The sequence below is a fragment of the Caballeronia sp. INML2 genome (genome assembly GCF_023631365.1).
Classification (GTDB): domain Bacteria; phylum Pseudomonadota; class Gammaproteobacteria; order Burkholderiales; family Burkholderiaceae; genus Caballeronia; species Caballeronia turbans.
Map to the genome: position 1 here is coordinate 1 of NZ_JALQDH010000071.1, position 56,131 is coordinate 56,131.

The 56,131-nt window shown below is 64.0% G+C and carries 56 protein-coding genes (1 of these 56 cut by a window edge); 32 read left to right on the forward strand and 24 right to left on the reverse strand.

Annotated features, from left to right (window positions below; translation table 11 throughout):
- Positions 1-243 (forward strand): hypothetical protein (locus NCT32_RS24440; RefSeq protein ID WP_250477758.1); only part of this gene is annotated, 243 nt, incomplete at its 5' end.
- Between the two features lie 768 nt (positions 244-1,011).
- Here NCT32_RS24440 and NCT32_RS24445 read toward each other — a convergent pair.
- The 3 genes from NCT32_RS24445 to NCT32_RS24455 all read right to left on the reverse strand — a co-directional run bounded on the left by NCT32_RS24445 (position 1,012) and on the right by NCT32_RS24455 (position 5,973).
- Positions 1,012-3,342, reverse strand: a complete 2,331-nt coding sequence (locus NCT32_RS24445; RefSeq protein ID WP_061116131.1) for a cytochrome P450/oxidoreductase — start codon at positions 3,340-3,342, stop codon at positions 1,012-1,014.
- Positions 3,343-3,415: 73 nt separating this feature from the next.
- Positions 3,416-4,579 (reverse strand): dienelactone hydrolase family protein, encoded by a 1,164-nt coding sequence (locus NCT32_RS24450; RefSeq protein ID WP_061116132.1) that lies wholly within the window; start codon positions 4,577-4,579, stop codon positions 3,416-3,418.
- A 50-nt stretch (positions 4,580-4,629) separates the two neighbouring features.
- Positions 4,630-5,973 (reverse strand): Nramp family divalent metal transporter, encoded by a 1,344-nt coding sequence (locus NCT32_RS24455; RefSeq protein ID WP_061116133.1) that lies wholly within the window; start codon positions 5,971-5,973, stop codon positions 4,630-4,632.
- A gap of 214 nt (positions 5,974-6,187) precedes the next feature.
- On the opposite strand from NCT32_RS24455, the gene NCT32_RS24460 reads away from it, so the two are divergent.
- From NCT32_RS24460 to rpoD, 5 genes are all read left to right on the forward strand, one after another.
- Positions 6,188-8,182 carry a phage integrase family protein gene (locus tag NCT32_RS24460; RefSeq protein WP_250490604.1) on the forward strand — a complete coding sequence of 665 codons (1,995 nt, stop codon included), beginning with the start codon at positions 6,188-6,190 and terminating at the stop codon, positions 8,180-8,182.
- A 173-nt stretch (positions 8,183-8,355) separates the two neighbouring features.
- Positions 8,356-9,534, forward strand: a complete 1,179-nt coding sequence (locus NCT32_RS24465) for a ParA family protein (RefSeq protein ID WP_061116134.1) — start codon at positions 8,356-8,358, stop codon at positions 9,532-9,534.
- The gene (locus NCT32_RS24470; protein WP_061116135.1) at positions 9,535-10,506 is read left to right on the forward strand and encodes a ParB/RepB/Spo0J family partition protein; all 972 of its coding nucleotides are present in this window, start codon (positions 9,535-9,537) and stop codon (positions 10,504-10,506) included.
- 318 nt (positions 10,507-10,824) lie between these two features.
- Entirely contained in the window at positions 10,825-12,147 is a 1,323-nt protein-coding gene (locus tag NCT32_RS24475; protein WP_250477761.1) for a replication protein O, read from the forward strand.
- Between the two features lie 300 nt (positions 12,148-12,447).
- Positions 12,448-14,451: an RNA polymerase sigma factor RpoD gene (rpoD, locus tag NCT32_RS24480; RefSeq protein WP_061116137.1), complete on the forward strand. Its 2,004-nt coding sequence runs from the start codon at positions 12,448-12,450 to the stop codon at positions 14,449-14,451.
- Between the two features lie 90 nt (positions 14,452-14,541).
- On the opposite strand, the gene NCT32_RS24485 is transcribed toward rpoD, so the two are convergent.
- The 3 genes from NCT32_RS24485 to NCT32_RS24495 all read right to left on the reverse strand — a co-directional run bounded on the left by NCT32_RS24485 (position 14,542) and on the right by NCT32_RS24495 (position 17,627).
- Positions 14,542-14,916, reverse strand: a complete 375-nt coding sequence (locus NCT32_RS24485; RefSeq protein ID WP_061116491.1) for a hypothetical protein — start codon at positions 14,914-14,916, stop codon at positions 14,542-14,544.
- Positions 14,917-15,152: 236 nt separating this feature from the next.
- Positions 15,153-16,700, reverse strand: coding sequence for a methyl-accepting chemotaxis protein (locus NCT32_RS24490; protein ID WP_061116138.1), 1,548 nt, complete (start codon positions 16,698-16,700; stop codon positions 15,153-15,155).
- Positions 16,701-16,922: 222 nt separating this feature from the next.
- Positions 16,923-17,627, reverse strand: a complete 705-nt coding sequence (locus NCT32_RS24495; protein WP_061116139.1) for a glutathione S-transferase N-terminal domain-containing protein — start codon at positions 17,625-17,627, stop codon at positions 16,923-16,925.
- A 378-nt stretch (positions 17,628-18,005) separates the two neighbouring features.
- Here NCT32_RS24495 and NCT32_RS24500 point away from each other — a divergent pair, with 378 nt between their 5' ends.
- Both NCT32_RS24500 and NCT32_RS24505 read left to right on the forward strand, forming a co-directional pair.
- Positions 18,006-18,509, forward strand: a complete 504-nt coding sequence (locus NCT32_RS24500) for a hypothetical protein (RefSeq protein ID WP_061116492.1) — start codon at positions 18,006-18,008, stop codon at positions 18,507-18,509.
- Positions 18,510-18,581: 72 nt separating this feature from the next.
- Entirely contained in the window at positions 18,582-19,349 is a 768-nt protein-coding gene (locus tag NCT32_RS24505; RefSeq protein ID WP_061116140.1) for an SDR family oxidoreductase, read from the forward strand.
- A gap of 5 nt (positions 19,350-19,354) precedes the next feature.
- Here NCT32_RS24505 and NCT32_RS24510 read toward each other — a convergent pair whose 3' ends face one another.
- Positions 19,355-19,585: a hypothetical protein gene (locus tag NCT32_RS24510; protein ID WP_061116141.1), complete on the reverse strand. Its 231-nt coding sequence runs from the start codon at positions 19,583-19,585 to the stop codon at positions 19,355-19,357.
- 249 nt (positions 19,586-19,834) lie between these two features.
- On the opposite strand from NCT32_RS24510, the gene NCT32_RS24515 reads away from it, so the two are divergent.
- The 7 genes from NCT32_RS24515 to NCT32_RS24545 all read left to right on the forward strand — a co-directional run bounded on the left by NCT32_RS24515 (position 19,835) and on the right by NCT32_RS24545 (position 27,960).
- Positions 19,835-21,820, forward strand: a complete 1,986-nt coding sequence (locus tag NCT32_RS24515) for a sigma-54-dependent Fis family transcriptional regulator (RefSeq protein ID WP_061116493.1) — start codon at positions 19,835-19,837, stop codon at positions 21,818-21,820.
- Positions 21,821-22,008: 188 nt separating this feature from the next.
- A complete protein-coding gene (locus NCT32_RS24520) occupies positions 22,009-23,064 on the forward strand; it encodes an ATP-NAD kinase family protein (protein WP_250477763.1) in 1,056 nt (351 codons plus the stop codon).
- A 24-nt stretch (positions 23,065-23,088) separates the two neighbouring features.
- Positions 23,089-24,087, forward strand: coding sequence for a thiamine pyrophosphate-dependent dehydrogenase E1 component subunit alpha (locus tag NCT32_RS24525; protein ID WP_061116143.1), 999 nt, complete (start codon positions 23,089-23,091; stop codon positions 24,085-24,087).
- A gap of 18 nt (positions 24,088-24,105) precedes the next feature.
- A complete protein-coding gene (locus NCT32_RS24530) occupies positions 24,106-25,122 on the forward strand; it encodes an alpha-ketoacid dehydrogenase subunit beta (RefSeq protein ID WP_250490605.1) in 1,017 nt (338 codons plus the stop codon).
- Entirely contained in the window at positions 25,122-26,246 is a 1,125-nt protein-coding gene (locus tag NCT32_RS24535) for an acetoin dehydrogenase dihydrolipoyllysine-residue acetyltransferase subunit (RefSeq protein WP_061116145.1), read from the forward strand. The genes NCT32_RS24530 and NCT32_RS24535 overlap by 1 nt, the downstream gene beginning before the upstream one ends.
- 121 nt (positions 26,247-26,367) lie before the next feature.
- Positions 26,368-27,111: a lipoyl protein ligase domain-containing protein gene (locus NCT32_RS24540; protein ID WP_061116494.1), complete on the forward strand. Its 744-nt coding sequence runs from the start codon at positions 26,368-26,370 to the stop codon at positions 27,109-27,111.
- A gap of 18 nt (positions 27,112-27,129) precedes the next feature.
- Complete coding sequence (locus tag NCT32_RS24545) at positions 27,130-27,960, forward strand: hypothetical protein (RefSeq protein ID WP_086960683.1); 831 nt, start codon at positions 27,130-27,132, stop codon at positions 27,958-27,960.
- Between the two features lie 8 nt (positions 27,961-27,968).
- On the opposite strand, the gene NCT32_RS24550 is transcribed toward NCT32_RS24545, so the two are convergent.
- The 3 genes from NCT32_RS24550 to NCT32_RS24560 form a co-directional block, all read right to left on the reverse strand.
- A complete protein-coding gene (locus tag NCT32_RS24550) occupies positions 27,969-28,487 on the reverse strand; it encodes a YMGG-like glycine zipper-containing protein (protein ID WP_061116147.1) in 519 nt (172 codons plus the stop codon).
- 49 nt (positions 28,488-28,536) lie between these two features.
- Complete coding sequence (locus tag NCT32_RS24555; protein ID WP_061116148.1) at positions 28,537-28,887, reverse strand: hypothetical protein; 351 nt, start codon at positions 28,885-28,887, stop codon at positions 28,537-28,539.
- 173 nt (positions 28,888-29,060) lie between these two features.
- Complete coding sequence (locus tag NCT32_RS24560; RefSeq protein WP_061116149.1) at positions 29,061-29,864, reverse strand: DeoR/GlpR family DNA-binding transcription regulator; 804 nt, start codon at positions 29,862-29,864, stop codon at positions 29,061-29,063.
- A 31-nt stretch (positions 29,865-29,895) separates the two neighbouring features.
- Between NCT32_RS24560 and NCT32_RS24565 the strand changes: the two genes are divergently transcribed.
- Positions 29,896-30,483 carry an NUDIX domain-containing protein gene (locus NCT32_RS24565; RefSeq protein WP_061116150.1) on the forward strand — a complete coding sequence of 196 codons (588 nt, stop codon included), beginning with the start codon at positions 29,896-29,898 and terminating at the stop codon, positions 30,481-30,483.
- Here NCT32_RS24565 and modC read toward each other — a convergent pair.
- The 3 genes from modC to modA are packed head-to-tail and all read right to left on the reverse strand — an operon-like array spanning position 30,472 to position 33,066.
- On the reverse strand, positions 30,472-31,617 hold the full coding sequence (gene modC / locus NCT32_RS24570) for a molybdenum ABC transporter ATP-binding protein (protein WP_061116151.1): 1,146 nt from the start codon (positions 31,615-31,617) through the stop codon (positions 30,472-30,474). The genes NCT32_RS24565 and modC overlap by 12 nt on opposite strands.
- Entirely contained in the window at positions 31,610-32,290 is a 681-nt protein-coding gene (gene modB / locus NCT32_RS24575) for a molybdate ABC transporter permease subunit (protein ID WP_061116152.1), read from the reverse strand. The genes modC and modB overlap by 8 nt, the downstream gene beginning before the upstream one ends.
- An 8-nt stretch (positions 32,291-32,298) precedes the next feature.
- Positions 32,299-33,066, reverse strand: coding sequence for a molybdate ABC transporter substrate-binding protein (gene modA, locus NCT32_RS24580; protein WP_409241440.1), 768 nt, complete (start codon positions 33,064-33,066; stop codon positions 32,299-32,301).
- Positions 33,067-33,382: 316 nt separating this feature from the next.
- Between modA and NCT32_RS24585 the strand changes: the two genes are divergently transcribed.
- The 4 genes from NCT32_RS24585 to NCT32_RS24600 all read left to right on the forward strand — a co-directional run bounded on the left by NCT32_RS24585 (position 33,383) and on the right by NCT32_RS24600 (position 36,635).
- Positions 33,383-34,180 carry an enoyl-CoA hydratase/isomerase family protein gene (locus NCT32_RS24585; protein ID WP_250477764.1) on the forward strand — a complete coding sequence of 266 codons (798 nt, stop codon included), beginning with the start codon at positions 33,383-33,385 and terminating at the stop codon, positions 34,178-34,180.
- 15 nt (positions 34,181-34,195) lie between these two features.
- A complete protein-coding gene (locus NCT32_RS24590; protein ID WP_061116153.1) occupies positions 34,196-34,864 on the forward strand; it encodes a glutathione S-transferase family protein in 669 nt (222 codons plus the stop codon).
- A gap of 126 nt (positions 34,865-34,990) precedes the next feature.
- Positions 34,991-35,173: a hypothetical protein gene (locus tag NCT32_RS24595; protein ID WP_061116154.1), complete on the forward strand. Its 183-nt coding sequence runs from the start codon at positions 34,991-34,993 to the stop codon at positions 35,171-35,173.
- Between the two features lie 307 nt (positions 35,174-35,480).
- Positions 35,481-36,635 (forward strand): YhcG family protein, encoded by a 1,155-nt coding sequence (locus NCT32_RS24600; protein WP_061116155.1) that lies wholly within the window; start codon positions 35,481-35,483, stop codon positions 36,633-36,635.
- Positions 36,636-36,813: 178 nt separating this feature from the next.
- On the opposite strand, the gene NCT32_RS24605 is transcribed toward NCT32_RS24600, so the two are convergent.
- The 4 genes from NCT32_RS24605 to NCT32_RS24620 form a co-directional block, all read right to left on the reverse strand.
- Positions 36,814-37,131: a cytochrome c gene (locus NCT32_RS24605; RefSeq protein ID WP_086960685.1), complete on the reverse strand. Its 318-nt coding sequence runs from the start codon at positions 37,129-37,131 to the stop codon at positions 36,814-36,816.
- Positions 37,128-38,396: a sorbosone dehydrogenase family protein gene (locus NCT32_RS24610; protein WP_061116156.1), complete on the reverse strand. Its 1,269-nt coding sequence runs from the start codon at positions 38,394-38,396 to the stop codon at positions 37,128-37,130. Before NCT32_RS24610 ends, NCT32_RS24605 begins: the two co-directional genes overlap by 4 nt.
- 250 nt (positions 38,397-38,646) lie before the next feature.
- Positions 38,647-39,405: a hypothetical protein gene (locus NCT32_RS24615; RefSeq protein WP_061116157.1), complete on the reverse strand. Its 759-nt coding sequence runs from the start codon at positions 39,403-39,405 to the stop codon at positions 38,647-38,649.
- A gap of 56 nt (positions 39,406-39,461) precedes the next feature.
- On the reverse strand, positions 39,462-39,683 hold the full coding sequence (locus NCT32_RS24620; RefSeq protein ID WP_061116158.1) for a hypothetical protein: 222 nt from the start codon (positions 39,681-39,683) through the stop codon (positions 39,462-39,464).
- Between the two features lie 105 nt (positions 39,684-39,788).
- On the opposite strand from NCT32_RS24620, the gene NCT32_RS24625 reads away from it, so the two are divergent.
- Positions 39,789-41,003, forward strand: coding sequence for a polysaccharide pyruvyl transferase family protein (locus tag NCT32_RS24625; protein WP_250477767.1), 1,215 nt, complete (start codon positions 39,789-39,791; stop codon positions 41,001-41,003).
- Here the strand turns inward: NCT32_RS24625 and NCT32_RS24630 are convergent.
- A complete protein-coding gene (locus tag NCT32_RS24630) occupies positions 40,998-41,867 on the reverse strand; it encodes a LysR family transcriptional regulator (RefSeq protein WP_061116159.1) in 870 nt (289 codons plus the stop codon). The genes NCT32_RS24625 and NCT32_RS24630 overlap by 6 nt on opposite strands.
- A 106-nt stretch (positions 41,868-41,973) precedes the next feature.
- Between NCT32_RS24630 and NCT32_RS24635 the strand changes: the two genes are divergently transcribed.
- Both NCT32_RS24635 and NCT32_RS24640 read left to right on the forward strand, forming a co-directional pair.
- Entirely contained in the window at positions 41,974-43,518 is a 1,545-nt protein-coding gene (locus tag NCT32_RS24635; protein ID WP_061116160.1) for an MFS transporter, read from the forward strand.
- Positions 43,519-43,595: 77 nt separating this feature from the next.
- Positions 43,596-44,297: an SDR family NAD(P)-dependent oxidoreductase gene (locus NCT32_RS24640; RefSeq protein WP_061116161.1), complete on the forward strand. Its 702-nt coding sequence runs from the start codon at positions 43,596-43,598 to the stop codon at positions 44,295-44,297.
- A gap of 3 nt (positions 44,298-44,300) precedes the next feature.
- Here NCT32_RS24640 and NCT32_RS24645 read toward each other — a convergent pair whose 3' ends face one another.
- Together NCT32_RS24645 and NCT32_RS24650 are read right to left on the reverse strand one after the other, a co-directional pair.
- On the reverse strand, positions 44,301-45,344 hold the full coding sequence (locus NCT32_RS24645) for a diguanylate cyclase domain-containing protein (protein WP_061116162.1): 1,044 nt from the start codon (positions 45,342-45,344) through the stop codon (positions 44,301-44,303).
- Between the two features lie 444 nt (positions 45,345-45,788).
- A complete protein-coding gene (locus NCT32_RS24650) occupies positions 45,789-46,232 on the reverse strand; it encodes an SET domain-containing protein (protein WP_061116163.1) in 444 nt (147 codons plus the stop codon).
- A 91-nt stretch (positions 46,233-46,323) separates the two neighbouring features.
- Here NCT32_RS24650 and NCT32_RS24655 point away from each other — a divergent pair, with 91 nt between their 5' ends.
- Positions 46,324-46,527 (forward strand): hypothetical protein, encoded by a 204-nt coding sequence (locus NCT32_RS24655; RefSeq protein WP_014252945.1) that lies wholly within the window; start codon positions 46,324-46,326, stop codon positions 46,525-46,527.
- Between the two features lie 10 nt (positions 46,528-46,537).
- Here NCT32_RS24655 and NCT32_RS24660 read toward each other — a convergent pair whose 3' ends face one another.
- The gene (locus tag NCT32_RS24660) at positions 46,538-46,816 is read right to left on the reverse strand and encodes a hypothetical protein (protein WP_061116164.1); all 279 of its coding nucleotides are present in this window, start codon (positions 46,814-46,816) and stop codon (positions 46,538-46,540) included.
- 97 nt (positions 46,817-46,913) lie between these two features.
- Between NCT32_RS24660 and NCT32_RS24665 the strand changes: the two genes are divergently transcribed.
- Positions 46,914-48,302: an FAD-binding oxidoreductase gene (locus tag NCT32_RS24665; RefSeq protein ID WP_061116165.1), complete on the forward strand. Its 1,389-nt coding sequence runs from the start codon at positions 46,914-46,916 to the stop codon at positions 48,300-48,302.
- Here NCT32_RS24665 and NCT32_RS24670 read toward each other — a convergent pair.
- Entirely contained in the window at positions 48,299-49,354 is a 1,056-nt protein-coding gene (locus NCT32_RS24670) for a DMT family transporter (protein WP_061116166.1), read from the reverse strand. The genes NCT32_RS24665 and NCT32_RS24670 overlap by 4 nt on opposite strands.
- Between NCT32_RS24670 and NCT32_RS24675 the strand changes: the two genes are divergently transcribed.
- Both NCT32_RS24675 and NCT32_RS24680 read left to right on the forward strand, forming a co-directional pair.
- Entirely contained in the window at positions 49,353-49,784 is a 432-nt protein-coding gene (locus NCT32_RS24675) for a hypothetical protein (RefSeq protein ID WP_250477769.1), read from the forward strand. The two genes, NCT32_RS24670 and NCT32_RS24675, sit on opposite strands and share 2 nt — an antisense overlap.
- 206 nt (positions 49,785-49,990) lie before the next feature.
- Entirely contained in the window at positions 49,991-50,329 is a 339-nt protein-coding gene (locus NCT32_RS24680; RefSeq protein WP_061116167.1) for a cupin domain-containing protein, read from the forward strand.
- On the opposite strand, the gene NCT32_RS24685 is transcribed toward NCT32_RS24680, so the two are convergent.
- On the reverse strand, positions 50,326-51,228 hold the full coding sequence (locus NCT32_RS24685; RefSeq protein WP_061116168.1) for a LysR family transcriptional regulator: 903 nt from the start codon (positions 51,226-51,228) through the stop codon (positions 50,326-50,328). The genes NCT32_RS24680 and NCT32_RS24685 overlap by 4 nt on opposite strands.
- 122 nt (positions 51,229-51,350) lie before the next feature.
- On the opposite strand from NCT32_RS24685, the gene NCT32_RS24690 reads away from it, so the two are divergent.
- The 5 genes from NCT32_RS24690 (at position 51,351) to NCT32_RS24710 (ending at position 55,959) form a co-directional block, all read left to right on the forward strand.
- A complete protein-coding gene (locus tag NCT32_RS24690) occupies positions 51,351-52,292 on the forward strand; it encodes a hydroxymethylglutaryl-CoA lyase (protein ID WP_061116169.1) in 942 nt (313 codons plus the stop codon).
- A 7-nt stretch (positions 52,293-52,299) separates the two neighbouring features.
- Positions 52,300-53,448, forward strand: coding sequence for a CaiB/BaiF CoA-transferase family protein (locus tag NCT32_RS24695; RefSeq protein ID WP_250490606.1), 1,149 nt, complete (start codon positions 52,300-52,302; stop codon positions 53,446-53,448).
- A 69-nt stretch (positions 53,449-53,517) separates the two neighbouring features.
- Entirely contained in the window at positions 53,518-54,957 is a 1,440-nt protein-coding gene (locus NCT32_RS24700; RefSeq protein ID WP_061116171.1) for an MFS transporter, read from the forward strand.
- A gap of 258 nt (positions 54,958-55,215) precedes the next feature.
- Positions 55,216-55,560, forward strand: a complete 345-nt coding sequence (locus NCT32_RS24705; protein WP_250490607.1) for a hypothetical protein — start codon at positions 55,216-55,218, stop codon at positions 55,558-55,560.
- 138 nt (positions 55,561-55,698) lie between these two features.
- Positions 55,699-55,959, forward strand: a complete 261-nt coding sequence (locus NCT32_RS24710) for a hypothetical protein (RefSeq protein ID WP_061116172.1) — start codon at positions 55,699-55,701, stop codon at positions 55,957-55,959.
- 55 nt (positions 55,960-56,014) lie between these two features.
- On the opposite strand, the gene NCT32_RS24715 is transcribed toward NCT32_RS24710, so the two are convergent.
- Positions 56,015-56,131, reverse strand: partial view of a hypothetical protein gene (locus NCT32_RS24715; protein ID WP_250477771.1) — the 3' end only. The gene runs 261 nt beyond the window's last position; the window shows 117 of its 378 coding nt (coding positions 262-378); its start codon lies beyond the right edge, outside the window; its stop codon occupies positions 56,015-56,017.

Consider the following 56,131-nt stretch of genomic DNA (forward strand, 5'->3'; position numbering starts at 1 on the left):
CGCGATCTTCGCGAGCGAGCCGCCGAACTTGCCTACCGCCGTACGCGCGGCCGATACGATCACTACGTCAGTCATTTTCTATCCTCGTCAAACAGCGAAAACCTGGGCGAAATTCCCGTGCGCGATGACATTCACGCGACGCGGAAACGCGTCAGTACAAATGGACGGCTGAGTTCGATCGAACCCGGGCAGATTGATGCGCAGCGTCGCGTGCGGAGCCATGTCCGACCGACCGATGCATGAACGAGCGACTTTAGAGGCGTCGCGCCGCCTACGGGATGACCTCGTCCGTAAGACGAGGTTTGCTCCGCAGAAAAAATCCCGAACGGGACGCGGCAAACGTGCAGCCAATTGCTGGTCCCATTTAAATGGGCCTTTAATAAAATCTCTCAGGTTAAGCACCGGCCTTCTCTTTCGCCATGCCGCAGTAAATCGCGCAAACGTGATTCACCGGCGCAAAGTTCTGCGCAGTCGTGCGGCAGGGCATATGGAAGTTATTCGGTCTTGGGCGCTTGTGCGACGCACCAAATTAGTAACAATTCTAAACGCAAAATATGCGTAAAAAATTTCATATTAGTAGGTGAAAACCCTGAATCAGGTAAAAAGACCCGCGCGCGATCTGCGGTGAGTTGTCGCAACGGTCGAACGCACGCTCATTAATCATCATATATGACGACGAAAATTGCGCAGGTCATATGATCATTTCGCGTATGCGCTTAAATGCTTCAAACCTCCGTGCGGCCGGTGTCCCAGCATATCGCCCTTGCAAGTGGCTTTGTCCTGGACCTGAGCGTACTGATGCAACCGTTATTCTTTATATGCGAATTAACCACTGCGTATAACCAATCCATCTTTATCAGGAACAAACACCTTCATCTAACGCTGATATATGACCGCGTGATGAAAATATGGGCAGTTAATTGATTGCGAAATTCCGCGACATAATGCCACTTGGCAGCGAACTCACTGACTTCGAGCAGACAGCCAAATCCGCCCGAAGTCCCGCAACGGTCAAAGCGCTAAAACGAGCTTTCCGCTCTTCGCGCGCGAGCAGCACGCCATCATCCGATCGTTCGATTGCCTTTCGCCTTTCGTCAGCACCACGTCGCGGTGATCTATTTCGCCACCGAGCACGCGCACTTCACACGATCCGCACAAACCTTCTTCGCAATCGCTCTGCACATCGACATTCGCGCGTCTGAGCGTGGTGAGCAGCGTCTGATCGGCCGGCACGGTCAGCACGAGACCCGAATCCTTCAATTCGACCTCGAACGCGCACTCGTTCCGGGGATCGAGCGTGCCCAGCTTCGATTCGAAATGCTCGATTCTGAGCGCGTCTTCGGGCCAGGACGCGCTCGCTTCGCCGAGCGCATCGAGCATGCGCGCCGGGCCGCATGCGTAGACGCGCGTGCCCTCGTCCACCGCGAGCGACGCAAAATCGTTGCGCGTGCCTTCTTCCGAGACGTACTCGTGAAGTCGTTCGCCGTGCAGCGCGCGCATCTCGTCGAGCAACGCCATCGATGTGCGCGAGCGTCCGCTGTAATGCACCTCGTAGTCGAGGCCAAGCATGCGTGCGCGCCGCGCCATCGCGCTGATCGGCGTGATGCCGATGCCGCCCGCGATCAGCACGAGCTTTTTCGCGCGCTCGTCGAGACGGAAATGATTGCGCGGCCCGCGGATGCGCCATTGCGCGCCGCACTTCACGTTGTCGTGAACCCACGCCGAGCCGCCGCGGCTTTCCGTCTCGCGCAACACGGCGATTTCGAATGCGCCGGCATCGTCGGGATCCCCGCACAGCGAATACTGGCGCGACAGTCCGCTCTCGCCGCAAACGACGTCGATATGCGAGCCCGCCGTCCAGCGCGGCAGAGCGCGCCCGTCCGCCGATACGAGCCGCACGCGCACGATTCGATCCGCGCACGCCTGAACTGAATCGACGATCACGGTGCGGCTCAGCGCATGCGACGACGGCTCGCCGATTCGCACGACCGCGCGCGGCTCGCGCACGGCCGGATCCGCGCGCTCGGGATTCATCGCCGGATCCCATTCGACGTAAAGATGCTCCGGCCCGCGAAACGATGTGTTCGGCACATACGTAAAGCGCTGCTCGGCGAGCCGCATGTGCGGCAGGCGGCGCGTGAGCTCGTCGAGGAAAATCTGCATCTCCATGCGCGCGAGGTTCTTGCCCATGCACTGATGCGCGCCGTAGCCGAAGGTCAACTGATCGCTGGCGTTTTCGCGGCGGATGTCGAAGAGATCGGCATCGGCGAACTGATGTTGATCGTGATTCGCCGACGACGTGACGATCAAAAGCTTCGAGCCCGCCGGAATGTCGATGCCGCCGATCTTCACGTCTTTCGTCGCGAGCCGCCGCCACGCCGCGACCGAGCCGTTATGGCGCAGGCACTCTTCGACCGCGTTCGGAATCAGGCTCGGGTCTTCGCAGATGTCGCGCCATGCCCGCGGATGTTGCAGCAGGAGCTTCAACGCATTCGCGGTGGCGTTCGCCGTCGTCTCGTGCGCGGCGACGATGCCCGCCATCATCATCGAATGCAGATACGAGTCGGTCACGACATCGGGCAGTTCCTTTTGCTTGCGAATGCCATATTGCATCCAGCCAGGACCGGACGGGTCTTCGCGCATCTTGTCGAGCACCTTGCCCGCGTATTGCCAGAACTTGCCGACGGCGTGCGCGACCTCGACCTGCTCTTCGGGCTTCGGCCGTCCCCAGGTGTTGACCGTGTGCGCGATCGAGTAGCGGCGCAGCGTGTCCATGTCCTCCTCGGGCACGCCGAGAAAATGCAGCGCGACGGTGAGCGGCACTTCCCACAACATCTGGTCGACGAGATCGGCGCGTCCGTCGTCGATGAAGCGGTCGACGTATTCGCGTGCGAGCGCGCGCACCATCGGTTCATGATGCGCAAGCGCTTCGGGCGTGAACGGGTCCATCAATGCACGACGGCGCGGCATGTGCGCGGGCTCGTCTTCGTTGACGAGCGTCCGGTTGAGCGCGAAGCCGTACGACGCGAGGACCGCGTTCGCTTCGGGGCCGGTCGGCGTGATCTTCTCCAGCGCGATCGACGGACTGAACGTGAGGTTGTCGCGAAAGATCGCCTTGATGTCGTCATAGCGCGTGACGACCCAGTAGCCGAGCTTCGGGCTGAAGAACACCGGCTCCTGTTCGCGTGCCCAGCGCACGTATTCGGGCGGGTCTTGCTGATATCCGTCGCCGAAGGGATCGAACTCGGCCGCGCGCGCGCTCACGGGGCAGCCGTTCGGCGCGCGCGATTCGTCATGAAAGGGACATTGCGGCGCGGCCTGCCCGCTTGCCACATCGGTCATGCTCGTCTCCAGAGGTTCTTTTAGTGTGGCCATGGTAATGCAACGGTCGCCCGCGCTTCCAGCGCGAGCAGCTTCAGATGGGCTTGCCTTCGCTCGATGACCAGTTCGGCATCAACTCGTTGCTCGCCAGGGTTTCGTCGATGAGCTTCTTCGCGGCCTGCCGTCCCACGATGGGCAGTCCGTCCGGATCGAGCACGCCGATCTGCACCAGGACCGACGCCTGATCCCAGTAGATATGCTCGTTGTAGAGCTTATCGCCGCGAAAGCGGATCACGGCGAGCATCGGCACTTCGAAGTACTGTCCCGTCGGCGCGAGCCCGGGCAGCAGCCAGTCGATTTCGCGGTCGTGGGTCGCGCAAAACACGAACTCGTCGACGACGCGATCCGCGCCGATCGTGCGCGACACCGGAATCAGCTTCGTATCCGCCGGGTTCGAATCGACGAAGTGATACTTGTAGAAGCGCTTCAACTGATCGTGACCAACGCCGCCCGTCATCGTCGGCACATGGTTCACGTAGGGTTGCGCGACCATCGTCGGCATGACGGCGTCGACGTCGCGCGTGCCGAATTCGAAGTAGCAGTGCTGTTCCCACAAGTGATTCAGATCGAAGAACGGGCCGAGCGCCTTGCGCAGCATCGAGAGCGTGCGCGAGTAAGCCATCAGCGCGGCAGGCTTGTCGTAATGCCGGTTGCCGGGAACGATGAAGCCCGCCGACGCGCCCGGATAGGCGTATCGCTCGATGTGCGGCTTGCCCGCGAGCGCCGCCTCGACTTCGCGCGGATCGTGCGTGCCGTGTTCGGGAAAGTGGAAGACCATCGGGCAGCGGATCGTCGGGACATCGGCGAGGCAGGCGGCGAAATCGTCGGCGTAGTAGCAGGCGGCGCAATCGACGTCGGCCTGCGCGGCGATGCGCGTCGCGAACCGCCCGCCGCGTCCGAAACCGACCACGCCGACCTTGCCCGCATGCTGCGGCAACGCACGAAGGCCATCGACTAGCGCCGCGAAGTTTTCCGCCGCGATGCCGCCGGGCCTCGGATCGTGCTCGGGAAGTTGCGGCGCGAGCACGACGTAACCTTCTTCCGCGTATAGATCGGCCGTGTGCCTGACGAAATCGTCGAGGCCGTCCGCGTCGTGAAGCAGCACGATGCCCGGCCCCGAACCCTTCGCGGGCTGCGTCACGTAGGCGGGAATGACCGTGCCGTCGCGAAGGGTGATGTCGATGAACGCGCCGCTCATTGTCCGTGTCTCCTTATATGTAGCAGTATTTTTTTGCGCGCGAAGCGCGGTTACGACAGCAGCGTGTCGGCGAGCAGCTTGATGTTGAGCACGACGATCACGCCCGCGACCAGCCACGCCAGCCCACTCGTCCAGCGCGACACGGCGAAGACGCCCATCTTGCGGCGGTCGGACACGAAGCGCACCAGCGGGATCACGGCGAACGGCAGTTGCATCGACAGAATCACCTGGCTCAGCACCAGCAACTGGCCCGTGCCCTTTTCGCCATAGATCGCCGTGACGACGATCACGGGAACGATGGCGATGCCGCGCGTGATGAGACGCCGCGCCCAGTTCGGGATGCGCAAGCGCAAAAAGCCTTCCATCACGATCTGGCCGGCGAGCGTCGCGGTGACGGTCGAGTTGAGTCCCGATGCGAGCAACGCGACCGCGAAGAGCGTCGATGCGATGCTCATGCCCAAGAGCGGCGACAGCAAGCGGAACGCGTCGCCGATTTCCGCGACCTCGTCGTGACCGCTCGCATGGAACACGGCGGCGGCGACGATCAGGATCGCAGCGTTGATGAAAAGTGCGAGCGTCAGCGCGATGGTGCTGTCGATGGTCGCCCAACGAATTGCGGCGCGCCGGGCCGGGACCGATTTGCCGTACGCGCGCGTCTGCACGATCGACGAATGCAGGTACAGGTTGTGGGGCATGACCGTCGCGCCGAGTATGCCGATCGCCACATAAAGCATTTCGCGATCGGCGACGATACGCGGCGAAGGGATGAAACCGCGCAGGACATCGGCGAACGGCGGCGCGGCGGCGGCGATCTGCAACGCGAAGCAGCTCGCGATCACGACGAGCAGCGCAATGACGAACGCTTCCAGCAGGCGAAAGCCTTTGTTGATCAGCAGCAAGAGAAGAAAGGCGTCGAGCGCGGTCAGGAGCGCGCCCGCGATCAGCGGGATACCGAAGAGCAGTTGTAGCGCGATGGCGGTGCCGATCACCTCGGCCAGATCGCATGCGACGATCGCCGCTTCGCACGCGAGCCACAGCGTGACATTCACCGGCTTCGAATAGTGATCGCGGCACGCTTGCGCGAGATCGCGTCCGGTCGCAATACCCAGTCGGACCGCGAGCGCCTGCAGCAGAATGGCCATCAGGTTCGACAGCAGAATGACGGTGAGGAGCGTGTAGCCGAAGCGCGAGCCACCGGTGATGTCGGTCGCCCAGTTGCCCGGGTCCATGTACCCGACGGAAATCATGTACCCCGGGCCGGCGAAGGCGAGGAAGCGGCGGATCCATCTTCCGCCGACCGGCACATGAACTGACGCGTACACCTCCGGCAGGCTCGGGCGGAACGCGTCGTCCTGCTCGGGCGGTTTAGAGGTGGGGCGTACAGGATCAAGCATCGGCTCGTCTCTCCCGCGGATACCCGCTTTGGATGTCCTGAAAATATGCGCCGCGCCCGATGAACATTCAAGCACGCGCGTCTGGTGGCACATCCGGTCGTTCGGTGAAAGCATTTTGATGCTGATAATTCGACTTATCAGATGTAGCGATTTCCCTTGTCAAATTCGAAGACGGTTGATAACCTCGCGCCAACTCACTGAAAAGAAAGCATAAATGGCGAGCGAAACAGCACGCTCCGGGAAACGCCTGGCGCGCAACGCGATGGATTCCACGGCCGGTAGCGTGCGCCTGCGCGCACCGAACCGGCTCACACGCCAGCACTTCGCGCTTTATCGTGGTTATCTCGACGGCGTGTCGGAGGCGCAGTTGCACGCATCGTATGGCGATGCCAGTACTGACGTCCGCACGACGCGACGCCTGATCGACGCCCTGCGCGACACGCTCTCGGTCCTTGCCCGTCGCGCACGCGACACGGAAGCCGCGCATTTGCTGCGGCTTCGTCCGGGCAGCATTCCGTTGTTCGAGCCCGAGCCCGCCGCTGCCGCCCCCGCGCTGGAGGACTTCCGCGAAAGGACCGACCCGGATGGCGTCTACAGCGAGTCGGAGTTGCTGGCGCTCTACGAGGAAGCCTATCCGCCGGACGCCTCCCCTGCCCTGGACCGGCGGGCCGCGCGTAATGCGCGGCTGCGGCGCCGGCAGGCAGATGCGCTCGCGCGCATGGAGGCGTCCCTGGCGCAGGATCCGCGTCCGGATCATCCCGTCGAAGGCTGGTTCGAGCCCGCAATCACCGCGCGGCTCACGGCCGCAGGGCTCATCACAATCGCCGATGTCATCGAACTGATCGAACGGCGACGGCATCGCTGGTACACGGCCGTGCCGCGGCTTGGCCCGAAGGGCGCACAACGCGTGGTCGACTGGCTCCAGCTTCACGGTCAGGCGCTTCGGCACACGCTTTCGCCGGTTGCGCTCGTGCCGCGCCGGCAATGGCAAGCGACCGGCGCTGTTCCGGCGCATCCTCCGCAGACCGGCGAACACGGCGAAATCGTAGTTGCGCCGATCGAGGCGCTGCGCGTTCCGGCGGCGCTCGACGGGTCGAAAGGTTCGAATCGGGCAGGCCCCGGCGCGCCATTCGGCACCGATCTCCGCGCGATTTTCGCCTGGCTCGACGCCCGATCGGGCAGCGCGCACACGCGGCGTGCTTATCGGCGGGAAGCGGAGCGCTTGCTGCTGTGGGCTCTGGTGGAAAAGGGCAAGCCGCTGTCGTCGCTCGACAGCGGCGACTGCGCCGAATACATCAACGCGTTTCTGGCTGATCCGCAACCGGCGGCCCGCTGGGTCGCCGCGCACCGAGGCGAACGATGCTTCGCCGGTTGGCGGCCGTTCGCTGGTCCGCTGTCCGACCGCAGCCGGGAGACGGCTCGTTCGATCGTGAACGCGATGTGCGAATGGCTCGTCGGCGAAGGTTATCTGGCGGTCAATCCATTCGCGGGATTTGCGCGTGTCGCGACGCCGCCCGTGTTCGAATCTGCCACGCGTTCGCTCGATGTGGCGCAGTGGAAATGCGTGCTGCAGTCGGTCGAGCGCGACGAATATTCTTTTTCGGAGCATCGCGACAGATTGGCGCTGCTCCTCGCCTACGCGACCGGACTGCGTCGCGCCGAACTTGCAGCCGCAACCACCGACGCGCTCAGCGTCGGACGCCTGGCAGGCGTGGCAGGCGCGGTCTGGCGTCTGTCCGTCGATCCGGGCCGCGGCGCGCCGCGCACCGTACTTTTGCCGCCCATCGTCGTCGAGATATTGAGGGAAAATCTCGCCATGCGCGGCTTGCAGGATCCGCTGGATCCGCTGGATTGCGCCGAGGGGACGCCGATCATCGCTCAGGCGCGTGGCGGACAACCGCTCACCCCCGATGGCATCGGGAAGATATTCAAAAGCATCTTTTCGAACGCCGCTGCGTTCATGGAATCGCACGCGCCCGGCAGTGGCCGGCACTTGAAGCGCGCCAGCACGCACTGGTTGCGTCACACGCACTCGACGCATGCGCTCGGTCATGGCGCGGAGTTAGGCGAAATCAGCGCCGGGCTCGGCCACGCCGACCTCTCTACCACCTCGCTTTATCTCAGAAACGAAAATATCGGCCGGTTTGTCGGCGTCGAAAAGCTGATCCGCAGCGCTTCGATCGTCCCAAAATCTTCAGAGCCATCCTAATTTCGCGTTTACACGGGCGGGCAGCGTTGTAAAAATGCCCGGTGCGGTCGCTCAAGTACTTCAGAGTTTACTTGAGGTTTACCGGTTCGCCGTTTATTCTTCGGTTTGCAGCTTGTTTTCCACCAACTGAAGAATTATTTGCTTACTCAGGCCCGCCAGTGACTGCGAACTCCATGCTAAGCGCTCGGCTTCCCGAAGTCGATCAATCCGTTTCGATCGAAACGCTCTTGGGAGTGGCGGCCCAAGCCACTGACATCCTCAATCAAATCCGCGATGCGATGTTGGAGCCGTACCCGCGCAAAAGCGCGCCGACATTCACGAGCGCGCAAGTCGCATCTCTGTGCGGCGTCGACAAGCAGCGGTTCCAGTATTTGACCACCAAGGGCGATCTGCCCGCAGGGACGTCCAAAGGCGCGGGTCGCAGCAAGGAATTCTCGCTCGAAGAAGCCCTGACCTGGATCCGGGCGACAAAGGAACGCACGCGGCGGCCCGAGCACAAGCGCGGGCGAATCGTAACCGTCGCAAACTTCAAAGGCGGGGTCGCCAAGACGACGACCGCGGTCTCCGCCGCGCAAGCCCTCACGTTGCTCGGGCGCAGGGTGCTCGTCATCGACTGCGATCCGCAGGGGACGACGACGCAGTTGTGCGGATGGGCGCCCGACGCTGAAATCTCCGACGATCAGACCCTTCTTCCGCTCATCTACGGTGATCGGGAGACGCTGCACTATGCCGTACAGGAAACGTACTGGCACAACCTGGATTTGATCCCGGCTTCGTCCTCGCTGTTCGACGCCGAATTCGAGATTCCGGCCAAGGTGCTGAACGACAGCACGTTCGAATTCTGGGAAATTCTCCGCAAGGGCCTGATGCCGCTCGCGAACGAGTACGACGCGATCGTCATCGACACGCCTCCGGCGCTCAGCTATCTGACCATCAACGCGTTGCTCGCATCCGACGCGATCTTGCTGCCCTGCCCGCCCGAGGCGCTCGACTTCGCCAGCTCGACGCAGTTCTGGCATCTCTTCGCCGACATTGCGAAAAAGCTGCCGGGCGTGCTCGAACAGAAACGGTTCGACTTCGTCAACGTGATCATGACCAAAGCAAAGTCGGACGACGTCTCGCGGGTGGTGCGGGGATGGCTGCAGAAGGCCTACGGCGATCGCGTGCTGCCCTTCGAGATTCCGGAATCGACCGTGCCGAAGGGCGCCTCGGCGCAATTGTCGACGGTCTACGATCTGTCAAAACCGGACGGCAGCACAGCCGCATACAACCGATTCAAAGAGCCGCTCGACCGACTCGCCGAGCATCTCGACGCGCAGTTCGTACGCGCGTGGAATCAGACGGAGGATTAAATGGGCATCGGGGACAGACTCCTCGCCAAGACAGCGAATATCGGCAGCAAGCCGACGGACGCGGCGCAGTCGCGTCCGGTCAACACAGAGGCGCGTACGTCTCCTGGCCGATTGATGGACGCGCAGCATCGCATCAATACGGCGCAGGCACGAATCAAAGAACTCGAATCGCAACTCGAGGAAGGTGCCGCGCTCGAAGTGCCGCTAGATGCGCTTGTTGAGGTGAAGGGGCGGCGTCGCAAGCTGACGGCTGAGCAGTTTCAGGAATTGAAGGGCAACCTCGCCCGGCACCCGCTCGCCACGCCAATCTTGGTGCGCGCGTTGTCCGAAGGTCGGTTTGAAATCGTCGCGGGCCATAACCGCGTCGCCGCATATAGAGAACTCGGACGCTCGACGATCCGCGCGAATGTCGCATCGATCGAGGAAGGCGAGATCGAATTTGCGGCGTTCTTTTCGAATCTGCTGTCGCCGTCGCTGACGGACTTCGAGAAGTACTGGAATTTCAAGCGATTGCAGGAACTGAGTGGCTTGTCACGCACCGAGATCTCAGAGAGCGCGGGATTGAGCAAGAGCCACGTCACGCGAATCTTTTCGTTCGATGCACTGCCGGAAGCGGCCAAGCTGGCACTCGCTGAGAAGCCCGAGCGGTTGGGGAGCAATGCGGCGCAGAAACTTGCAGCACTGACCGAGGCGGGCAAGTCAGAAAAGGTCGTGGAAGCGATTCGTCGCTTGATTGACGACGAGAACTTCACTCAGGACAAAGCCGTTGCGCTGGCTGCGGAAAAACCGCGGGTCGCCGCTCCAAGCGCAACCGTCGTTCGCTCGGGCCGGAGGAAAGTTTGTGAGGTTTCCACGAGAAACGGCGTGGTCGGCGTTCGCTTCTTCGAGAAGGACGCGACCGACGCTGAGCAGTGGGGGCAACGAATCGCCGATTTCATCAACAGAACGTTGAGCGAGACGGAGCAGGACTGATGCTCTACTAGGTTTTCTCTTTAAATCAATGACTTAGCGAATCAAACGAAGTCAGAACTGATTGAGCCTAGTAGAACTTCCTTAGAAATCAAGGACTTGACGTATCAGCAACCACGAGGCTGCTATGTAACGAACAGGAAGTAAAAAGACAAAAGCCTTCGGCGCCAACCGAAGGCTTTTGAATATCGGGCTTAACTGCATATCGCCCGTTCCGCTTCCCGACGCCAATCGGGTCACGAGTACACACCTCGAAGTTTAGCGGAACGCGATCGGCAGTCAAGCGTTTGCCCTCCATTTTTCGAAATGGACGTACTTGACATGCATATCGCGCAACTTTCCGTTGCAGGCGAGGATGTTTCTCGCCCTCAAAACTTCACATCGCCACCTGCTGAAGCGGATCGACTCGCTCTCGATGAATACGCTTGTGATCGATCCAACCTCCCTTGGGTGATCTTTCGCGCCGCGCACCGGGCAACCCATACAGCAGCATTGCCCGCTCGTGCGCGTGCCTTGCTCGCGGCGTTGGCCCGCACAGTCGATGCGTCCCGCCCCTACGCCCCCATTTTCGCCCGGCGCGAACTGCTCACGGGACGTGCTCAGCAATCCATGCGCACGTTTTATCGCAGCATGGACGATCTCGAAAGCACCGGCTTCATCACTCGGCCGCCACAGACCCGATACGGCGCGGCTGGCCTGTTCGGTCGCGCCTACATTCATCTGACGCCGAAAGCTGCCGCTTTGCTCGGCCTCGCGGAGCCAGCAATCGAAGCCGAGAATCCGTCCGCCCCGAGTAAGGAGCAGACGGACAAGACCGCACTCGCCTCTTCTTTCGGGCCACCGTCTGTCACCGTGGCAGACGGTGCTATATATAAGGATCTAATCCCTACTACTCAAAAGAGACAATCAGGACGCCTTCCTGCGGACCTCGACCGCCTGTTGGCGCTGGGATTTCGTGAATTCCTGATTTTTAAACTCATGCGCGAGGCAAAGATTCACGGCAAGCTTCTGTCCGACGTCGTTGAAGCCAGTTGGCAACATCTGCGCCGCGCCACGCATCCGATCAGCTACCTAAGGACCCTTCTGCGTGCTCCGGTGGATTTCGCCTACCGCGCACGGAGCCAGCGAAATGCACAAGCCAACGAGCAAGCCCGGCGCACGCGCTCTGAAGAAGTCGACACGGCCATTGCAGGTCTCGCAGGCCAGTCTTTTGTAAGCCGTGACAGCCTGCGACGCTATCGCATCTCCGCGGACGCGCGCTCGGTCATCATTCATCATCGAGAAGAGACCCAGCCGCGCGTGCATGCCGGCGCGTGGGCGCATGACTTCATCACGGCGTTCGAGGCAGGGCATATCGTGCCCATCGACCTTGATGCGCCAAGCGACGCCGAAGCGGCACTTGCTCAACGTTCCGCGGGACATCGGTCAGGACGCAGCACTCGATCCGAGGCCAACCTCGACGATCTCAAAGCGTTTCTACGCTTGAAGAGCGCCGCCGCCGCCCCATCTACGAAACCGAAGGAGCCGATGAAGCCGTCGAGTCAAAGCCGGTCGAGTTCGCTCCCTTTGGATTCGCTTTTAGAGACGATATCGCGCGTAGCATCATCGGCGAAGTTTCGCAATCTGCCCGTATTGGAGTCATGAGCAATCTGGCGGGGTCAGAGTCAACCGACCTTAGGTCAGACGAATGTCGCGTAACGAGCGTGCAGCGAAACTTTTTCAAATAAACTGCTGCGTCGCAGCAAATGCTGATATACTCTAAGGTTGCGCCTGAATGGGCGATTGGAAAACGCAAGTGCCGCGTCTGGATGCGGTTTGCGTGCTTTGCTCGATGCGATTTTCAGCAAGCCGTCCGTGGTCGAAGCTGTCATCGAAATCATCGCGAGCCGTTACGCTCGCTCCCGGGGATCTGTCGTCGCCGAGCAAACCTGTCGAGGAGAAAGTATGGCAAGTTTTGATCGGGAAGATTCGGAGCTGGATATCGTCGCGCCGGCGCGCAAGGCACCCGGCCGGCGGGCGAACAAAGGGAAGGGCCAGGCCGGCACGATACAGCCCGATGTCGCGATGACCGCTGAGCAAAATGAAGAGCGGCAGCGCCAGATGCGCGCGCTCATCCAGTTGGGCAAGGAACGCGGATACCTCACGCACGCTGAGATCAACGACCACCTGCCGGACAACTTCGCTGAGACGGCTGCGATGGAAACCATCGTCAGCACGTTCCACGACATGGGTGTCGCGGTCTACGAACAGGCGCCGGATGCCGAAACGCTGCTTCTGAGCGATAGCGCCCCGAGCGTGGTCACCGACGAGCAATCGGACGAAGAAGCGGAAAACGCGTTGTCCACGGTCGACTCCGAATTCGGCCGCACGACCGATCCGGTTCGCATGTACATGCGCGAAATGGGCGCGACCGAGCTGCTCACGCGTGCCGGCGAAATCGCCATCGCGAAGCGAATCGAAGACGGCCTGCACGAGATGATCCAGGCGATCGCGGCGTGCCCGTCGACCGTCGCGACCATTCTCGCGGATGCGGCGCAAGTCGAATCGGGTGAGCTGAAGATCGACGATCTCGTCGACGGCCTGAAGGAAGAGGACACGGCAGACGAAGATATTTCGGCGTCCGATACGAACGACTCCACGGACATCGATACGGATACCGACGAATCCGACAGCGACGACGAGGACGATGACGATCTCGACGGCGGCGATGCCGGTGCATCGAACGAAGCGCGCCTGAAGCAACTGAAGGCCGACTGTCTCGAGATCTTTGCGCGCGTGCGCGAGTTGGCCGAACAAGCGAGCAATCCTAAGGGTTCGGGCGCGGTCGCGGCGAAAGCTGTAGAAAAAGCGCGTGCCGAGATCCAGCGCGAGCTCGGTTCGATCCGCTTTACCGCGAAAACCATCGACCGCCTGTGTGTCAATGTTCAGCAGCAAGTGGCGCAGGTGCGTGATATCGAACGTCGCGTGCTGCAGATCGCGGTGGATCGTTGCGGCATGCCGCGCGAGAAGTTTGTCGAATCATTCGTCGGTCACGAGACCGATCTCGAATGGACGTCGCGCGCGGCCGCGGGCTCGAAGCAATACGGCGCGTCGCTCGAGCGCAGCTTGCCGGCGATTCAGGCCGAGCAGCAAAAGCTCATCGACATCGAAGGCACGGTCGAGATGCCGCTCAAGCAGCTGAAGCAGATCAACCGTCAGATGACGGCAGCCGAGCTCAAGATGCGTCAAGCCAAGCGCGAGATGATCGAAGCGAACTTGCGTCTCGTCATTTCGATCGCGAAGAAGTACGTGAATCGCGGCATGCAGTTCCTGGATCTGATCCAGGAGGGCAACATCGGTCTGATGAAGGCAGTGGACAAGTTCGAATATCGCCGCGGCTGGAAGTTTTCGACGTACGCCACGTGGTGGGTTCGCCAGGCCGTGACGCGTTCGCTCGCCGATCAGGCGCGCACCATTCGCGTGCCGGTTCACATGATCGAAACGATCAACAAGCTGAACCGCATCTCGCGCGAAATCCTGCAACAGACGGGACAGGAAGCGCATCCGTCCGTGCTCGCCGAGCGTATGGAAATGCCGGAAGAGAAGATCCGCGGCATTCTCAAGATCGCGAAGCAGCCGGTGTCGCTGGAAACGCCGGTCGGTGAAGATGCCGATGCGACCCTGGGCGACATGATCGAAGACCAGGGCGCCGCTTCTCCGGCGGATGCTGCCGTGCACGCGAACATGCGCGCTGCGATCGACGACGCGCTCAACGCGCTGTCGCCGCGCGAGGCAAAGGTGTTGCGTATGCGCTTCGGCATCGACACGGCTTCGGACTATACGCTCGAAGAACTGGGCAAGCAGTTCGACGTGACGCGCGAGCGTATTCGTCAGATCGAAAGCAAGGCGATGCGCAAGCTCATGCATCCGAGCCGCGCCGACAAGCTGCGTCCGTTCCTGGATCGCTGATCTTCCGAGCCGTCCGCACTACGTTCGGATGAACTCGATAGCGCGTGCCGCCCAATCAGGCGGTACGCGCTTTTTTATTTCCGAACAGAATCAACCGCGCGCAGTGCCCTTTGGCAGCTTCGACGCGGCACACGCCTGGAGCGCGGCGATCGCCTTGTTTGCGAGTGACAGCGTTTCCTCGCAGGCGAGACGGTCGCGGAAGATCGAGCATCCGCCGCCCGCGTTGACTCGCGCGACGGCGCTGCGCACCTTGTCCAGCGCGGATTGCGGCGAGCCCGTGTCCCGGATGATCGAGGCGACGTCGAACGCGCTGCCGGCGTCGGTTTCGACGTAGCTCGGGCATTGCGTTTGCGCGTGAGCCGCGACGCAGATCATGCCGATTGCGGCGATGGCAGGAAATCGCCGCGATCGAGCGGAGCGGAACGAATACGCACGAGCGGAATGAGAGCAGAAGAGGGTATCCATGAGCGTCACCACCGTCAGATATCGCATCGAAGGACGTGCACGTTCGGCGAATTTACCTCGGCTGGAAACGACCAACGCTTGTCCACAGTTTGGCTGGACAAGCATGTGGATATCCTGAGCATCGCCGGATCAACCTCCTGATGCGTAACGCATTTCAGCCGGCGAACGAAATTCGCGCTTCTTCGTCTCCCATTCTGAACCGGTTAAAAAAATCATGTCGATCGCGAATAAATCCGCTAGACCTGGAACGCCCGCACAGTCTGCCTGAGCTCGCGCGCCTGTGCATCGAGCGATAACGCCGATGTCGACGCTTCGTTCACGAGCGCGGCGTTCTTCTGCATCAGCCGATCCATCTGCGATACCGCGTCATTCACTTCGTCGATGCCGCTGCTTTGCTCGCGCGATGCCGTGGCGATTGCTTCGACCAGCGCGGACACGCCGTCGACGGAATCGAGCAAATCGGCGAGCGTCGCGCCTGCGCGCATGACCGTCGCGCCGCTCGATTCGACGTGAGCGTTTACCTCCCGCGTCAGTTGCGAAATCTCCTTCGCCGCAGTCGACGAACGCCGCGCGAGCGCACGCACTTCCTCCGCCACGACCGCGAAACCGCGCCCCAGCGATCCGGCGCGCGCCGCTTCCACTGCGGCATTCAGCGCGAGCAAATTGGTCTGGAATGCAATGGATTCGATGACGCTCGTGATGTGCCCGATTTGCGCCGACCGTGAGGACAGATCGGTCATGCGCGCGATTGCATCGGCGACGGCGCGCTCGCCGTCCTTTGCGCGCGCCGACGCTTCCTTCGCGAGTTCGCGTGCGCGGTTCGCGTGTTCGGCGTTCGTGCGCACGGTCGCCGCGATCTGCTCCATGCTCGCCGACGTCTGCTGCAAGCTCGCCGCATGCTCTTCCGTGCGCGCCGACAGCGCGTGATTGCCCTCGGTGATGTCCGCAGTTGCGATGCCGATGGTGTCCGTCGAGCGCTTGATGTCGCCGACCATCGACGCGAGTTGGCTGCGCATCAGGCTCATCGCGTGCATCAGGCTTTGCGTGTCGCCCGGCGCGACGGGCACGTCCGTCAGCAAATCGCCCTTCGACACCCGCCGGGCGACGCTCGCCGCAAGCTCCGGCTCGCCGCCGAGTTGACGCACGAGCGTGCGCGCCATCGAAAGGCACAGCCCGCCGACGAGCGCCACGCCAATAGCGATGCACGCGCCGACCGTCCACTGCACGAGGCGACTCACGCGCTGCGCGTCGTCGTATTCCTGCTGCGCGGCGGTGAGCTGAAACGCGCGCAGCTCGGTGCTTTCCTTCTTGACGCGCGCGGCCTGCGGTTCGATCTGCTGCGTCACGATCCACTGCGCTTCGGACAAATTGTTCGCGGCGAGCAGGTCGGTCGTCGGACGAAATCCCTTGTCGCGCAACGTCGCCCAGTCGCTGGCGAGCCGTTTTGCGCGCGGCGCCTCGGTTGCATCGAGCGGATAGCGCAGATAGCGGCCGAGCAGGGCATCGACGTTCGCAATGCGCTGCTGCGTCGACGCGACCACGGCTTGCGTTTTCTGCGCCGATGGATCGAGCACCGCGTCGCTGATCGCGAACTGGCTTTGCGTGATGATCTCGTCGATGGTCGAGATGGTTTGCAGCGCCTGCGCGCGGCCTTCGTAGACGTGACGCAGCGCGGCATTGCCTTGCTGGACGCCGAATAATCCGACGCCGCCGACGGTGACGAGCACGGCCGCGACCGCGCTCGTGACGATCGCGAGGCGCGCCTTGACGGTGAGCTTTGACATGTTCTTCGGTAGACGAGAGAGGTGCGCGGGGAAGTCCGGAGGCCTTGAGCGCGGCATAACGCGCCGCGATCGGCCAATCATCAGACATTTTCGGAGAGCGCAATCTACCGGTCGTGCAAGACGTTCATGTGACAACCGTCTCCTGCGCGCGCCGCATACGTTTGCGTGCGCGTTACCAACAAAGGGGCGGATGCCCGCGCGCCCGGCGCGGGCACGCGATGATCAATCGCGCTTCGGAATCTCCAGCCCGCGCTTCACGGCAGGTCGCGCCAGAAATGCTTCAAGCACACGCTCGACGTTCTTGAACTCATGAAAATCGACGAGTTCGCGCGCCTCATAAAAGCCGATCAGATTACGCACCCACGGGAACATCGAAATATCGGCGATGCTGTATTCGTCGCCCATGATCCAGTCGCGGCCGTCGAGCCGCTTGTCGAGCACCGCGAGCAGCCGCTTCGATTCCGCGACGTAACGCGCACGCGGCCGCTTGTCCTCGTATTCCTTCCCTGCAAACTTATGGAAGAAGCCGACTTGCCCGAACATCGGGCCGATGCCGCCCATCTGGAACATCAGCCATTGCAGCGTCTCATAACGTTTCGCCAGGTCGTCGGGCATCAACTGGCCGCTCTTCGCCGCGAGATAGATGAGAATCGCGCCGGATTCGAACAACGGCATGGGTTCGCCGTTCGGCCCGTTCGGGTCGATGATTGCGGGAATCTTGTTGTTCGGATTGAGCGATATAAATTCCTCCGACATCTGATCGTTCTTGTCGAAGCGCACGAGATGCGGCTCGTAGGGCAGGCCGGTTTCCTCCAGCATGATCGAGACTTTCACGCCGTTGGGCGTCGGCAGCGAGTAGAGCTGGATGCGCTCCGGGTGCTGAGCGGGCCATTTGCGGGTGATGGGAAAATCGGAGAGTGCGGTCATGTAACGTCCTCAAAAGTCGAACCGCGAATATAACCATTTCGCCGATTTCCGTGTTCCGCACCGCGGCTGTGCGGCGTGTCATCGGGCGGACGCATCGAAAGACAAAGATTGAGGGATCTCGTACAGACGCGGCCTGTCGAAGCGCAGAGTCTGTGTGTACCTCCACTACACGCTTGTAGAAATCGCTGCCGGACGAGCACGAGGATTGCGCGAAGCGCCCGGGTCAAGAAGCCAGCCAACAAAGAAGAAACCAAGCCCTTGCGGGAACACTACAGCGTGTGCGCGAAGTGCGGGCCGATTTGCTGGCTCGCTTATTGCATCGATGCGGATGCCCGAGCATCAATGTCGGAACTTTACGAACCGTTGGTTACCGCTGCCATGAAAACCGCTCCTCTCGCAACGCTCACCGCATTCGCTGCCGTGGTCGGGGGACTGCTGCCCAGCCTGTGCGATGCGACGCCTCTCGAAAGCCAGCTCGACTGCAAATCCAGTGCGCACAGGTTCATCGCGCCGCTTGTCGCCAACAAGTCCATCGATGCGCGCCCCATGCGCGTCGAAGCGAATTCCGTGAATGCATTCAAGCCGACGCAGGGCAGCGAGCTCACCGCATACGGCTTTCGCGTCTACGCCGTGCTGGGCTACGAGCAGGGCGACGACATGTTCAAGCGCGGCAGCGGCCAGCCGATCAACGACTCCGCATACGGCGTCGTGGTGCTCGCCGCGGCGGAGACGGTCGAGGCGAAAGTGCGCGAATCGGGCAGCACGGCCGTCGTGAAACAGGTCGTGCCGATGCTGATGACCGCCGTTTTTTGCGACGGCAGCGGCGTGCATAACACGACGACAGCGGGCCCGGTCACGACGGAAGCATCGCGCAATCGCTGATTCATCGCGATAATGTTCTCCCGATTTCGGCGCGCGCATGTGTCGCGCGCATAACAACAGGAGAACGCCAACATGTCCGACGCAGCCAACCAGTCTCAACGAATCGCCATCGTCACCGGAGCGGGTAGCGGCATCGGGCGCGCGGCCGCGCTCGCGCTGCTCGGCGACGGCTGGTCGGTCGTGCTGGCGGGAAGGCGTCCCGCGCCGCTCGATGCGGTGATCGGCGAATCGAACGCCGGCGCCCGCGCGCTCGCCGTACCCACCGACGTCTCCGATCCGCAATCGGTCGAAAAGCTCTTCAAGGCGGCGGTCGAGCACTTCGGCCGCGTCGATCTGTTGTTCAACAACGCCGGCGTGACGAATCCGCCCGGACCGTTCGAGGACTGGACGCCGGAGCAATGGCGCAATGTCGTGGACATCAATCTGAACGGCATGTTCTTTTGCCTGCAGCAGGCGTTCCGCACGATGAAGGCGCAAATGCCAATGGGCGGCCGCATCATCAACAACGGCTCCATTTCCGCGAGCGCGCCGCGCCCGAACTCGGCGGCCTACACGGCGACGAAGCACGCGGTGCAGGGCCTCACGAAAACCGCATCGCTCGACGGCCGCAAGTACGACATCGCGGTCGGACAGATCGACGTCGGCAACGCATACACCGAGCTGTCCGAGCGCATGTCGCGCGGCGTGCCGCAGGCGAACGGCGAGATCGCCGTCGAGCCGATGATGGACGTGAAGATCGTCGGCCAGTCGGTGCTGTACATGGCGAATCTGCCGCTCGAAGCCAACGTGCTGTTTCACACCGTGATGGCGACCAAGATGCCGTTCGTCGGCCGCGGTTAAGTCGTCTACGCAGTCCGATACCAGACGCGAATGCCCGAGTACCAGTGGCTCACGCTGGTATCGTCGCCGGCGCCGAACGTCGAGAGACTCTCGACGTTCAGCACGTCGATTCCGTTCTCCGCGATCCACCTGTTCGCGCGCTCGACGAGCGCCGCGCCGTTCTCATACACGTTGCCCTTGATGATGTGATGCTGCACGATCTGTCGCTCGAAGTCTTCATAGGCGATCTTTGCCATCCGTCGTCTCCTGTCTTTTCGTTTTGATGCGCCGGGTTATCAGCATGCGTTTATGTTGCAGCGCAGCGCTATCGCCGCATGACGCCTTCTGCCGATTCGAGCATCATATGGCCTGACACACGCTCGTGCGAATCGGTTTCTCCCGCGTTTGCACCAGCGAAGAATGAAAGCATTCCGGGAGGCGATCAAAACGAAAGCGCGCTGCCAGGCGCCGATAAATGCCTCACTCAAGGAGACAAGGAGAGCGCGATGGACATGCGGCAACGCGAGCACATCGAGGCAGTCGTCGCAGCGACGACGTGGGCGGAACAGGTCGTGTCCGCCCCCGCGCTGGTGCGCACGCACGAGAACATCATTCAGTCTTCGTGGCGGCGTTGCGTGCATCAGTACGGGCTCGATCCGTCGCGCATGCAGGAAGCGCGCATCCTGCCGCAGACGCGCCTGCGCGAACATCAGCAGCGCATCGACGATTTCGCGCGCATCGCGCGTCACGGTCTCGAGACGCTTTACGAGCAGGTCGCGGGCATGGGCTACGTCGTGCTCCTGACCGATGCGCTCGGCGTGACGGTCGATTACATCGGCGACTCGAACACCGATTTCGCGCTGCGCCGCGCGGGCCTCTATCTCGGCGCGGAATGGAGCGAAGCCGGCGCGGGCACGTGCGCGGTGGGCACCGCGCTCACGACGGGCCAGGCGCTCACCGTGCATCAGGTCGATCATTTCGACGCGACGCACATCCCGCTGACATGCACCGCCGCGCCGCTCTACGATTCGCGCGGGGCGCTTGCCGCAATCCTCGATATCTCCGCGCTCACGTCGCCGCAAGCGCGCGACAGCCAGAATCTCGCGCTGCAACTCGTGCGCATCTACGCGGGGCATATCGAGAACGCGAACTTCCTGCGCACGCACCGGCAGGACTGGATCCTGAAGCTGAACACGGCGCCCGAATTCGTCGATGTCGATCCCGAATATCTGATCGCGCTCGATGCGAGCGGGCGCATCGTCGGACACAATCGCCGCGCCCACGCGATGCTCGCAGCCGAGATTGGCCGGCCGATCGCGCCCGGAGAAGCGGCGGCGTCGCTGATCGGCATGCCGTTCGATACGCTCTTCGATACGCGCATCGAAGAGCTCGGCCGCTTCGTGTATTCGCGGCCGAGCGAGCTGCGCGCGGTGCCGCTCGCGAAATCGGGCGCGCTGCTCTACCTGAGCGTGATGCCGCCTGCGCCGTGCTTTACGCCGGCCGCGCACGCGACTGCACGGCGCAACATCGACGTGCCCGCGCCGCTGGCCGCGCTGAGCGGCGGCGACCCCGCGCTCACGCGACAGCTGGAACGCGCCGCGAAGCTCGTCGATTCGCCGATCAATCTGCTCATCAACGGCGAAACCGGCAGCGGGAAGGAGTTCTTCGCGAAGGCGCTGCATCGCGCGAGCGCGCGTCGCGCGGGGCCGTTCGTCGCAGTGAATTGCGCGGCGATTCCGGAGACGCTCATCGAGAGCGAGCTGTTCGGGCATCTTCCGAACAGCTTCTCCGGCGCGGGCGCGAAGGGCAAGCGCGGGCTCATCCAGGAAGCGGACGGCGGCACGCTCTTTCTCGACGAAATCGGCGACATGCCGCGCGACCTGCAATCGCGTCTGCTGCGCGTGCTGGCCGAAGGCGAAGTGCTCGCGATCGGCGCGTCGCGGCCCGTATCGGTCGATGTGCGCGTCATTTCCGCGACGCATCATTCGCTCGACGCGCTCATGCAGGACGGGCGTTTCCGTGAAGACCTGTACTACCGCCTGAACGGGGCGCGCTTCACGCTGCCGCCGCTGCGCGAGCGAAGCGATCTCGACTGGCTCGTCGACAAATTCCTCGAAGGCGCGGTCACGCTGTCGCCCGCGGCGCGCGAGCGCCTGCACCGGCATGCATGGCCGGGGAATCTGCGCGAGCTCTGCAACGTGCTGCGTTATGCGCGCGCGGTGTGCTCGGATGGTCTGATCGACGTGGAAGACCTGCCGGAAGGATTCGCGGGCGCGGCCGCGCCGGTCGAGCCGCCGCCGCGCGTCATCGAGGACTTCGACCCGCATCGGCTGCCGCCGGAAGGCATGCTGCTGATGCAGTATCTGCGCGCCGCGAGCTGGAACCTGAGCGCGGTCGCGCGGCAGATCGGCGTGAGCCGCATGACGCTGTATCGGCGCATGGCGCGCTACGGCATCCGCTCGCCGAATCAGCGCGACGCGAACGGGCACTGAGCCGATACGCCTGTACCCCCGTCGATACACCTGCCGCTGTGACACCTGTCACGGCGGCGCTCCGTACGCCCTCTGAAACGCCCGTTTTTCGCGGGTAATCCCTCGCTTTTTCACGCCTGAAAACGCCTGTCCGATTGGCATGGCGCTTGCCTTTATCCGCCGCACAAAACACAAAGCGGAGACAAGGCATGCGTGAGAGCGCAACGCCGCTCGTCGGCATCATCGCCAATCCTGTTTCGGCGCGCGACATCCGGCGCGTCATCGCGAACGCGAACAGCCTGCAACTCGCGGATCGCGTGAATATCGTCTTGCGGCTGCTCTCGTCGCTTGCGTCGTGCGGCGTCGCACGCGTGCTGATGATGCCCGACCGCGAAGGCCTGAAGGTCATGCTCGAGCGCCATCTCGCGCGCAAGCACGGCCCGGATGCATCGCTCGCCAAGGTCGAATTTCTCGGCATGCCCGTGACCGCGCGTGTCGACGACACCTTTCGCGCCGCACGCACGATGCGCGAGGCCGGCGTCGATGCGCTCATCGTGCTCGGTGGCGACGGCACGCATCGCGCCGTCGTGCGCGAGTGCGGACAAGTGCCGATCGCGGGGCTTTCGACGGGCACGAACAACGCGTATCCGGAAATGCGCGAGCCGACCATCTCGGGACTCGCGGCCGGGCTGTATGCGACGGGCCGCGTTCCATCGAGCGAAGCGCTCGCGTCGAACAAGCGGCTCGACATCGAGATACGCGATTCGAAAGGCGGCGTGCGCCGCGATATCGCGCTCGTGGATGCTGTCATCTCGCACGAGCATTTCATCGGCGCGCGGGCGCTGTGGAAGATCGACACGCTCGCCGCCGTCTACGTCTCTTACGCCGATCCGCAGGCGATCGGCATGTCGGCGATCGCGGGTCTGCTCGAACCGCTCGGGCGGCACGATCCGGGCGGCGTCGCCATCGAACTCGCGGCGCCGGGTCAGGGCGAGTTCGATCTGCACGCGCCGATCGCGCCGGGTCTCATCGAAGCCGTGCCGATCGCGAACTGGACGCGCCTGGCCGACGGTGTGCCGCATCGCGTGAAGCAGCGCTCGGGCATCGTCGCGCTGGACGGCGAACGCGAACTCGCCTTCGGCCCCGGCGACGAAGTGACCGTCACGCTCCGGGAAAACGCCTTTCGCAGCATCGATGTCGCCGCGTGCATGCGTTACGCGGCGGCATCCGGGCTGATGCGTCAGCTCAAAAGCAATACCCGCTAGACCACCCCAACGAAGGAGACAGACATGACAGCGTCGCAACAGCACGCGGGCGGCTTGCCGCTCTCTAAGGAAGAACTGCTGGGCGCGTATCGCAAGATGCGCACGATTCGCGATTTCGAGGAACGCCTGCACGTCGATTTCGGACGCGGCGACATTCCCGGTTTCGTGCACCTGTACGCGGGCGAGGAAGCGGCGGGCGTCGGCATCATGACCCATCTGAACGACGGCGACCGCATTGCGAGCACGCACCGCGGACACGGGCACTGCATCGCGAAAGGCGTCGATCCGGTCGCGATGATGAAGGAGATCTACGGCAAGAAGGGCGGTTCATGCAACGGCAAGGGCGGCTCGATGCATATCGCCGATTTGTCGAAAGGGATGATGGGCGCCAACGGCATCCTCGGCGCGGGCGCGCCCTTGATCTGCGGCGCGGCGCTCGCGGCGAAGTTTCGCGGCAAGGGAGAAGTGGGCATCACCTTCGCCGGCGACGGTGCGTCCAACCAGGGCACGTTTCTCGAAAGCCTGAACCTCGCGGCCGTGTGGAATCTGCCGGTGATCTTCGTGATCGAGAACAACGGCTATGCGGAGTCCACGGCGCGCGATTACGGCACGGCGGTCGACAGTTATGTGGATCGTGCGGCGGGCTTCGGCATTCCGGGCGTGACCGTCGACGGAACGGATTTCTTCGCGGTGTACGAGGCGGCGGGCGAAGTGATCAAGCGCGCGCGCGAAGGCGGCGGGCCGGCGCTGCTCGAGTGCAAGATGATCCGTTTCTACGGCCACTTCGAAGGTGATGCGCAGACCTATCGCGCGCCGGGCGAGCTCGACGATATCCGCTCGAACAAGGATTGCCTGAAGAAGTTCGCGGCCGCCGTCACGCAGGCCGATGTGATTTCCCCCGGAGAACTCGACGCGATCGACAAGGAAGTCGCCGCGCTGATCGACCGGGCGGTGCAGGAAGCGAAGGACGCGCCGTTGCCGACCGCCGCCGATCTGCTCACCGATGTCTACGTCAAATACTGAATCCTGGAGACGACAATCATGGCCCGCAAACTGAGCATGAAGATGGCGATCAACGAAGCCATCGATCAGGAAATGACGCGCGATCCGAGCGTCATCGTATTGGGTGAGGACATCGTCGGCGGCGCAGGCGCGGACGGCGAGAAAGACGCGTGGGGCGGGGTGCTCGGCGTGACGAAGGGGCTTTACGCGAAGCACGGCGACAGACTGCTCGATACGCCGCTGTCGGAATCCGCGTATGTCGGCGCGGCGATCGGCGCGGCGGCGTGCGGCATGCGCCCGGTCGCGGAGCTGATGTTCATCGACTTCATGGGCGTGTGCTTCGACCAGATCTTCAATCAGGCCGCCAAGTTCCGCTACATGTTCGGCGGCAAGGCGGAAACGCCCGTCGTGATTCGCGCGATGGTCGGCGCGGGCTTTCGCGCGGCGGCTCAGCATAGCCAGATGCTGACGTCCCTGTTCACGCACATTCCGGGCTTGAAAGTCGTCTGCCCGAGCACGCCGTACGACACCAAGGGCCTGTTGATCCAGGCAATTCGCGACAACGATCCCGTCATCTTCTGCGAGCACAAGAACCTCTACGGTTTCGAAGGCGAAGTGCCCGAGAACTCGTACGCGATTCCGTTCGGCGAGGCGAACGTCGTGCGCGACGGCAAGGACGTTTCCATCGTCACGTATGGACTGATGGTGCATCGCGCGCTGGAAGCGGCCTCGACGCTCGCGAAGGAAGGCATCGAAGCGGAAGTCGTCGATCTGCGCACGCTGTCGCCGCTCGATATCGACACGGTGCTGGAGACGGTCGAGAACACGGGGCGGCTCGTCGTCGTCGATGAAGCGAATCCGCGCTGCAACATCGCCACCGATATTTCCGCGCAGGTCGCGCAGCAGGCGTTCGGCGCGCTGAAGGCCGGCATCCAGATGGTCTGCGCGCCGCATACGCCGGTGCCGTTCTCGCCGACGCTCGAAGATTTGTACATTCCGAGCGCCGCGCAGATCGCCGACGCCGCAGGAAAAACCATGAAGGGAGGAAAGCACTGATGTCCGCAATCACACCGATCGTGATGCCCAAATGGGGCTTGTCGATGAAGGAAGGCACGGTCAACGAGTGGCTCGTGGAGGAGGGCACGGAAATCACCGTCGGCATGCCGATTCTCGATGTCGAAACCGACAAGATCGCCAATGCCGTCGAAGCGCCCGACGCCGGCTTGCTGCGGCGCAAAGTGGCGGAGGCAGGCGATACGCTGCCCGTGAAGGCGCTGCTCGGCGTGCTCGCGGCGCCGGATGTGAGCGACGCCGATATCGACGCGTATGTGTCGTCGTACGTGACGCCCGCCGAAGACGAGGAAGAGGGCGAAGAAGCCGCGGCGTATCACTTCGTCGATGTCGACGGCATTCGCGTGCGCTACGCATCGCGCGGCGGCGACGACGCGAGCCGGCCCGCGGTGCTGTTCATTCACGGCTTCGGCGGCGATCTCGACAACTGGCTCTTCAATCTCGACGCGCTCGCGGAGAAGAATCGCGTGTTCGCGCTCGATCTGCCGGGGCACGGGCAATCGACGCCGAAAGTGCCGGGAACGTCGTTGGCGGATCTCGCGGGCTTCGTCGGGAAGTTCATGGACGCGGTGTCGATCGACCGCGCGCATCTCGTCGGACACTCGATGGGCGGCGGGATCGCGGCGCAGATGGCCGTCGACCAGCCGGCGCGTGTGCAATCGGTGTCGCTCATTTCACCTGCCGGTTTCGGCGATGAAGTGAACAACGCGTACACCGAAGGCTTCGTGACGGCGGAATCGCGCCGCGAGCTGAAGCCGGTCGTGGAGTTGCTGTTCGCGAACCCCGAGCTGGTGAGCCGCCAGATGCTCGACGATCTGCTGAAGTACAAGCGGCTCGATGGCGTCAGCGAGGCGCTGACATCGCTCAACGGCGGGCTGTTCGCGGGCGGCAGGCAGAGCGCGCAGCCGGGCGGCAAGCTGGCCGCGACGGGCAAGCCGGTGCTCGTGATCTGGGGCGAAAAGGACCAGATCATCCCGGCCGCGCACGCGAAGCAGGCGCCGGAAGGCGCAACCGTGCGCATCTTCGACGATGCCGGCCATATGAGCCAGATGGAGAAGGCGAACGAAGTCAATGCGTTGCTGAAGGAGCACGTGGCGAAGGGCGGCTGATCCGCCACGAGCCGCGCGCGCCCCGCCGGCGAAGGCCGCCGACGGGGCGCGCTCGTCTTTCGCGGTTATTGGCTACCATGCGTGGATGGCGTCGCTCGCGACGCGCCCGGACATCGATTCCATGCCCTTCCAACTGATCGATCCCGTTTCCCTTTCCGGCGACCCGCTCGACGCCGAGGAAGCGCTTCTCTCACGCGCGGCCGCCGGCGAGGCTGTCGCGCATGTCTGGGAAGCGCCCGTTTCGCTGGTCGTGCCGCGCAGCTATCAGCGTTACGCGGCGCTCGCCGATGCGCGCGAGGCTTTCGCACAGCGCGGCTGTCCCGTGTGGCTGCGTCTGTCGGGCGGCGGCCTGGTGCCACAAGGCCCGGGCATTCTCAATCTTAGCCTCGCGTATCCGGTGCGCGCGCCGATGGGCACGCTCTCCGAAGCCGTCTACCTGCATCTGTGCAGAATTCTCGCGAATGCGCTCAACTCGCTCGGCGTGCTGACGCACTGGCAGGCCGTGGAAGGCTCGTTCTGCGACGGCCGCTTCAATCTCGCATGGGGTCCCGGCGACGACGCGCGCAAGGTCGCGGGCACGGCGCAGTACTGGCGGCGCGTGCCGCACGGCGACACGGATCAGCCGCTTTACGCGGTGCTCGCGCACGCCGTCCTGCTCGTCGATGCCGATCCGATCGAAATCAACGAGCGCGCCAATGCATTCGAAGCGATGATCGGCAGCGGCCGCCGCTACGAAGAAATGCGCGTCGTGACCGTCGCGCAGGCGCTCGCCTACGAATGTTTCTCGCTACCCGCCGACCTGCGCGAGCGCGTGCGCGCGGCGTTGATCGACCGTGTGAAGGACGCGCCGCTGCCAGAGCACTAAAAACGCATCGAGGTGGCCATGCCGCTCAGAAGTGCTTCGAACGGGTTCTTCTTCGCGTTGTGGGTGGCCGTGTGCGCGGCCGCGCCCGAATTTCTGTGGCAGGGTCTCTTTTCTGTCTTCGGCCATTTTTCCCTGATCGATGCCGCCGCCGCGCTCCTCATCGGCGCGATCCTCGCGTTTTTCGTCGAGCCCGTTCTGGAACGCGTGCGCAGTCTCGGCGACGCGCACGAGCACGCGGAGAAATCGCCGGCCTTCGCCGCGTGCGAGGCGTTGAGCTTCGCGATCGTCGCCGTCTGCGTGCATGAGGCAATCACCGTGTACGTCGCGGCGAGCCATTCGAACGAACACGCAAGCGAGAACCTCGCGAGAGCCGTCGGGCAGGCGCTGCAATGGGCGGTCACACCGTTTTTCATCACGCTCGCGTGGATGGCCGCGCGAGCGCCGTCGTGGCTCGCATGGTCCGTGGCGGCACTGGCGGTGATCGCCACCTTCGTCGCCGGCGTGATATTCGGATGGAGCGCGCACGTGCTCGTGACGAGCGTGATTCCGGCGACCTGCGTGCTGATCGCGGGATGCATTATCGTGCGGGAACAGTGGGATGCGTCGACGTTCAGGCGCTGCGCCCGCGCGACCGGTGTGATCGCGCTCGCCTGGCTCGTGTTGACCGGCGCGCTGCAACTCGTCCTATGGCTCGCACACGTCCAGGCGTTTCGCGTTTATGAACGATCGGAGTTCTGGAGCGACTTGCGGTTTTACATCGGCTGGGTCACGGGGCTGCTCGTTGCGCCGGCCTTCGTGCCCGACGCGCCGCTGAACGCCGGCGGCGACGGCCGGCGCGTGCGGCGTTGACGACGTTGTCAGTACGTTCCGGGCGGTGGCTGCCAGCCCGGCGGCGGAGGTGGTGGCGGCGGTGTCGTGCTGTACGCCCCGGACGGCTGGACGGTGCGCGTGGCGCCGCGCACCGGCACCTTGTCGCCCGCGGCATACATGCATTGCAGATAGGCGTAATCGTAGCGCTGCTGCACGGTGTAACCCGATGCCTGCGATGCGCCGACGCCGAACGCGCTGCCCGTCAGCAAGCCCGCGCCCGCGCCGATGGCCGCGCCCGAGCCGCCGCCGAACGCCGCGCCCGCCGCCGCGCCGAGCGCAGTGCCGACGACCGCGCTGCCGACCGCGCTGTTGGTCGCCGCCTGATTGGCATCCACGCCGCCGACCTGATTGAGGGCGAACTGGCGGCACGAGGAATCGTCGGCGCGGAACTGGTCGAACGTCTTGGTGCTGCCGGGGAGCGCCATCACGCTAGGGCCGGTGGGCATCACGGTACAGGCCGAAAGACCGATCGCCGCGAGGAGCAGGGCAAGCCTTGAGTAGTTCATGGAATCTTGCGAATTCGCTTCGTTGTGTGTTTCAGGGCGCCGAAAAGCGTCAGTTCGACGGCGGCGGCGTAGCCGGAACCGGACGCCATGCGTCGGCACATTGCTTCACGTACGGGTAGTAAGCCTTCGCGGAGTCGCAGTAGTACCACATGCCGGCTTGCTGGGCGGGCGCGCCCGGATCGGCGGCCGGCTGGCCCTGCTCGACATATTGCACCGGCGCGGAAGGCTGGACGACCACGGGCGGCGGCGGATAGTAGTAGTACGGCGCGGGTGCCATGGGGTATGGGTAATACACGGGTCCGCCGACCCAAACGCCGACGCGTGACCAGGCATACGCGTTGGCGGTCACGCCCGCGCTCGCAATCAGCGATAGCGCGATAAAAGCCTTGAGGCGATTCACGACCTTCTCCAGAAAAATTGTTTGCGGTGTCGATGCCTATAACGGAAATCCGACCTCCGCTGTTGACCGGACATGGCGCATCTTTCAACGCTATTCCAGTTGCTGGAGAAATTCAATTACACGAGCGGGCGCGTATTTTTCGGCGCGTTACCCGGTAACAAAGTGTCGTGATTTCAGGCGCGCAGCACGGTCATTCCGGCTTGTTCGAACGGCTCGGTGAGCTTCGTGTCGGCTGCCTTTTCGACGATGATCGTCCGCGCGAGCTCGATTCCGCCGATCCTGTAAGCCGACGCCGCGTTGAGCTTCGCCGCCGACGCGAGCACGACGGTTTCCGCCGCGCGCGCCGACAGCGCACGCTTGATGTGCGCTTCCTCGAAATCGCCGGTCGTGAGCCCGGCTGTCGGATGCACGCCGGTGACACCCATGAAAAAGATGTCGGCATGGATGTGCGACATGGCTTCGACAGCGGCCGCGCCGACGGTGACGATCGAATGCTTGTAGAGCTTGCCGCCGATCAGCACGACGTCGACCGATGCGTGCTCCGCCAGCGCAACCGCGACGCTCGGGCTATGCGTGACGATCGTCGCGCGCAGATTCCCGGGAAGTTGACGCACGAGCAGCGCTGACGTCGTGCCGCCATCGACGATCACGACCTGCCCCGGCGCGATCATCTCCGCCGCCTTCTTCGCGATGCGCCGTTTCGCGTCCGACTCCATTTGCTCGCGCCGCGCGAACGGCGCGACCGCGGGCGAAGCGGGCAGCGCGCCGCCATGCACGCGCTGCAGCAGTCCTTCGGCGGCGAGTTCGCGCAAATCGCGGCGGACGGTGTCCTCGGAAATGCCGAATCGCGCGCTCAGTTCCGTGGCGAGCACTTGCCCGTCGCGCGCGAGGGCATCGAGGATCGCTTTCTTGCGTTGGCTGGTCAACATTGTCTTGCACGAAATTTCTTGATTTTGCACGAAGTTGCACGTTAGCATGAGTTCAACGAATTGTCGAACAGGTGATCCGATGGAAACGAAAGCGCGTGTGCGCGTCCTCAAAACCGAAGTGCTGTCCGACGACTGGTACGTCCTCAGAAAAGTGACCTTCGATTTTCAGCGTCGCGACGGCGTCTGGCAGCGTCAAAGCCGCGAAACCTATGACCGCGGCAACGGTGCGACCATCCTGCTGCGCGAGCGCAACACCGGCAACGTGCTGCTGACGCGCCAGTTCCGCATGCCTGCGTTCGTCAACGGACATGACGGCATGCTGATCGAATCGCCCGGCGGCCTGCTCGACGACGCAACGCCCGAAGAGCGCATCCGCGCCGAAGTGGAAGAGGAAACGGGCTATCGGGTGCATCACGTCGAAAAGATCTTCGAGGCGTTCATGAGCCCCGGATCGGTGACGGAGAAGCTCTACTTCTATATCGGCGACTACGACAGCGCGATGCGCGTATCGGAGGGCGGCGGCGTCGAGGAAGAGGGCGAGGAGATCGAGACGATCGAAGTGCCCTTGCAAACGGCCATGCAGATGATCGAGCGCGGCGAAATCATGGACGGCAAAACGATCATGCTCCTGCAATACGCGGCGCTGAAGGCGCGCTCAGGCGAGTAGCGACACCGCCTTGACCTGGGCCCATAACTGCATGCCTTCGACGATGCCGAGCCGGTCGATCGAATAGCGCGTGACGCGCGCGAGCAGCGGCGAGCCGTCGACATCGAGGCGCACTACGGCTTGCGAAGGATTGACGTCGCCCGCAATGCCGACGACCGTCGCGGACAGCACATTGAGCACGCTGCTGCGCTCGTGCTCGTGCGTGCCGGTGATGAGACTCACGTCGCGCGCTTTCACGGCCACGCGCATCGACTTGCCTTCGGCCATCGGCGCATGCACGACGGCGAGCTTGGCGCGAGAGCCAGGCAACGCGAGCGTGAGCAGGCCGTATGCATTGTCGTATCCCTCGACGATGCCTTCGAACACGACCGATGCATCGTCGGCGATTGCGAGCGGCAGGTCGAGCCGCGCGAGCGTCTCGGCGATGGGGCCGCTCGCCAGCGCGCGACCGCCTTCGAGCAGCACGAGATGATCCGCGAGGCGCGCGACTTCTTCCGGCGCATGGCTCACATAGAGCACGGGGATATCCAGCTCGTCGTGCAGACGTTCCAGATACGGCAGGATTTCGAGCTTGCGCTTCTGATCGAGCGACGCGAGCGGTTCATCGAGCAGAAGCAGACGCGGGCTCGTCAGCAGCGCCCGCGCGATGCCCACGCGCTGCCGCTCGCCGCCCGACAAGCCGGCGGGCATGCGCTCCAGCAAATGCCCGATGCCGAGCAGTTCCGCCGCCTGCGACAGATCCACGCCCCGCGCGGCCGACCGCACGCGATCGAGCCCGAAGCGCAGGTTCTTTTGCACGCTCAGATGTGGAAAGAGGCTCGCTTCCTGAAAGACATAGCCGAGCGGCCGCTTGTGCGTCGGCAGAAAGATGTTGCGTTCGGTATCGAGCCACACTTCGCCATTGACGACGAGCCGCCCGACGCGCGGTCGCGCGAGTCCCGCGAGGCATCGCAAGAGCGTGGTCTTGCCGGAACCGGAATGGCCGAAGATCGCGGTGACGCCGCGCCCGGGCAACGTGAGATCGAGATCGAACGTGAAGCCCTCGTACTCGACGAGAAAGCGCGCCGCGATAGCCTCGTCGGAGCCGCGATGCGCGCGGGCGGGCGCGAGAAGGGAGGACGTGAGTTCAGACATGAGCCGCCACGGAACGTCGGCTGGAATAAAGCACTAGAAGAACGACGAACGAGAATATCACCATGCCGCCGGCGAGCCAGTGCGCCTGGGCGTATTCGAGCGCTTCGACATGATCGAAGATCTGCACGGAAACGACGCGCGTGCGTCCCGGAATGTTGCCGCCGATCATCAGCACGACGCCGAATTCGCCGACGGTGTGCGCAAAGCCGAGAATCGTCGCCGTGACGATGCCCGGTCGCGCGAGCGGCAGCGCCACCGTGAAGAACGTGTCCCACGGGCCGGCGCGCAGCGTCGCGGCGGCTTCGAGCGGACGACGGCCGATTGCCTCGAACGCGTTCTGCAAAGGCTGCACGACGAAAGGCAACGAATAGATCACCGAGCCGATCACGAGCCCGGTGAACGTGAACGGCAGCAAGCCGATGCCGAGCGCCTGCGTCAGCCTGCCGACATAGCCGTTCGGGCCCATCAGCACGAGCAGATAAAAGCCGATGACGGTCGGCGGCAGCACGAGCGGCAGCGCCACCACCGCGCCGACGATGCCCTTCAGCTTCGAGCGCGTGTGCGCGAGCCACCACCCGATCGGCGTGCCGACGAGGAGCAGGAGTGCCGTCGTCAGCGACGCCAGCTCGAGCGTCAGCGTGATGGCCTGGAGATCGGTGCTATCGAGGGGCATCGACGGAATTACAGTTGATAGCCGTAGGACTTGATCACCGCGGCCGCTTTCGGGCCCTTCAGATAATCGATGAACTGCTTCGCGACGGGATTGTCACGGCCCTTGTTCAGGATCACGGCGTCCTGCTTGATCGGCTCATGCAGGTCAGGCGGCACGATCCACGCCGAGCCGCTCGTGATCTTGCCGTTCTTGTAGATCTGCGAGAGCGCGACGAAGCCGAGTTCGGCGTTGCCCGTCGCGACGAATTGCTGCGTTTGCGAAATGTTCTGACCTTCGACGACCTTCGGCTTGATCTCCGCGGTCAGGCCGAGCTTGTCGAGCGTCTGATAGCCGGCGAGGCCGTAAGGCGCGGCTTTCGGATTGGCGATGGCAATGTGCCGGAAGTCGTTCTTCTTCAGCACGTAGCCCTTGTCGTCGACGTAGCCGTTACTCGCGGACCACAGCGCGAGCGCGCCCGTCGCGTACGTGAAGCGGCTGCCGGGCACCGTCGCGCCTTCGCTGTCGAGCTTGGCGGGGGTGGAATCGTCGGCGGCGAGGAACACTTCGAACGGTGCGCCGTTCTTGATCTGCGCGTAAAACTGGCCCGTCGCGCCGAACGATGCCACGACCTTGTTGCCCGTATCCTTCTCGAAGCTGGCGGCGATCGCCTGCACGGGCGCCGTGAAGTTGGCTGCGACCGCGACCTGCACTTCACCCGCCAGCGCTGAAGTTGCGGCCGCGCCCCCGGCGAACGCAACGAAGGCGGACAGCAAAGCGCGCAAAATACGAATCTTCACGTAAGGCTCCATGAATCGAGTTGACATTCTGGTTATGGATCGACTTTGAGCGGCACGTTGGAGGCCGCGAGCGTGTGGCCGTACGGTTCGGCGAGCACCGTAATATATACGAGTATATTACGTCGGCGCATGCTCGCTCTGTCACATGTCGATCATGAGTCTCGTCGGAAGAATGCGAGTCGATGTGTTTGTGAGTCTCGCTCAAAGAATTGGGTTGACCTTGTGCGCGTTTTTGAAGACACTGAACGATGAATACCGAACGACAGCAAAATAAGTTGAGTAGCGCTCAATTCGAACATATGAGGGAGACGGCATCGTGACCGACGCATCGAATCTGCAACGCCTGAAGCTCGGCATCGAAGGACACATTGCGCGCGTGACGCTCGATCGACCCGACGTGCGCAACGCGTTCGACGACGCGACCATCGTCGAGTTGACCGCCGCCTTCCGCGCGCTCGATGACGACGCCAACGTGCGCGTCATCATCCTCGCCGCGAGTGGCCCGGCGTTCTGCGCGGGCGCGGATCTCAACTGGATGAAGCGCATGGCGGGCTATTCGGAAGCGGAAAACCGCGCCGATGCGCTCGGCCTTGCGACCATGCTGAACACGATCTACGCATGCGGGAAGCCGGTGATCGCGCGCGTGCAGGGCGACGCCTACGCGGGCGGCATGGGCCTCGTCGCCGTGTGCGATATCGCGGTCGCGGCGGATACGGCGCATTTCTGCCTCTCCGAAGCGAAGCTCGGCCTGATGCCCGCGACGATCGCGCCCTACGTGATCCGCGCAATGGGCGCGCGCGCGGCGCATCGGTACTTCGTGACGGCGGAGCGTTTCGATGCCGCCGAAGCACTGCGTCTCAACTTCGTGCATGAAGCCGTCGCCGCCGATCAGCTCGACGCGTGCGTCGATGCGATCGCTGCCAGCATCGCCGCGAACAGCCCGAACGGCGTGCGCGAATGCAAGCGGCTCGTCGCGGATTTTGCGGGCAAGGATATCGACGAAGCATTGATTGGCGAGACCGCCGAGCGCATCGCGCGCATCCGCGCATCGGACGAAGGGCGCGAGGGCGTGCGCAGTTTCCTCGAAAAGCGCAAGCCTTCGTGGCTCGGCTGAGCGGAGCCTGTCGACGTGATTACACTGCATCACTGCGTGAGCGCACGCTCGTTCCGGCCGCTCTGGGCGCTGGAGGAAATCGGCGTGCCGTACGAACTGAAGATGTTGCCGTTTCCGCCGCGCGTGTTCGCTCGCGGCTTCAAGGACGTGAATCCGCTCGGCACGATTCCGGCGTTCGAGGAAGACGCGCTCTTCATGACCGAATCGTCGGCGATCTGCCAGTATCTCGCGGCGCGCTACTCGCCGGGCGCGCTCGACGTTGCGCCGCACGAGGCGGATTTCGGCCGCTATCTCAACTTCCTGCACTTCGGCGAAGCGACGCTCACTTTTCCGCAGACGCTCGTGCTGCGTTACGCGCATCTGGAGCCGCCGGAGCGTCTGCAGCCGCAGATCGTCGATGATTACGCGCGGTGGTTTCATGCGCGCCTGCGCACGCTCGCGCCGCTTCTGGCGGCGCAGCCGTATCTGTGCGCGGGGCGCTTCACGGCGGCGGACATTTCCGTCGGCTACGCGCTCATGCTCGCGGAACTTCTGGATCTGAGCGATGGCTTCGCGCCGTCGATCGCCGAATATTGGCGTCGTCTGCGTGAACGCGAAGGCTATCTCCGCGCCATCGGTGCGCAAGAAGCCGCGGCGCTCGCACAGGACGTCCCGACCACGCCCGCGCCGCGCCTGCGCCCGTAGTTACCCTCCTTCAAGTCCCCCCGTCCGGAGGGCTGTGCGGACCATCGCGCAGGCCTACTCTTCACATCACGCGCTGACGTTCACGCGCGCCGATTCAGAGAGACTTTCTTCTTGACGAGGTTGGCGATGGTCGTCTTTTCCTGGTTCCTGTCAGTGGTTGTCGCGCTGCTCGCGACGGCCACCATTGCGATGGCGCTGCCGCGCTCCGCCGCGGACGAGTTGAACGCCACCGCGCCGCAGTCGATTTTCAGCATCGAGATGAATCGCATCGACGCGATACTCGCGTCCTGCATGCCGAACGGCGACTGAGACGGCTGGCGCGACGGGGCGCGTCGCTGGGCGTCGGATGTAAGTGTTGTCGAATCAATGAATTGCGGCGATAGCCGAAACGATATCCACAGGCTTGTGCACGGAAACTGTGGACAACATCTGGATCGAGGCCGAAGAGCCTCGGAAGGTAACCCCAAGCCTTGCGCGAGGGGCGCGTCGGGAGACCACACAATCGACGAGATCGAAGCTCCGTGCGGATGCCGCGCCTCGACGGGGAGGCGAATTCCGCTATATTCGAGCGCTGATGCGCGCCCGACGGGCCGCACCGCACGGAGACCTTCGACGGATGACCAAGCAAGAGATTTCCGCCAACGACTACGACAAATTCCGTTCGGGCATCGTGGAGGTGCTCGAGAGTGCGCGGCGCGCCGCCGCACGGAGCGTCAACGCGATCATGACGGCTTCGTACTGGGAAATCGGGCGGCGGATCGTCGAATCGGAGCAGGGCGGCGCGCATCGGGCGGCTTACGGGGAGACGCTCATCGCGCGGCTGGCCACTGATCTGACGAGCCGTTTCGGCAGAGGATTCGGCAAGGCGAACCTCGCCAATATGCGCGCGTTCTATCAGCAATGGCCGCCGGAGCGGATTTTCCAGACGGCGTCTGGAAAATCGGCGACGGCTTCGCAAACGCTCCAGACGGCGTCTGGAGAATCCGCGCCTTCCTTGCCGTCCCCCAACGCCGACGTACGTCTCGCCGCGCTCGCTGCCCGCTTCGCACTACCGTGGTCGGCCTACGTGCGCCTGCTCTCCGTGAAAAGCGACGCGGCGCGCGCCTTTTACGAGAGCGAAGCGTTGCGCGAGGGCTGGTCGGTCCGCCAGCTCGACCGGCAAGTGAACAGCCAGCTCTTCGAGCGGCTCGCGCTGTCGCGAAACAAGGCGGCGCTGCTGGAAAAGGCCGCCGAGCGCGCTCCCGACGACACAATCACGCCCGAGGAAGCGATCAAGGACCCGTTCGTCCTCGAATTCCTCGACATCAAGGACGAATATTCCGAGTCGGATCTGGAGGACGCGCTGATCCGGCGCCTCGCGGATTTCCTGCTCGAACTCGGCGACGATTTCGCGTTCGTCGGACGACAGAGACGGCTGCGCATCGACGACACGTGGTTTCGCGTCGATCTGCTGTTTTTCCATCGACGGCTGAAGTGTCTCGTCGTCATCGATTTGAAAGTCGGCCGATTCAGCTACGCCGACGCAGGCCAGATGCATCTCTATCTGAACTACGCGCGCGAGCACTGGACGAAGCCGGGCGAAAACCCGCCGGTCGGGCTGATCCTGTGTGCGGGAAAGGGCAGTGCCGAGGCGCGCTACGCGCTGGACAACCTGCCGAACAAGATTCTGGCAGCCGAATATCAGACGGTGCTGCCCGACGAGAAGCTGATCGCGGACGAACTGGAACGTTCGCGCGAGGCGCTGGACGCGCGGCGTGGCCACACCGGCTAGCGCAGGAAATACGGGGCAAAAAAAAGCCCGCTTCATTGAGCGGGCTTGAATCCACATCGGTTGAGACATGGAGGAGACAGGTGTAAGTATAAACCCTTAAGCCTCCGCGTCAATACCTAAAATCAAAAAAATCGCAATCGGGTCTGCACCGCAGCAAATTTGCAACACCTTGTCCACGTCATGGCTTGCCGAGGCTGTGGTAGTACGCGGCCAGATTGGCGATATCCGCGTCCGACAAGGTCTTCGCCATCATCGACATCATCTCGTTCTTGCGCTCGCCCGAACGGAAATCGTTGAGCGCCTTCACGAGATACTCCTCCGTCTGCCCGGCGAGATTGGGCGCCTCCGGCAGCTTCGACATGCCGTCGATGCCGTGACACGCCGCGCACGCCGACGCCTTCGCGCGCCCGGCCTTTACGTCGCCGGCAGCGAACGCGGCGTGTGACATCGCCGCAAGCACGCCCGCAAACATCGCCGCCGTCACCCCAATCTTCATTTCGCCCCCGTATACGAGATGCGGTAGATCGCGCCCGCATAGTCGTCGGAGACTAGGAGCGACCCGTCCTGCAGCATCTGCACATCGGCCGGACGGCCCATGTACTCGCCGCTCGACGTGAGCCAGCCTTCCGCGAAGACTTCCGCCTCGCCCGCGGTGCCGTCGTCCTTGACCGGGATGAACATGAGGCGCGCGCCGACCGGTTTCGTGCGGTTCCACGAGCCATGCTCCGCATCGAAGATGCCGCCCTGATACTTCTGCGGGAACATCTTGCCGTTATAGAACGACATGCCGAGATCGGCGGCGTGCGCAGCAAATTCGACCTGCGGGAACACGAGGCCCGCCGGCGGATTCTGGTCCTTGTACTCGACCGTGCGCACCTTGCCGCCGCCGTACCACGGGAAGCCGAAATTCTCGCCGCCCTTGGTCGCGCGATTCAGCTCGCCGGGCGGGGTGTCGTCGCCCATGCCGTCGACCTGGTTATCGGTGAACCAGAGCGTCTTGTCCTTCTGATTGAAGTCGAAGCCAACCGAATTGCGCGCGCCGTGCACGTACACTTCGCGGTTCTTGCCGTCCTGATCCAGACGGATGATGCCGGCGAGCCCGTTGCGATCCAGTTCCGCGAGCTTGTCCTTGGGCGGCACGTTCCACGGCTGGCCGAGCGCGATGTACAGCTTCTTGTCCGGCCCGATGCGGCAATAGCGCGCGCCGTGATTGAAGCTCTCGAACTGCGTCGGGATCAGCTTGCCCTGCGGCACGACGACGGCCGCCGCGACATCCGGTCCGCCTTCACCGAAGAACTGCGCGGCCGGAAAGCCGAGCACGCGATTCTGTTCGACCACGTAGAGCACGCCGTCGGGCGAGAAGCACACGCCGTTGGGCACCTTGAACGTCACTGACGATGCGAACTGCACGACGTCGCTCGCGACGCGCTGCTTGGTCCGGTCGGTCACCTGCCACACGCGATTCTTGCGCGTGCCGACGAATACCACGCCTGTGGAAGGCTCGATCGCCATCGCGCGGGCTTCCGGCACCACGGCGTACAGCTCGATCTTGAAGCCCTGCGGCAGTTTGATTTGCTCGAGGTTCTTGCGCAGCGCGTCGGCGGTCTGGCCGGCTTGCGGGACGGTTTCCGCCGGCGTGGCGTTGCCGGTCTGACGAAAGTTCGACAGCGCGTTGACGTTGTCCTGCGCAGCGTTCGCATACGGCAGGCAGGCGAACATTGCACCGACGGCCAACGGCAAAAGCTTGAGTGTTGCGTTCATCTGGTTGTCTCCTGTTTGTTGTCGACCGGTCCCGCGGTTCGGCGCCGCGCTCCGGTTCCATTCAAAGCAAGACTCTTCTGACATGCACCGAACAACACACGACAACTTTCGCCGAAGCGCGCAGCCCGGAAAGCAACCGGACGCGAACGCCGCGACGCTGCCTGCAGTGAAAAAGAATCTTAGGACAGAAAACGCTTATATAAACACTGGACGACTAATTTTCGGGGTCGCGCTCCGCGCCAGGCGGAAGCTATTTCCGGCCGTCGAAGAGAAACACGTCGGAGCGATTCGGGCTCGGCAGCGCCACGAGGAGGCGCGCGCCGTCGAGCACCGCGTTACCGGTCACGGTCACATCGGGAAGCGGGCAGGGCGCGGGGCCGAACGTCACCGAGACGTCGTATGCGTTCGCGCCTTCGTGCGGCGCGGCCGTGCCCTTGAAGATGCAGCCGGATGTCGTCGTGCCGGCCAGATAGCCGTCACCCGCGACCGTGATGCGCGTTTGCGTCGTTCCGCCGAGCGCCATGCCGCGCCCGCTGTAGAGGCCGCCCAGATTGGCGCGGCTCGGCGCGATGTCGAGGATCGTCGCGGCTTTGCCGGAGAACGCGAGATCCGCGCTGCCGTCCTTGTTCGCGACGGTTCCATCGACGGCCGGCGCGTGCGCGAAATCGACGTTGAACACGACGGGCAATGCGCCCGCCTTGCCGACGCGATAGTCGAATGCCGAATCGCTGGTAAACCGCCCGTCGCTCGACTGCGCGCCGTTCTTCGCGACCGCGACGCCCGCGAGCCCCGTGCCGCCCGCGCCGCCGTAGAAGAGATACGCGGTGCCGTCGAAGAGCGTGAGCAGTGTGGCTTCGGCAGTGCTGCCCTTGAGCGCGCCCTTGTAGACGCCACCGGAGGGCAGCGTCGTGGTCGCGGTGCCGGGCGGTGGCGCGGTATTGGCGCCGTTGGTCGAACACGCAGCGAGTGCGACGGCGCAAACCACGATGGGAATCGCGTTTCTTGTCATTCAGGACTCCGGTCGCGAGCGGTGAGAGTTCTGTATAAGCGCTTCAATCATGCAGGTCAAGCGCGCCGCGGGTCATCATTCCGCGCTCGTTCAGCCGCTTTACGATGCGTTTCATGGCAACGCGACACTTGGAACGCGAGCGGAAACCAACAAGACATCGTCCGATCCGAGGTCGAAGAGGCGATTGCGTCGTCGCTCGCTTCTTCGGAGGATGCATCGCGTTCGGCGTTTCCGGCCATCAGCGATGCGGCCGCAATGGGCGTCGGTTCGATCTTCATCTTCCCTCTTGTCCCGCAGTGTGTGAGGGAAGCTTGACCGGCGAGAATTAGAGCATTGCGAGGGCGCGTTTTTCGCGACGGCGGCATCGTTTGAAAGGAGGCCAATTGCCTGACGCTCTTTCCTTGTCGAAGCCGCGGACCATCATCTTCGGCGCATTCGATCGACACAACTTCGGCGACATGCTGTTCGCGCATGTCGTCGCGCGGCTGCTTGCGCAGCGTCGTCCGGAAGTCGAGCCGGTGTTCGCCGGATGCGGGCAGCGAGACCTGCGCGCGCACGGCGGTCATGATGTCGCCGCGCTTTCGCAACTGGCGCAGTGCTGGCGCGACGAACCGGTTGCGCTGATTCACGCGGGCGGCGAGCTGCTGACGTGCGACGCATGGGAAGCAGCTGTGATGCTGACGACGCCCGAGGAAGCGCGCATACGCATCGCCCGATACGGTTCGCGCGCCGAAGACCGCAACGCCTGGGCGCGCACCGAACTCGGAACGGATGCGCGCGCGCCGTATGTCATCGGCCGCGAGACGTTTTCGCGGGCTACGTCGATCTGCTTCAACGCGATCGGCGGCGCAACGCTCGACGCCCGCGAAGCCGCGTTGCGCGAGGAAGTGCTCGGCAAACTCCGATCGGGCGACCACATCAGCGTGAGAGACGCGCCAACGCAGGCCACGTTGAAGCGCGCGGGCATCGACGCGCAACTCGTCCCCGACCCGGTATCGTTGGTCGCCGAGCTCTTCGACGAGCGCATCCGGACGCATTCGGATGCACGCGACGCGTTTCCTCGCGGCTACCTGGCGGTGCAGTTCAGCGCGGATTTCGGCGATGACGCCACGCTCACGCAGATCGCGCATCAACTGGATCGGCTCGGCAAGACGACCGGCCTCGGCATCGTGCTGTTTCGCGCGGGCGCGGCGCCGTGGCACGACGACATCGCCGTCTACGCGCGCATGGCCGCACGCATGCGCCACCCGGCCGTGACGATCTTCGAGTCGCTCAACGTCTGGGATATCTGCGCACTGATCGCGAAGAGCAAAGGTTTCGCGGGCACGAGCCTGCATGGCCGGATCGTCGCGATGGCGTACGGCTTGCCGCGCGTGAATTTTCAGCACGCGGACGCGGACGCTTGCAAGCAGCACGCATACACGTCGACATGGGAGATCGCGGATGCGCCGGGCCTCGTGCCGATCACGGCGATACACGCGGCCATGCGCGAAGCGCTGGCAATGGATCGCGCGGCGTTGCATGACAAGGCATCGGCGCTGGCGAAGGCGCATCGCGCGGGATTCGAACCGATCGCGCAGCGCGTGCTTCGATCATGAAGCCACGAAATCCAGATAGGCCTTGACCGCCGCCGCCCGCTCGAACCGCCGGTACATCATCGCCACTTCCGAGGGCACCGCTTTCCCCGCGATCTCCCGATACTCCACGCCCGGCACCGTCACGCACTGCGCGAGCGAGCGCGGCACGACGGCGACATCGCCGCCCAGCGATACATGCGCGAGCACGTCCGCGAGCGTGCCCGGCTGCGCGACGACCCGCGCCTTGAAGCGCCCGCGCCGCGCCACTTCGAGCGTGCCGGATTCCTGCTCGGGCGCGACGAACGACTGATCGCGCAACTGCGCCGGCGTAATGACGCGCGACGCCGCCAGCGGCGAATCGGCCGGCAACGCGACAATGAACGCATCGCGATGCACGGTGCGCGCCTCGACGCCTTCCGGGTACGGCACCGGCGGCCGCACGTAGGCGATATCGACGCGCCCTTCCATCAACAGCGCGCCGGCCTCGCGCATTACGATTTCCTCGATGCCGATCTCGACGAGCGGATAGCGCGCCCGAAAGCCGCGCACGGTCGCCTGCAGCACGCCGGAGTAGACCGCTGACCCGACATAGCCGATGACGATCTTCCCCAGTTCGCCGCGCTCCGCCAGCGCCGCCCGCTCGGCGCCGCGCGCGAGATGATCGAGCGCGCCGACGGCGTCGCCGAGATAGGCTTCGCCGGCCGCCGTCAGCGCGACCGATCGTTTCGTCCGATGAAACAGCCGCACGCCGAGCAGCCGCTCGGCTTCCTGAATCTGCCTGGTGAGCGCGGGCGGCGCGATGCCGAGCTCTTCCGCCGCACGCGCGAAATGCAGATGCCGGGCAACGCTCAGAAAACAGCGCACGTGACGCAACTCGACAGACATGTCTGTATTCACGAATTCGATAATTATTCGACGATTCTATGTCAATGACAGGGAAGACGGACACAACTAGCATCGGGAGACTCTTTCGCTTTTTCCGCGCATCGCCATGTCGAACACGTCCGATAACCGCTTCGTCCTGCTCACCGCGTCGGCGACCTGTGCGCTGATCACACTCGACACGAACGTCGTCGCGGTGGCGCTGCCGTCCATCGCACGCGATTTCCACGCCGGTTTCGCCGATGTCGAATGGGTCGTGAGCGCGTACATGGTCGCGTTCGCCGCGTGCCTGCTGCCAGCGGGGGCGCTCGCCGACCGCATCGGCCGCAAGAAGATGCTGATCGCGGGACTCGCCGTGTTCTTTCTGGCGTCGCTCGGTTGCGGGCTCGCGCCATCCGCGTTCGCGCTGAACCTCGCTCGCGCGGCGAAGGGACTCGGCGCGGCGATGTTGCTGACGTCCGCGCTCGCGATCATCGCGAACACCTTTCACGCAGGCGCGGCGCGCGAGCGCGCGTGGGCGGTGTGGGGCACCTGCATGGGCGTGTCGACGACCATCGCGCCGCTCGTCGGCGGCGTCATCACGCAATTGGCCGGCTGGCGCTGGATTTTCCTGATGAACCTGCCGATCTGCGCGCTGCTCGCGGCCTGTGCATGGCGCGGCATCCGCGAATCGCGCAACGGCGAAGCGGGATCGCTCGATCTCGCCGGCAGCGCGCTTTTCGCCGGCGCGCTCGCCCTCGGCATCTGGGCGCTGATAGACGCGCAAGCGGACGGCTGGACAGACTGGCGCACCGTCGCGCGGCTCGCCGCGTGCGCGCTGCTTTTCATCGTCTTCGTGCAGGTGCAGCGCTCGCGCGCACACGCGATGATCGACCTCGCGCTATTTCGCCAGCCGCGCTTCGTCGCCGCCGTGCTTGCGATGTTCGGCTACGCGGCGTGCGCGCAGGTGATGATGACTTTCCTGCCGCTCTATTTGCAGAACGCGTTCGGCCTGCCGGCGGTGCGCGCGGGCCTCGGCATGCTGCCGTTTGCGATTGCGATGGTCGTCGGTCCGCATATCGGCGCGTCGCTCGGCAAGCGCGTTCCGGCGATGGCGCTGCTGACGCTCGGCCTCGCGACCATCGGCGCGGGCAATCTGCTGACGGCGCTCTTCGCGGGCATGTCGAGTTACGGGATGATCGCGGTCGGCATGATCGTCACGGGCCTCGGCGCGGGCGTGCTGAACGGCGACACGCAAAAGGCGATCATGGCGTGCGTGCCGGCGCATCGCACCGGCATGGCCTCGGGCATCAGCACGACGACGCGCTTCACCGCGATCGTCACGTCCGTGGGCGTGCTGGGCGCCGTGCTCGCGACGCGCACGCACGCCGCGCTCGATACCCACGCAGCGAGCCTCGCCGATCCAAAGCGCGTGCTCGATGCCGCGTTCCTCTCGCGCCTGCTCGCCGGCGATCTCGCGCATGCGGGCGGAAGCCTCGCCGGACCGCAGGGGGCGGCGATCATGCGGATCGCGCGCGAGAGCTTCGCGAGCGGCTTCGCGGCATCGCTCGGCGTGGCGGGCGTATGCGCGCTGACGATCGCCGCGGCGGTCTGGCTGCTCGCGGGGCGCGTGCCCGTCGAAAGCAGCGCGACGGCATCGGCGTTGGCTGAATAGCCAGGCGCGAATGCCTCGCCGCGCGCCGCGTTCCGTCCTATGCTTTTCCTGACGCCATCGAACGGAGCGGCCACGCAATGAACAGCCTGGAAGGAAAGATCGTCGCCATCACGGGCGGGTTCGGCAGTCTCGGACTCGCGACGGCGCGCGTGCTCGCCGAACGCGGCGCGCGCGTTGCGCTGATCGGCCACGGAGGATCGTCGGATGCATTGCCCGCGCGGCTCGCCGATGCGTGCGTCGTCACGGGCATCGATCTGACGGATGCGACCTCGGCGCAGAAAGCCGTCGACATAATCGTTCAGCAGACGGGCGGCCTGCACGCGCTCGTGAACGTGGCGGGCGCGTTTCGATGGGAAACGATCGCGGACGGCAGCGCCGACTCCTGGCAGTCGATGTTCGACGTCAACGTGAAGACCGCGCTCAACGCATCGAAGGCGGCGCTCGCGCAACTGAGCGCGAGGGAGGGCGGGCGCATCGTCAATATCGGCGCGCTCGCCTCGATGAAAGCGGGCATGGGCATGGGCGCCTACGCGGCATCGAAGGCGGCGCTGCTGCGCCTGACCGAAGCGCTCGCGGAAGAACTGAAGGACAAGGGCGTCACGGTGAACGCGGTGTTGCCGTCGATCATCGACACCGCGCCGAATCGCCGCGACATGCCGGACGCCGATTTCTCCCGCTGGGTGAAGCCGGAAGAACTCGGCGCCGTGATCGCGTTCCTGCTTTCGCCGCAGGCGCAATGCATCACGGGTGCGGCGATTCCGGTGACGGGGCGCGTCTGACGCTCAGCAGGTTTGCGCCCTGAATGCCTCGCCCCGCAAGCCTGCGCGATCCACGGCCGCGATGCGATTGCGGCCGTTGTCTTTCGCCTGGTACAACTGCGCGTCGGTGAGATTGATGAACGTCGTCACGTCCATGCGTTCGCCGGGCACGACGGTGCCCACGCCGAAGCTCGCCGTCACTTGCTGATTGTGCGGGGAGCGCACGTGCGGGATCGCTTTGCCGGCGATCAGCGCGCGGCAACGCTCGGCGATGCGCATTGCGGCTTCGGCATCGGTATCGGCGAGGATCAGTGCGAACTCCTCGCCGCCGAACCGGCCGAGAAAGTGTTGCGGACCCGCCGCCTCGGCAAGCGCTCCCGCGATGCGCTTCAGGCATTCGTCGCCCTGGACGTGGCCGTAGTAATCGTTGTACGACTTGAAGAAGTCGATATCGATCATGACGAGCGACAGCGGCCGGCCCGAGTCCTTCGAGGCACTCCATTCGCGCGCCATTACGTCGTCGAAACGGCGGCGGTTGCCGACGCCCGTCAGGCTGTCGCTGAACGAGAGGCGCTCCAGTTCCTGCTGCAACTGCGCGAGTTCTTCCTCGATGCGCTTGCGCTCGCTGATATCGAACATGAAGCCGATGAGCGCCTCGACCTCGCCTTTCTCGTTGCGCTCGACGTGCACGACATCGCGCAGCCACACATAGCCGCCGTCGCGGGTGAGCGCGCGGTAATCGGCTTCGTGATCCGTGCCCGCTTTCGATTGCGAGACGCAGAAGTTGACCACGGCTTCGCGATCGTCCGGATGCATGCGCTCGGCCCAGTCGTGAACCGTCTTCCACGACGACGGCGCCCAGCCGAGCAGCGACTCGATTTGCGGTCCGATGTAGGCGAATTCCATGGTCGCCCAGTCGATCTTCCAGGGGATCGCGTTGGTCGATTCGAGCAGCGTGCGGTAGACGGCGTGATCGTCCTCGCCGAGTGCGCGTTCTGACGGCGCGAGTGTGTCTTCGTGCCGCAGGAACGCGGCCTTGAGGGGGCTTTCGGATGGGGCGCGGTTCATTGCGTCGGGGGCGGCGATGGCAGGGTGACGATTTCGTTTGTTATCGGCGGCGGTTGGGGGTTCTGAAGGGTGATATCGGTCTAGGAACGGCGATGCATGCGCGGGGTTTCGGACTTTACTGGTGTTGAGTACTGGCGCTTATGCCTATGCTCGACGGGTAGCTTTAACGCTACAAAAGGTGGTCTCGTACTTTCGCCCCGATTTGGTCGGGGCGTTTTTTTTAGTCTTTATGGAATTTTCGGGAAGGGCGGGTGTTGACTCGATATCGCGGGCATCGGGCGGCTTTCGGAGCACATCAGTCGCTCGAGCGTGGCATGAGGTGTTGCGGGATTCACTTCCCGTAGCCATAACGCCGCCGATGCGCCCCGCAGCCCGCCCGCATCGCCCCCAGCGACGCGACGATCCGCACGGCGCCCGCCAAGCGATGCAACAGCGCTTGCGGCCCTACCCCCGCGCCGACAACATCGTCCCTCGACACCCCGGCGCGAGACACCTGCACGCATAAAGCCGCTTGAGCGCGGCGGTGCGCCGGCCATCGACGGTCAGGCAATAGTCGATGAACAACTCCTGCCCTTTCGCGATCGGCCGGATCGCGCGGATGAAGACGCGCTCGCCGTCCTGCTCCGCTTCGCAGTTCGGCGCGCAACTGTGATTCAGCCAGCGCGCGGAATTGCCGCCGCGCGCACCGTCGATGACGCTGCCGTCATCGAGGCCGAACAGGAAGGTATGGCCCTCTTCCGCAGTCGATTTCGCGTGCATGCGCTGCGCTTCCTTCCACGACAGACGGTGGCCTTTGTATTCGAGCAGCATCGCGCCGATAGGCAGATCAGCGAGAGCGAATACGCCCCGGCCATGAACGGGCGAAGTCCGGACAGTGATTCGACGCATGGTGTGGCGGTTCACAGTGAATAGGTTGAATATTTGAGTGAAGGCGTGACCATCGTTATGATGTGGCCGTCATAAATCGCTGTCACGTCCAATGCCCGCAGTTTCTCCCCGCAAGAGCAGGAAGCGCAAGCCACTACGCGGCTCGCTTGCGCGATATCGCAACAGGATCGTCGAAGTACTCGGGGAAGCGCGCGGCCAGCGCGTGATGATACGTTCGATCCACGACGATGGCGTCGAGCGGCGCACCGCCGTCAAGTGGATCAACCTGCTACCGCTCGACACCGAGTTGTTCTAGCAGCAGACGCCTAGCTCAGCGACAATCCGCGGGCCTGTTCGAGCAACGCGGAGGCGGCCAGGAATTCCTTTCTGCCGGCCATCGTGAGCGCGGCGATCGCCGTGTCCTTGAAGAGTTCCTCGTCGGACGTGACCGGCGCACGCGATTCGCCAGCGCGTGCCTGACGCAGCCGAAAAAACGCCAGCATCTCGAAGGCCTGCGCGCGGTGATCTCCGCTCACGCCCGCCGCGACCAGTTCGGCCGCGCCGGTCAGTTGAGCCAGAGCGCTTTCGTAGTCTGCTTGTTCCATCGTCGCGTCTCTCCCGAATGATTGCCAGTAATTCTCGCGCGTTTGGTTCAAACTATCGCATCTGACAACGATGCGAAACAACGAACGGAGACGACGCATGGCGGCAAGCGAAGCGGTAATGGCATTGCGGGAAGCGCTCGGCGCACAGGTCGTGGCGCTGCCCGACGAATTCGGCGACAGGCGCGTCGCCGACTGGAGCGGCTTGCCGGGCGCGACGCCAGTCGCGATCATCCGTCCGCGCACCACCGATGAAGTCGCGCAGGCGCTCGCCATCTGCGCGAAGCACAAGCAGCCGGTCGTCACGCAAGGCGGCCTCACGGGGCTCGTCGGCGGCGCGAATCTGCTCGGCGGCGAAGTGGCGCTGAGTCTCGATCGCATGAATCGCATCGTCGAGATCGACGAAGTCTCCGCGACCATGACCGTCGAAGCCGGGACGCCGCTGCAAGTGGTTCAGGAAGCAGCGAGCGCGGCGGGTTTCTACTTTCCGCTCGATCTCGGCGCGCGCGGCAGTTGCTCCATCGGCGGAAATCTCGCGACGAATGCGGGCGGCAACCGCGTCATCAAGTACGGCATGATGCGAGATCAGGTGCTCGGCGTCGAAGCGGTGCTGGCGAGCGGCGAGATCATCGGCGGGATGAACAAGATGATCAAGAACAACAGCGGTTACGATCTGCGGCATCTGTTGATCGGCAGCGAGGGCACGCTCGCCGTGATCACGCGCGTCGTATTGCGCCTGCGGCCGAAGCCCACGGCAACCGCCACCGCATGGTGCGGCCTGCCGGATTTCGCCGCCGTCACCACGCTGCTCACGCGCGCGCAGGCGAGTCTCGCGCCGGGCGTATCCGCGTTCGAGGTGATGTGGGCCGGCTACCACGATACGGTCATCGCCAATCTGAAGAACCTTCGCGCGCCGCTTGCCGAGGCGCATCCGTTCTACGTGCTGCTCGAAAGCGTCGGCACCGATCCCGTTCGGCACGGCGAAGCCTTCGAGGAATTCTTGGGCGGCATGCTGGACGCGGGCATCGTGACCGATGCGGCGATTGCATCCAACGAAGCGCACGCGCGCGATTTCTGGGCGATCCGCGACGCGCCGGGCGAATACGATCGCTTCATCCCGAACTACGCGGCGTACGACGTGAGCTTCTCGATCGCGCAGGTCGGCGACGCGGCCGCGCAATGCGAAGCGCGTCTGCGCGCGCGCTGGCCCGATGCGATCGTGATGACATACGGCCATCTGGGCGACGGCAACATTCACATCGTCGTGGATCTTCCGGGCCGCGGGAAGCAGGACCACGACGACATCGATGCCGTCATCTACGACGTCACGCGCGAGTTCGAAGGTTCGATTTCGGCGGAGCACGGCATCGGCATGAAGAAGCGCGACTATCTTCACCTCGCGCGCCGCGAAACCGATATTGCGGCGATGCGCGCGATCAAGGCATCGCTCGATCCGCACGGGCTGCTCAATCCGGGCAAGGTGTTCTAGCCGCGCCTGTGCGCATGCCGGTGATGAATGTCGGGGAAATGCGCGTGTGAATGCGTGATCGGCAGATGCACGTGCGGATGCGTATGCGGCTCGTCGCCGGAATACGGAAAGTCGTGCACATGCCGATGATGCTCGTCATGCATGTGCCGATGCGTATGTTCGAGCCGCTCGTGCGTGTGCTCGTGTTCGTGGCGCTCGCGCACGTGCAGCCATACGCCGAGCGTCATCAGCGCGGCGGCGATCCAGAAGGACGCGCCCGGCGCTTGCGGCCACATCGCAAGCGAGAGCGCGACGCCGAACACAGGCGCGACCGAAAAGTACGCGCCCGTGCGCGCCGTCCCGAGACCGCGCAGCGCGATCACGAACAACACGAGACTCACGCCGTAGCCGCCGAAGCCGGTCGTCATCGCGCCGGCGACGATGTGCGGCGCAGGCAGATGCGCGCCCATCGCGAACGCAATGCCGAGATTCGTCGCGCCCGCGACGAGGCCCTTCGCGCAGGCGATCACCATCGCATCGGCGGTCGAGATCCTGCGTGTCAGATTGTTGTCGATGGCCCAGCACAGACATGCCAGCGCGATGAGAAGCGCGCCTCTCGTCGCGTGCGTTGCGCCCGGTTGCCACGCGAGCACGACGCCGCCCGCGACGATGGCGGCCATGCCGAGAAAGACGGAGAAATCCACGTTCTCCCGAAACACGATCCACGCGATTACCGCCGTCAGCACGCCTTCCAGGTTGAGCAGGAGCGAACTCGTCGCGGCGGGCGTGCTCGTGAGGCCGAACATCAGGAGCGCGGGCGCGGCGACGCCACCGAATGCGATCGCGCCGAAGAGCCATGCCATTTCCCGCGCACGCAGGCTTTCGTTCGTCGCGCGTCGGAGCGCGCGGCCGAGCAGGATCGCGCCGAGGCCGACGCCGCTGCCGAGGTAGAACAGGCCGGCGACCATGAACGGCGGCATCGGGCCGAGCAGCGCCTTGGCGATCGGCGTGGTCGCGCCGAAGAGCGCCGCGGCGGCGAGGGCGGTGAGGATCGCGGTGAATCGGCTGGGCATGGAAGGATCGTCGAACGAGCGCCGGTTTTTCAGTGTAGTCGAGGCTGAATCCTCGGATGATTCGCGCTCTCATTCTTCGCTCATTTTCGTCGCGCAGAATGCCTCCATCGACAAACAATTGCAACGCGGGAGACGAGAAATGAGAGCGATCAGATACGCGATGGTGGCCGCCAAACTGACCTTTGGCCTTGTGACGGTGGCGCAGGCGCATCCGTTCATCGGCGTGGGCATCACGGGCGGGCCGGTGTTCCCGGTGGCCTCGAGCGCGCAGAGTGCGCCGGCGCTGCCAGTCTATGCCCGTGCGACGGACTCAGGTCCCGCGCCGCTGCCGCCGGATGCGCCGCCGGTGCGGTACGCTGAGCCGGCTATCGGAAATATTTCGGCGATCATGGGGCGGGGGAATTTTCCGGGTGTTCAGAGTGGGGTGTGAGGGTCGATTGTGTGTCTTGCGATTGGTGTCTTGCGACTGGTGTCAGCGAGCGAAAGACCATCGACTCGCGCACCAAGCGGAGCACGATCATGCGGATGACCATGACATGGCCGAGAGCATAGCCACGCATCGCATGAAAATCCCGCTCACATCGAAGCGAAAAACATTCGTTTGTATGGCCGGCCGCCCTCCGTTAGCCTGACCGAATGAACGAACCCATCGACTACGCCACCATCGCCGACGCCGCCGGCGACGGCTACATGAACCGCGTGATCGCGAGCGTCAACGATCACGACGTCCACATCAGCGTCATGGACGCGCCGTATCAATGGCACTTTCATCCGAACTCGGATGAGACCTTCGTCGCCGTCGAAGGCACGCTCGTCATCGAATTCGAGGAAGGCGCCGTCGAACTGCGCGCCGGGCAATTGCTCACCGTGCCCGCGGGCAAGCCGCATTGCACACGGCCGGGCGGCGCGCGATCGGTCAACTTGACATTCGAGAGAAAGGACGCGCAAACCGTTTTCTGCGCCGCGCCGCGCTAGCGTGCCGCACGTGTTTCCAGATGTTCCACGAGACGTTGCGCTGCCGGCTGCAACGCGTCGAAATCCCTGAAGCACACGACGAAGCGCCGTTTCGCGAACGCATCGGAAAGCGGCACTGCCTCGACACCGAGCGCCTGGCGATACGTTCCCGCGACTTCCATCGGCACGACGCTGATGCCCAATCCCGCCGCGACGACGCGAAACGCCGCATCAAAACTCGACACGATCACGCGATACGACATCGTCTTGCCCGCCTGCGCGGCCGCGCGTTGCAGCATCGTATGAACGGCCGTCGCGGGCGGCAGACCGACATGCTCGAATTCCAGCGATTCCTCGAAGCTCACCGAAGGCCGCCCCGCGAACGGATGATCGGCGGGCACGGCGAGCGCAAGCCGGTCATGCCGATACGCGCGATGCTGCAAGCCGCGCAAATCGACGCTGTCCCAGCACACGCCGACCGACGCGACGCCTTCGCGCAGTTGCCGCACGAGATCGTGCGATAGCCGCTCTTCCACATCGACCTTGATGTTCTGATTCGCGGGCTCGCGCATGAACGACGCGATATCGTCGAGCAGCGCTTCCGCAATCGCCGATGCCGACGCGCAAATGCTCACGCGCCCCTTCAGACCGCCGCCGAACGCGGCGACGTCGTTTGCTATGCGTTCCATCGTGAAAAGCACGCTGCGCGCGTGCTCCAGCAGCGCGATCCCCGCGGGCGTCGGCTCGACGCCGCGCCGCGAGCGCGACAACAGCGGCACGCCGAGCGACGTCTCGAGCTGCGCGATGCGCTTGCTGATCGCCGAAGGCTCGATATGCGATTCCTGCGCCGCGCGCGCGATGTTCAGGTGCTCGCAGACGGTCACGAACAGACGCAGCGTTTTCAGGTCGATGTCGCGCATGGCGGCTGGCCACTCCTTTGACGTTCCGAACGGGAAGCATGAGCCTTCCAAAATACCGCTTTAATGGCGTTTGCGGAATCTCTAAAGTCGAGCCATACACACAAAAGACCGGAGACAGAGCCATGCCCGCGTTCCCCCAGCGCGCCGTGATCCGCGAAGTCGGCCTGCGCGACGGCCTGCAAAGCATTCGAACGATCGTGCCGACCGAACGCAAGATCGAATGGATCGGCGATGCCTACGCCGCCGGTCAGCGCGAAATCGAAGTCGGTTCGTTCGTTCCCGCGCGCCTGTTGCCGCAACTCGCCGATACGGCAGAACTCGTCGCGTACGCCAGAACCTTGCCGGGACTGTTCGTATCGGTGCTCGTGCCGAATCTCAAAGGCGCCGCGCGCGCCATCGAAACACAGGCCGATCTGATGCTCGTGCCGCTTTCCGCGAGCCGCGCACACAGCCTCGCGAATCTGCGCAAGACGCCGGAGGAAGTCGTCGCGGAAGTCGCGCGCATGCGGGCGGCGCGCGATGCATCCGGGTCGAAGACGATGATCGAAGGCGGCATCGGCACGGCGTTCGGCTGCACGATTCAGGGCCGTGTCGATCCCGCCGATGTGCTGCGCTACATGCAATCGCTGCTGGATGCGGGCGCGGATCGCGTCTCCATCGCCGATACGGTCGGTTATGCCGGTCCGTCCGCCGTGCGCGATCTCTTCGAGAAGGCGCGCGCCATCGCGGGCGAGCGTTTCTGGTGCGGTCATTTCCACGACACACGCGGCCTCGCGCTCGCCAATGTCTATGCCGCGCTCGAAACCGGCGTCGCGCGCTTCGATGCGACGCTCGCGGGCATCGGCGGCTGCCCGCATGCGCCGGGCGCGAGCGGCAATGCATCGAGCGAGGACCTCGCGTTCATGCTCGCCGATATGCACATCGACACCGGCATCGACATTCCTGCCTTGCTGAACCTGCGCGCGAAGCTCGCGGGCTGGCTCGACAGCGAAACCCTGCGCGGCGCGCTCGCGCTCGCGGGCTTGCCGGTCACTCACGAATCAACCGCTCCAATCGAAGCCTGAGGACGTCATGAATCAATCAACCCTGCCGCTCGAAGGCGTGCGCGTGATCGAGTTCACGCATATGGTGATGGGCCCGACCTGCGGCATGATCCTCGCGGATCTCGGCGCGGAAGTCATCAAGATCGAGCCGCCCGGCGGCGACAAGACGCGCAATCTGCCGGGCCTCGGCATCGGCTTCTTCCGCTCGTTCAATCGCAACAAGAGAAGCGTCGTCATCGACATCAACACGGAGGAGGGCCGCGAAGCCGCAATCGATCTGATCGGCGAATGCGACGTGCTGCTCGAAAACTTCCGTCCCGGACTGATGGCGAAGTTCGGGCTCGATTACGACACGTTGTCGAAGGCGCATCCGAAGCTCATCTACGTGTCGCACAAGGGCTTCCTGCCGGGCCCGTACGAGAAGCGTCTCGCGCTCGACGAAGTCGTGCAGATGATGGGCGGTCTCGCGTACATGACCGGTCCGGCGGGCCGCCCGCTGCGCGCGGGGACGTCGGTGAACGACATCATGGGCGGCATGTTCGGCGCGATCGGCGTGCTCGCCGCACTACGTGAACGCGACCTCACGGGACGCGGCCAGGAAGTCCAGAGCGCACTCTTCGAGAACTGCGTGTTTCTTTCCGCGCAGCACATGCAGCAATACGCGATGACGCGCGAAGCGCCGCCGCCGATGCCATCGCGCGTATCGGCGTGGAGCGTCTATGACGTGTTCACGCTGGCCGAGGGCGAGCAGCTTTTCATCGGCGCGGTGAGCGACAAACAGTTCGTGACGCTCTGCGACGTGCTGGAGCGCCCCGAACTCGCGCAGGAACCCGGGTTCGCGAACAACGCGATGCGCGTCGCGGTGCGCCCGCATCTGCTGGAGCGGCTCGGCGAGATTCTCGCGCATCATCGCGCGGACGAACTCGCACCGAAGCTCGAAGCGGCCGGCATTCCGTACGCGCCGATCATGCGCCCCGAGCAGTTGCTCGACGATCCGCATCTGAAAGCGAGCGGCGGCCTCGTGCCGATGCAGACCGACGATGGCGGCACCACCGACGTCGTCTTGCTGCCGCTCACGATGGGCGGACGCCGCCCCGGCGTGCGGCAACCGCTCGCGCGCGTTGGCGAGCACACGGATGAAGTGCTGGGGCAACTCAGGAAGAACGTCACGGCATGAAGCCTCGCGACGAGCGCACATAAAAATCGGCGCCGTCGCCAACAGAGTTGCATCAAAGGAGACAAAGCAATGCAGCCAACCTTCAGCGCGGTCGCCGAGCCGCTCGCATCGCCCGACGTGCGCGTCGCCACGACGCCCGGCGCGCAGATTTCCGCGCGCATGGATCGACTGCCGATCACGCGGCATCTATGGATGCTCGTATTTCTCATCTCGCTCGGCGGCTTCTTCGAAATTTACGATCTGATCTTCACCGGCTATATCGCGCCGGGCATGGCGAAGAGCGGCCTCTTGCAGACCACCACGCATGCGTTCTTCGGCTTCACGGGCATCGCGGGCTTCATCGCGGCGACCTTCGCGGGGCTTTTCATCGGCACGTTCTTCTTCGGCTGGCTGCCGGACCGCTACGGGCGACGCAGCGTGTTCACGTTCTCGCTGCTGTGGTACTCGATCGGCTCGGCGATCATGGCGTTCCAGACCACGCCCGAAGGCGTGATCTTCTGGCGCTTCGTGACGGGCATCGGCGTGGGCATCGAGATCATCACCATCGACAGTTATGTGACCGAGCTCGTGCCGCAGCACATGCGCGGCCGCGCGATGGCCTTCAACCAGATGGTGATGTTCGCCGCAGCGCCCGTCGCCGCGCTGCTTTCATACTGGCTGGTGCCGCAAACCGTATTCGGTCTCGACGGATGGCGCGTCGTCGTGCTCGCGGGATCGGCCGGCGCGGTGATCGTGTGGTTCATCCGGCGCGCGGTGCCGGAAAGCCCCCGCTGGCTCGCGATGCATGGCCGCAACGAGGAAAGCGAACGCGTCGTGAGTGAGATCGAGCGCGTGGTGGCGCGCGAATCTGGCGCTGCGTTACCGCCGCCCGCGCCCGTCGTCGAGCAGCCGGCGCATCGGCGCGCGTCGCTTCGCGAGTTGTTCGAGGCGCCGTATCGCTCGCGTCTCATCATGCTCGTCGTCTTCAACTTCTGTCAGGCGATCGGGTATTACGGCTTCGCCAACTGGGTGCCGACGCTGCTCATCGGGCAGGGCATCACCGTGACGAAGAGCTTGCTGTATTCGTTCATCATCGCGTTCGCGCTGCCCGTCGGACCGTTGCTCGCCATGTTTTACGCAGACCGCATTCAGCGGAAGTATCTGATCGTCGGCGGCGCGCTCGTCGTGATCGCGAGCGGTCTCGCGTTCGGACAGATGAAATCGCCCGCCGCGCTCATCGCGCTCGGCGTGCTGATATCGCTCGCGGGGCAAACCATCTCGGTCTGCTATCACGCCTATCAGACCGAGCTCTTTCCCACGGCGGTGCGCTGCCGTGCGAGCGGCGTCGTGTACTCGGCGAGCCGCGCGGGCGCGATGATGTCAGGCTTCATCATCGCCTCGCTGTTGAAGGACTTCGGCGTGCCGGGCGTGTTTATCGGCATAACGGTGTGCATGCTGCTCGTGGTGCTGGCAATCGGCCTGTTCGGACCGAAAACCAACGGCTTGCGTCTCGAGGAACTGAATCACTGAGCGGACGGCGCCACGGCCATCCGGCTTTCACCAGACCCACGCGCGGGCTTGCGGACAGGCGCCCGCGCGTGCGGCATCCCGCTCGAGTGCGGGAACAACTCCTGCATGGCATGGCTCCAAACGAGCGACGCAGGCAAAACCGCGTTCGCGATCAATCGTCTCCGTCGCTTCCATCATGTCCAGCCGCCGGCGATGAGCGCAGGCTCGAGCAATATGAACACGCAACTGAGTGAACAATGTAAGTCTCGCCTGTACCGCTTGAAATTCGAGACGCCGCCCGACAGCGTCGCGTTCGTGCTGGCGGACAGCCGCGAGGCGGCATGGCGCATCGGCAAGACGGTAATGGCGGTGCTGCACGGCGTCGGCATTCAGACGGTGTCGCTGCACGAGATTCTGTCGTTACAGGAACTCGTGCGCGTGGGCGTGAGCGAGGACGAAGACATGCGTATCTTCGAGCTCGCCGTCGCGGACGGCAAGGTCGAGCAATGGACGCACGCGCCGTACTTCCTCACCGACGACACCACGCTGCTCGGAAAATGGGCCGAATTGCGCGCCGATCTCGCCGCCGACGTCGCCCGGACGGCAATGCGCCGCGCCAAATAAGAACGCGGCGCGGATAGGTACGTCCTGTGCTTGAGCACGGTCAGACGCCGTGCATTCGTTGCGGTGCGTGACTCGGCGCACGCGCGCCCGTTTTGCGGCTCATCCCTTTGCGTCGTCCAGGAATGGCGGGGTGCTTCGATGATCCGGTCGTATAACCACAAGGGCTTCGTGCTCGAAGTCGCGATCGAAGCGAATTACAGGCTCGTGCCTTCGCCCGGCACGGTTCGCTATCTTGCAGTCGTGACGATCAGCCGCTCAGGAAGACCGGTCACCGCATTTTCGCCGCTGTGTGTCGGGAGCACGCGCTATTCGAGTTTCACGTCTGCCGAGGACGCGTTGATGAGCGCGCATACGGCAGCTCGCATATTCGTCGATGAATGGGTGCAAGCGGCTTCGTGATCCCTGCGAGACGATGACGAAGCTAGCCGTCTTCGTCATGCGATTCGGAATCGGGTCAAGCGGCGGCGCGCCGGCTCTGCTGTCGGTCCTGAGCGTCGGCGGCGGTGTCGAGTGCTTTATCGAGTAACGCGAGCTTGCGTTGGAGCGACGCCACGCGATGGCTTTGCGACGG

Coding starts and splice junctions, on each gene's coding strand:
- modB (WP_061116152.1), bottom strand. CDS start 32,290: ATGCCCCTCGATAGCACCGATCTCCAGGCCATCACGCTGACGCTCGAG.
- NCT32_RS24630 (WP_061116159.1), bottom strand. CDS start 41,867: ATGTCTGTCGAGTTGCGTCACGTGCGCTGTTTTCTGAGCGTTGCCCGG.
- NCT32_RS24605 (WP_086960685.1), bottom strand. CDS start 37,131: ATGAAGATTGGGGTGACGGCGGCGATGTTTGCGGGCGTGCTTGCGGCG.
- NCT32_RS24635 (WP_061116160.1), top strand. CDS start 41,974: ATGTCGAACACGTCCGATAACCGCTTCGTCCTGCTCACCGCGTCGGCG.
- NCT32_RS24610 (WP_061116156.1), bottom strand. CDS start 38,396: ATGAACGCAACACTCAAGCTTTTGCCGTTGGCCGTCGGTGCAATGTTC.
- NCT32_RS24640 (WP_061116161.1), top strand. CDS start 43,596: ATGAACAGCCTGGAAGGAAAGATCGTCGCCATCACGGGCGGGTTCGGC.
- NCT32_RS24670 (WP_061116166.1), bottom strand. CDS start 49,354: ATGCCCAGCCGATTCACCGCGATCCTCACCGCCCTCGCCGCCGCGGCG.
- NCT32_RS24515 (WP_061116493.1), top strand. CDS start 19,835: ATGGACATGCGGCAACGCGAGCACATCGAGGCAGTCGTCGCAGCGACG.
- NCT32_RS24495 (WP_061116139.1), bottom strand. CDS start 17,627: ATGACCGCACTCTCCGATTTTCCCATCACCCGCAAATGGCCCGCTCAG.
- NCT32_RS24540 (WP_061116494.1), top strand. CDS start 26,368: ATGCCCTTCCAACTGATCGATCCCGTTTCCCTTTCCGGCGACCCGCTC.
- NCT32_RS24510 (WP_061116141.1), bottom strand. CDS start 19,585: ATGGCAAAGATCGCCTATGAAGACTTCGAGCGACAGATCGTGCAGCAT.
- NCT32_RS24535 (WP_061116145.1), top strand. CDS start 25,122: ATGTCCGCAATCACACCGATCGTGATGCCCAAATGGGGCTTGTCGATG.
- NCT32_RS24620 (WP_061116158.1), bottom strand. CDS start 39,683: ATGAAGATCGAACCGACGCCCATTGCGGCCGCATCGCTGATGGCCGGA.
- NCT32_RS24600 (WP_061116155.1), top strand. CDS start 35,481: ATGACCAAGCAAGAGATTTCCGCCAACGACTACGACAAATTCCGTTCG.
- NCT32_RS24460 (WP_250490604.1), top strand. CDS start 6,188: ATGGCGAGCGAAACAGCACGCTCCGGGAAACGCCTGGCGCGCAACGCG.
- NCT32_RS24650 (WP_061116163.1), bottom strand. CDS start 46,232: ATGCGTCGAATCACTGTCCGGACTTCGCCCGTTCATGGCCGGGGCGTA.
- NCT32_RS24665 (WP_061116165.1), top strand. CDS start 46,914: ATGGCGGCAAGCGAAGCGGTAATGGCATTGCGGGAAGCGCTCGGCGCA.
- NCT32_RS24595 (WP_061116154.1), top strand. CDS start 34,991: ATGGTCGTCTTTTCCTGGTTCCTGTCAGTGGTTGTCGCGCTGCTCGCG.
- NCT32_RS24700 (WP_061116171.1), top strand. CDS start 53,518: ATGCAGCCAACCTTCAGCGCGGTCGCCGAGCCGCTCGCATCGCCCGAC.
- modC (WP_061116151.1), bottom strand. CDS start 31,617: ATGTCTGAACTCACGTCCTCCCTTCTCGCGCCCGCCCGCGCGCATCGC.
- NCT32_RS24475 (WP_250477761.1), top strand. CDS start 10,825: ATGCATATCGCGCAACTTTCCGTTGCAGGCGAGGATGTTTCTCGCCCT.
- NCT32_RS24545 (WP_086960683.1), top strand. CDS start 27,130: ATGCCGCTCAGAAGTGCTTCGAACGGGTTCTTCTTCGCGTTGTGGGTG.
- NCT32_RS24525 (WP_061116143.1), top strand. CDS start 23,089: ATGACAGCGTCGCAACAGCACGCGGGCGGCTTGCCGCTCTCTAAGGAA.
- rpoD (WP_061116137.1), top strand. CDS start 12,448: ATGGCAAGTTTTGATCGGGAAGATTCGGAGCTGGATATCGTCGCGCCG.
- NCT32_RS24490 (WP_061116138.1), bottom strand. CDS start 16,700: ATGTCAAAGCTCACCGTCAAGGCGCGCCTCGCGATCGTCACGAGCGCG.
- NCT32_RS24530 (WP_250490605.1), top strand. CDS start 24,106: ATGGCCCGCAAACTGAGCATGAAGATGGCGATCAACGAAGCCATCGAT.
- NCT32_RS24685 (WP_061116168.1), bottom strand. CDS start 51,228: ATGCGCGACATCGACCTGAAAACGCTGCGTCTGTTCGTGACCGTCTGC.
- NCT32_RS24565 (WP_061116150.1), top strand. CDS start 29,896: ATGGAAACGAAAGCGCGTGTGCGCGTCCTCAAAACCGAAGTGCTGTCC.
- NCT32_RS24655 (WP_014252945.1), top strand. CDS start 46,324: ATGCCCGCAGTTTCTCCCCGCAAGAGCAGGAAGCGCAAGCCACTACGC.
- NCT32_RS24445 (WP_061116131.1), bottom strand. CDS start 3,342: ATGACCGATGTGGCAAGCGGGCAGGCCGCGCCGCAATGTCCCTTTCAT.
- NCT32_RS24505 (WP_061116140.1), top strand. CDS start 18,582: ATGTCCGACGCAGCCAACCAGTCTCAACGAATCGCCATCGTCACCGGA.
- NCT32_RS24660 (WP_061116164.1), bottom strand. CDS start 46,816: ATGGAACAAGCAGACTACGAAAGCGCTCTGGCTCAACTGACCGGCGCG.
- NCT32_RS24690 (WP_061116169.1), top strand. CDS start 51,351: ATGCCCGCGTTCCCCCAGCGCGCCGTGATCCGCGAAGTCGGCCTGCGC.
- NCT32_RS24485 (WP_061116491.1), bottom strand. CDS start 14,916: ATGGATACCCTCTTCTGCTCTCATTCCGCTCGTGCGTATTCGTTCCGC.
- NCT32_RS24710 (WP_061116172.1), top strand. CDS start 55,699: ATGATCCGGTCGTATAACCACAAGGGCTTCGTGCTCGAAGTCGCGATC.
- NCT32_RS24560 (WP_061116149.1), bottom strand. CDS start 29,864: ATGCTAACGTGCAACTTCGTGCAAAATCAAGAAATTTCGTGCAAGACA.
- NCT32_RS24450 (WP_061116132.1), bottom strand. CDS start 4,579: ATGAGCGGCGCGTTCATCGACATCACCCTTCGCGACGGCACGGTCATT.
- NCT32_RS24695 (WP_250490606.1), top strand. CDS start 52,300: ATGAATCAATCAACCCTGCCGCTCGAAGGCGTGCGCGTGATCGAGTTC.
- NCT32_RS24500 (WP_061116492.1), top strand. CDS start 18,006: ATGAAAACCGCTCCTCTCGCAACGCTCACCGCATTCGCTGCCGTGGTC.
- NCT32_RS24470 (WP_061116135.1), top strand. CDS start 9,535: ATGGGCATCGGGGACAGACTCCTCGCCAAGACAGCGAATATCGGCAGC.
- NCT32_RS24455 (WP_061116133.1), bottom strand. CDS start 5,973: ATGCTTGATCCTGTACGCCCCACCTCTAAACCGCCCGAGCAGGACGAC.
- NCT32_RS24645 (WP_061116162.1), bottom strand. CDS start 45,344: ATGAACCGCGCCCCATCCGAAAGCCCCCTCAAGGCCGCGTTCCTGCGG.
- NCT32_RS24550 (WP_061116147.1), bottom strand. CDS start 28,487: ATGAACTACTCAAGGCTTGCCCTGCTCCTCGCGGCGATCGGTCTTTCG.
- NCT32_RS24520 (WP_250477763.1), top strand. CDS start 22,009: ATGCGTGAGAGCGCAACGCCGCTCGTCGGCATCATCGCCAATCCTGTT.
- NCT32_RS24465 (WP_061116134.1), top strand. CDS start 8,356: ATGCTAAGCGCTCGGCTTCCCGAAGTCGATCAATCCGTTTCGATCGAA.
- NCT32_RS24680 (WP_061116167.1), top strand. CDS start 49,991: ATGAACGAACCCATCGACTACGCCACCATCGCCGACGCCGCCGGCGAC.
- NCT32_RS24615 (WP_061116157.1), bottom strand. CDS start 39,405: ATGACAAGAAACGCGATTCCCATCGTGGTTTGCGCCGTCGCACTCGCT.
- NCT32_RS24675 (WP_250477769.1), top strand. CDS start 49,353: ATGGAAGGATCGTCGAACGAGCGCCGGTTTTTCAGTGTAGTCGAGGCT.